This is a genomic window from Intestinimonas sp. RTP31139st1_F5_RTP31139_211217 (assembly GCF_040226735.1).
Taxonomy (GTDB): domain Bacteria; phylum Bacillota; class Clostridia; order Oscillospirales; family Oscillospiraceae; genus Intestinimonas; species Intestinimonas butyriciproducens.
The window spans coordinates 1-56,431 of record NZ_JBCOAQ010000013.1; the positions used below are offsets into that span (position 1 = coordinate 1).

At 57.5% G+C, this 56,431-nt stretch carries 57 protein-coding genes; 25 read left to right on the top strand and 32 right to left on the bottom strand.

Going from position 1 to position 56,431, the window contains the following annotated elements:
• The coding region (locus ABUA09_RS09750) for a hypothetical protein (protein ID WP_349949336.1) at window positions 1-1,260 on the top strand (1,260 nt) is incomplete at its 5' end.
• Complete coding sequence (locus ABUA09_RS09755; protein WP_208319383.1) at window positions 1,257-1,826, top strand: hypothetical protein; 570 nt, start codon at window positions 1,257-1,259, stop codon at window positions 1,824-1,826. The genes ABUA09_RS09750 and ABUA09_RS09755, both read left to right, overlap by 4 nt.
• 50 nt (window positions 1,827-1,876) lie before the next feature.
• On the opposite strand, the gene ABUA09_RS09760 is transcribed toward ABUA09_RS09755, so the two are convergent.
• Complete coding sequence (locus tag ABUA09_RS09760; RefSeq protein WP_279203567.1) at window positions 1,877-4,510, bottom strand: cation-translocating P-type ATPase; 2,634 nt, start codon at window positions 4,508-4,510, stop codon at window positions 1,877-1,879.
• Window positions 4,511-4,992: 482 nt separating this feature from the next.
• Here ABUA09_RS09760 and ABUA09_RS09765 point away from each other — a divergent pair, with 482 nt between their 5' ends.
• The 6 genes from ABUA09_RS09765 (at window position 4,993) to pepT (ending at window position 13,043) form a co-directional block, all read left to right on the top strand.
• On the top strand, window positions 4,993-6,912 hold the full coding sequence (locus ABUA09_RS09765) for an NAD(+) synthase (RefSeq protein WP_349949337.1): 1,920 nt from the start codon (window positions 4,993-4,995) through the stop codon (window positions 6,910-6,912).
• Between the two features lie 219 nt (window positions 6,913-7,131).
• A complete protein-coding gene (locus tag ABUA09_RS09770; protein WP_058118321.1) occupies window positions 7,132-8,496 on the top strand; it encodes a citrate/2-methylcitrate synthase in 1,365 nt (454 codons plus the stop codon).
• 301 nt (window positions 8,497-8,797) lie between these two features.
• Complete coding sequence (locus ABUA09_RS09775; protein ID WP_058118322.1) at window positions 8,798-9,424, top strand: class II aldolase/adducin family protein; 627 nt, start codon at window positions 8,798-8,800, stop codon at window positions 9,422-9,424.
• Window positions 9,425-9,429: 5 nt separating this feature from the next.
• Entirely contained in the window at window positions 9,430-10,005 is a 576-nt protein-coding gene (locus ABUA09_RS09780) for a YcxB family protein (protein ID WP_158453389.1), read from the top strand.
• A gap of 433 nt (window positions 10,006-10,438) precedes the next feature.
• Window positions 10,439-11,701: an HlyC/CorC family transporter gene (locus ABUA09_RS09785; RefSeq protein WP_033117287.1), complete on the top strand. Its 1,263-nt coding sequence runs from the start codon at window positions 10,439-10,441 to the stop codon at window positions 11,699-11,701.
• Window positions 11,702-11,789: 88 nt separating this feature from the next.
• The gene (gene pepT, locus ABUA09_RS09790) at window positions 11,790-13,043 is read left to right on the top strand and encodes a peptidase T (protein ID WP_227151852.1); all 1,254 of its coding nucleotides are present in this window, start codon (window positions 11,790-11,792) and stop codon (window positions 13,041-13,043) included.
• Window positions 13,044-13,165: 122 nt separating this feature from the next.
• On the opposite strand, the gene eno is transcribed toward pepT, so the two are convergent.
• The 5 genes from eno to ABUA09_RS09815 form a co-directional block, all read right to left on the bottom strand.
• Entirely contained in the window at window positions 13,166-14,470 is a 1,305-nt protein-coding gene (eno, locus tag ABUA09_RS09795; RefSeq protein WP_033117285.1) for a phosphopyruvate hydratase, read from the bottom strand.
• Between the two features lie 87 nt (window positions 14,471-14,557).
• Window positions 14,558-16,078, bottom strand: coding sequence for a 2,3-bisphosphoglycerate-independent phosphoglycerate mutase (gene gpmI / locus ABUA09_RS09800; RefSeq protein ID WP_033117284.1), 1,521 nt, complete (start codon window positions 16,076-16,078; stop codon window positions 14,558-14,560).
• Window positions 16,079-16,121: 43 nt separating this feature from the next.
• Window positions 16,122-16,898, bottom strand: coding sequence for a triose-phosphate isomerase (tpiA, locus tag ABUA09_RS09805; protein WP_033116560.1), 777 nt, complete (start codon window positions 16,896-16,898; stop codon window positions 16,122-16,124).
• Window positions 16,899-17,078: 180 nt separating this feature from the next.
• Complete coding sequence (locus ABUA09_RS09810; RefSeq protein WP_033116561.1) at window positions 17,079-18,269, bottom strand: phosphoglycerate kinase; 1,191 nt, start codon at window positions 18,267-18,269, stop codon at window positions 17,079-17,081.
• 61 nt (window positions 18,270-18,330) lie between these two features.
• Window positions 18,331-18,843, bottom strand: a complete 513-nt coding sequence (locus ABUA09_RS09815; protein ID WP_052082460.1) for a tRNA (cytidine(34)-2'-O)-methyltransferase — start codon at window positions 18,841-18,843, stop codon at window positions 18,331-18,333.
• Between the two features lie 232 nt (window positions 18,844-19,075).
• On the opposite strand from ABUA09_RS09815, the gene proB reads away from it, so the two are divergent.
• Both proB and ABUA09_RS09825 read left to right on the top strand, forming a co-directional pair.
• Window positions 19,076-19,900, top strand: a complete 825-nt coding sequence (gene proB, locus ABUA09_RS09820; protein ID WP_033116562.1) for a glutamate 5-kinase — start codon at window positions 19,076-19,078, stop codon at window positions 19,898-19,900.
• A 57-nt stretch (window positions 19,901-19,957) separates the two neighbouring features.
• Window positions 19,958-21,208, top strand: a complete 1,251-nt coding sequence (locus tag ABUA09_RS09825) for a glutamate-5-semialdehyde dehydrogenase (protein ID WP_058118326.1) — start codon at window positions 19,958-19,960, stop codon at window positions 21,206-21,208.
• A gap of 66 nt (window positions 21,209-21,274) precedes the next feature.
• On the opposite strand, the gene ABUA09_RS09830 is transcribed toward ABUA09_RS09825, so the two are convergent.
• Together ABUA09_RS09830 and ABUA09_RS09835 are read right to left on the bottom strand one after the other, a co-directional pair.
• Window positions 21,275-22,210 carry an SPFH domain-containing protein gene (locus ABUA09_RS09830; RefSeq protein ID WP_058118327.1) on the bottom strand — a complete coding sequence of 312 codons (936 nt, stop codon included), beginning with the start codon at window positions 22,208-22,210 and terminating at the stop codon, window positions 21,275-21,277.
• 13 nt (window positions 22,211-22,223) lie between these two features.
• Window positions 22,224-22,679, bottom strand: a complete 456-nt coding sequence (locus ABUA09_RS09835) for an NfeD family protein (protein ID WP_058118328.1) — start codon at window positions 22,677-22,679, stop codon at window positions 22,224-22,226.
• 203 nt (window positions 22,680-22,882) lie between these two features.
• On the opposite strand from ABUA09_RS09835, the gene ABUA09_RS09840 reads away from it, so the two are divergent.
• From ABUA09_RS09840 to groL, 5 genes are all read left to right on the top strand, one after another.
• Window positions 22,883-24,034: a THUMP domain-containing class I SAM-dependent RNA methyltransferase gene (locus ABUA09_RS09840; protein ID WP_082636101.1), complete on the top strand. Its 1,152-nt coding sequence runs from the start codon at window positions 22,883-22,885 to the stop codon at window positions 24,032-24,034.
• Window positions 24,015-25,211 (top strand): WG repeat-containing protein, encoded by a 1,197-nt coding sequence (locus tag ABUA09_RS09845; protein WP_279203561.1) that lies wholly within the window; start codon window positions 24,015-24,017, stop codon window positions 25,209-25,211. The genes ABUA09_RS09840 and ABUA09_RS09845 overlap by 20 nt, the downstream gene beginning before the upstream one ends.
• Window positions 25,212-25,263: 52 nt before the next feature.
• Window positions 25,264-26,187, top strand: coding sequence for a diacylglycerol/lipid kinase family protein (locus ABUA09_RS09850; RefSeq protein ID WP_279203559.1), 924 nt, complete (start codon window positions 25,264-25,266; stop codon window positions 26,185-26,187).
• A gap of 186 nt (window positions 26,188-26,373) precedes the next feature.
• Window positions 26,374-26,658 carry a co-chaperone GroES gene (locus ABUA09_RS09855; RefSeq protein WP_033116567.1) on the top strand — a complete coding sequence of 95 codons (285 nt, stop codon included), beginning with the start codon at window positions 26,374-26,376 and terminating at the stop codon, window positions 26,656-26,658.
• Window positions 26,659-26,707: 49 nt separating this feature from the next.
• Window positions 26,708-28,336 (top strand): chaperonin GroEL, encoded by a 1,629-nt coding sequence (groL, locus tag ABUA09_RS09860; RefSeq protein WP_208320052.1) that lies wholly within the window; start codon window positions 26,708-26,710, stop codon window positions 28,334-28,336.
• Window positions 28,337-28,475: 139 nt separating this feature from the next.
• Here groL and ABUA09_RS09865 read toward each other — a convergent pair whose 3' ends face one another.
• Genes ABUA09_RS09865 through ABUA09_RS09880 form a run of 4 tightly spaced genes read right to left on the bottom strand, consistent with a single transcriptional unit; the run spans window position 28,476 to window position 31,515 of the window.
• On the bottom strand, window positions 28,476-29,192 hold the full coding sequence (locus tag ABUA09_RS09865) for a M48 family metallopeptidase (protein WP_058118330.1): 717 nt from the start codon (window positions 29,190-29,192) through the stop codon (window positions 28,476-28,478).
• Window positions 29,192-29,968, bottom strand: a complete 777-nt coding sequence (locus ABUA09_RS09870) for a hypothetical protein (protein ID WP_195614780.1) — start codon at window positions 29,966-29,968, stop codon at window positions 29,192-29,194. The genes ABUA09_RS09865 and ABUA09_RS09870 overlap by 1 nt, the downstream gene beginning before the upstream one ends.
• Before the next feature lie 23 nt (window positions 29,969-29,991).
• Entirely contained in the window at window positions 29,992-30,186 is a 195-nt protein-coding gene (locus tag ABUA09_RS09875) for a type I restriction-modification system subunit M N-terminal domain-containing protein (protein WP_058118332.1), read from the bottom strand.
• Between the two features lie 36 nt (window positions 30,187-30,222).
• Window positions 30,223-31,515, bottom strand: coding sequence for an ATP-binding protein (locus ABUA09_RS09880; protein WP_195614781.1), 1,293 nt, complete (start codon window positions 31,513-31,515; stop codon window positions 30,223-30,225).
• A 479-nt stretch (window positions 31,516-31,994) separates the two neighbouring features.
• On the opposite strand from ABUA09_RS09880, the gene ABUA09_RS09885 reads away from it, so the two are divergent.
• From ABUA09_RS09885 to ABUA09_RS09910, 6 genes are all read left to right on the top strand, one after another.
• A complete protein-coding gene (locus ABUA09_RS09885; RefSeq protein WP_058118334.1) occupies window positions 31,995-32,399 on the top strand; it encodes a hypothetical protein in 405 nt (134 codons plus the stop codon).
• 146 nt (window positions 32,400-32,545) lie between these two features.
• Entirely contained in the window at window positions 32,546-32,917 is a 372-nt protein-coding gene (locus ABUA09_RS09890; protein ID WP_349949346.1) for a hypothetical protein, read from the top strand.
• Window positions 32,872-33,132, top strand: coding sequence for a DUF6100 family protein (locus ABUA09_RS09895; protein WP_349949345.1), 261 nt, complete (start codon window positions 32,872-32,874; stop codon window positions 33,130-33,132). The genes ABUA09_RS09890 and ABUA09_RS09895 overlap by 46 nt, the downstream gene beginning before the upstream one ends.
• A gap of 301 nt (window positions 33,133-33,433) precedes the next feature.
• A complete protein-coding gene (locus tag ABUA09_RS09900) occupies window positions 33,434-34,489 on the top strand; it encodes a hypothetical protein (protein ID WP_058118336.1) in 1,056 nt (351 codons plus the stop codon).
• A complete protein-coding gene (locus ABUA09_RS09905) occupies window positions 34,479-34,679 on the top strand; it encodes an excisionase (protein ID WP_058118337.1) in 201 nt (66 codons plus the stop codon). The genes ABUA09_RS09900 and ABUA09_RS09905 overlap by 11 nt, the downstream gene beginning before the upstream one ends.
• Before the next feature lie 75 nt (window positions 34,680-34,754).
• A complete protein-coding gene (locus ABUA09_RS09910) occupies window positions 34,755-35,912 on the top strand; it encodes a site-specific integrase (RefSeq protein WP_058118338.1) in 1,158 nt (385 codons plus the stop codon).
• Between the two features lie 429 nt (window positions 35,913-36,341).
• Here ABUA09_RS09910 and ABUA09_RS09915 read toward each other — a convergent pair whose 3' ends face one another.
• The 19 genes from ABUA09_RS09915 to ABUA09_RS10005 all read right to left on the bottom strand — a co-directional run bounded on the left by ABUA09_RS09915 (window position 36,342) and on the right by ABUA09_RS10005 (window position 53,583).
• Window positions 36,342-37,010, bottom strand: a complete 669-nt coding sequence (locus ABUA09_RS09915; RefSeq protein WP_195614782.1) for a DUF4405 domain-containing protein — start codon at window positions 37,008-37,010, stop codon at window positions 36,342-36,344.
• Window positions 37,011-37,030: 20 nt separating this feature from the next.
• Complete coding sequence (locus tag ABUA09_RS09920) at window positions 37,031-37,609, bottom strand: flavodoxin family protein (protein WP_242857453.1); 579 nt, start codon at window positions 37,607-37,609, stop codon at window positions 37,031-37,033.
• Between the two features lie 84 nt (window positions 37,610-37,693).
• On the bottom strand, window positions 37,694-39,409 hold the full coding sequence (locus tag ABUA09_RS09925; RefSeq protein ID WP_195614783.1) for a flavodoxin: 1,716 nt from the start codon (window positions 39,407-39,409) through the stop codon (window positions 37,694-37,696).
• A gap of 29 nt (window positions 39,410-39,438) precedes the next feature.
• Window positions 39,439-39,561, bottom strand: a complete 123-nt coding sequence (locus ABUA09_RS09930; protein WP_349949338.1) for an S-layer homology domain-containing protein — start codon at window positions 39,559-39,561, stop codon at window positions 39,439-39,441.
• 5 nt (window positions 39,562-39,566) lie between these two features.
• The gene (locus tag ABUA09_RS09935) at window positions 39,567-40,475 is read right to left on the bottom strand and encodes a prolyl oligopeptidase family serine peptidase (RefSeq protein ID WP_349949339.1); all 909 of its coding nucleotides are present in this window, start codon (window positions 40,473-40,475) and stop codon (window positions 39,567-39,569) included.
• 17 nt (window positions 40,476-40,492) lie between these two features.
• Window positions 40,493-41,203: a flavodoxin gene (locus ABUA09_RS09940; RefSeq protein ID WP_279203532.1), complete on the bottom strand. Its 711-nt coding sequence runs from the start codon at window positions 41,201-41,203 to the stop codon at window positions 40,493-40,495.
• 65 nt (window positions 41,204-41,268) lie between these two features.
• Window positions 41,269-41,925 (bottom strand): flavodoxin, encoded by a 657-nt coding sequence (locus ABUA09_RS09945; protein ID WP_347568464.1) that lies wholly within the window; start codon window positions 41,923-41,925, stop codon window positions 41,269-41,271.
• A 53-nt stretch (window positions 41,926-41,978) separates the two neighbouring features.
• Window positions 41,979-43,103 (bottom strand): alpha/beta hydrolase, encoded by a 1,125-nt coding sequence (locus tag ABUA09_RS09950; protein WP_279203526.1) that lies wholly within the window; start codon window positions 43,101-43,103, stop codon window positions 41,979-41,981.
• Between the two features lie 32 nt (window positions 43,104-43,135).
• A complete protein-coding gene (locus tag ABUA09_RS09955) occupies window positions 43,136-43,981 on the bottom strand; it encodes an aldo/keto reductase (RefSeq protein ID WP_279203523.1) in 846 nt (281 codons plus the stop codon).
• A gap of 26 nt (window positions 43,982-44,007) precedes the next feature.
• Window positions 44,008-44,562, bottom strand: a complete 555-nt coding sequence (locus ABUA09_RS09960) for a flavin reductase family protein (RefSeq protein WP_279203521.1) — start codon at window positions 44,560-44,562, stop codon at window positions 44,008-44,010.
• 16 nt (window positions 44,563-44,578) lie between these two features.
• Window positions 44,579-45,583 (bottom strand): aldo/keto reductase, encoded by a 1,005-nt coding sequence (locus ABUA09_RS09965; RefSeq protein WP_349949340.1) that lies wholly within the window; start codon window positions 45,581-45,583, stop codon window positions 44,579-44,581.
• 38 nt (window positions 45,584-45,621) lie between these two features.
• Entirely contained in the window at window positions 45,622-46,758 is a 1,137-nt protein-coding gene (locus tag ABUA09_RS09970) for an iron-containing alcohol dehydrogenase (RefSeq protein ID WP_349949341.1), read from the bottom strand.
• A gap of 40 nt (window positions 46,759-46,798) precedes the next feature.
• A complete protein-coding gene (locus tag ABUA09_RS09975) occupies window positions 46,799-47,338 on the bottom strand; it encodes a flavodoxin family protein (protein ID WP_033116577.1) in 540 nt (179 codons plus the stop codon).
• 22 nt (window positions 47,339-47,360) lie between these two features.
• A complete protein-coding gene (locus tag ABUA09_RS09980; RefSeq protein ID WP_058118345.1) occupies window positions 47,361-48,113 on the bottom strand; it encodes a carboxymuconolactone decarboxylase family protein in 753 nt (250 codons plus the stop codon).
• Between the two features lie 29 nt (window positions 48,114-48,142).
• Window positions 48,143-49,672: a flavodoxin gene (locus ABUA09_RS09985; RefSeq protein WP_082636105.1), complete on the bottom strand. Its 1,530-nt coding sequence runs from the start codon at window positions 49,670-49,672 to the stop codon at window positions 48,143-48,145.
• A gap of 11 nt (window positions 49,673-49,683) precedes the next feature.
• Window positions 49,684-50,853, bottom strand: coding sequence for an iron-containing alcohol dehydrogenase (locus tag ABUA09_RS09990; RefSeq protein WP_195614789.1), 1,170 nt, complete (start codon window positions 50,851-50,853; stop codon window positions 49,684-49,686).
• A gap of 16 nt (window positions 50,854-50,869) precedes the next feature.
• Window positions 50,870-51,856: an alpha/beta hydrolase gene (locus tag ABUA09_RS09995; RefSeq protein ID WP_195614790.1), complete on the bottom strand. Its 987-nt coding sequence runs from the start codon at window positions 51,854-51,856 to the stop codon at window positions 50,870-50,872.
• Between the two features lie 105 nt (window positions 51,857-51,961).
• Window positions 51,962-52,855 (bottom strand): LysR family transcriptional regulator, encoded by an 894-nt coding sequence (locus tag ABUA09_RS10000; RefSeq protein ID WP_033116581.1) that lies wholly within the window; start codon window positions 52,853-52,855, stop codon window positions 51,962-51,964.
• 281 nt (window positions 52,856-53,136) lie between these two features.
• On the bottom strand, window positions 53,137-53,583 hold the full coding sequence (locus ABUA09_RS10005; protein ID WP_033116582.1) for a MerR family transcriptional regulator: 447 nt from the start codon (window positions 53,581-53,583) through the stop codon (window positions 53,137-53,139).
• Between the two features lie 113 nt (window positions 53,584-53,696).
• Here ABUA09_RS10005 and ABUA09_RS10010 point away from each other — a divergent pair, with 113 nt between their 5' ends.
• The 3 genes from ABUA09_RS10010 to ABUA09_RS10020 are packed head-to-tail and all read left to right on the top strand — an operon-like array spanning window position 53,697 to window position 55,546.
• A complete protein-coding gene (locus ABUA09_RS10010) occupies window positions 53,697-54,239 on the top strand; it encodes a flavodoxin family protein (RefSeq protein ID WP_279203605.1) in 543 nt (180 codons plus the stop codon).
• Between the two features lie 15 nt (window positions 54,240-54,254).
• A complete protein-coding gene (locus tag ABUA09_RS10015) occupies window positions 54,255-55,229 on the top strand; it encodes an alpha/beta hydrolase (protein ID WP_033116584.1) in 975 nt (324 codons plus the stop codon).
• 59 nt (window positions 55,230-55,288) lie between these two features.
• Window positions 55,289-55,546 carry a cyclophilin-like fold protein gene (locus ABUA09_RS10020; RefSeq protein WP_158453405.1) on the top strand — a complete coding sequence of 86 codons (258 nt, stop codon included), beginning with the start codon at window positions 55,289-55,291 and terminating at the stop codon, window positions 55,544-55,546.
• Window positions 55,547-55,642: 96 nt separating this feature from the next.
• Here ABUA09_RS10020 and ABUA09_RS10025 read toward each other — a convergent pair whose 3' ends face one another.
• Window positions 55,643-55,747, bottom strand: a complete 105-nt coding sequence (locus ABUA09_RS10025) for a TetR-like C-terminal domain-containing protein (protein ID WP_158453406.1) — start codon at window positions 55,745-55,747, stop codon at window positions 55,643-55,645.
• A gap of 40 nt (window positions 55,748-55,787) precedes the next feature.
• On the opposite strand from ABUA09_RS10025, the gene ABUA09_RS10030 reads away from it, so the two are divergent.
• Entirely contained in the window at window positions 55,788-56,102 is a 315-nt protein-coding gene (locus ABUA09_RS10030) for an alpha/beta hydrolase (protein WP_349949342.1), read from the top strand.
• Window positions 56,103-56,431 lie beyond the last annotated feature (329 nt).

Genomic DNA, 56,431 nt, shown 5'->3' on the forward strand with positions numbered 1-56,431 from the left:
GACTATGGGCGCATCCGCCTCTCCCTGGCCGACGACCGCTACGCCCGCGCCCCCGGCACCTCCTCCATGGCCAACGGCGGCCGGAACATCCGCGCCCGCATCCAGGCCATCGCCCGCTTCAGGCGCTACCCCGCCGGCATGGCCCTGGTGTCGGTGTGCATCGCGGCGGTGCTGGCCCTGCCCGCCCTTTTCGGCACCCGGGCCGGGGGCGTTGTTTTGGGTTCCCGACGCTGGGACGACGCCCTGGATTTCCAGACCGCCATGGCCTCGGCCCGGGTCGCCCGGTGCACCACCGCCGCCGCGGCGCTGGACGCCTATGGAAAGGCGGTCCTGGAGCAAAACGGCATCTACCGCGCCCTCTGCGCCCCCCTGGAGGAGCACCCCGCCCTGGCCGCCGAGATGGAGGCCGCCGCTACGGGCCCCGACCACTGGGTCTACACCCGCTGGGAGAGCGGCCTGCCCGGCTATCCCGATCCGCGGGCGGGCTACTTTCTCTACAATCTGACCCCCGACAGCGGAGGCTACCGGGCTCTCATGGTCTTTCCTCTCCAGTGGGCCTATCCGGACGGGCCGGACCAGCCCCCCGCCTCGGACCCCGACTGCCTTTGGCTCGCCTCCCGGCCTGTCCGGGCTGAGCGCCGTGAAGACCGCTGGGTGGTCCTTCCCCAGGAGGCGTTCACCTTGACGGAGACCTCCCGTTCCCTGGACGACGGCGGATGGTTGGTCTGGGGGGACGCCTCTCTGCCCGCCGCCGCGACCTATGCCGCCGAGACGGAGCAGTTCCGCCTGGAGCTCCGCTACCAGACGGTCCATGTGCTGGACAATGCCATACAGTCCCAGACCGGCCTGTCCTGGCACCCGGGCGCCTCCGCCTTTGACACCGCCGTCAAGCCCTATGCCCGCTTTGCCAGGGCCTACGCGTCCTATTCCTTCACAGTCGTCTTTACCGGCAACGAGGACCAGCGGGCCGCCTTGGGCGAGGTCCGCTATGCCGCCGTCCCCCTCTCTGCCGACGGCAGCCACCCCGCGCTCAAATACGGCGCGGGAAGCGGCAGCAGCAGCACCGGGGCCTTCTGGGGCAACAGCTCCAACAGCGGCCCCAGCCCCTGGGACGGTACGCTCTCCGACGGCGGCGGGACTTATCTGGGCGGCGACCCCAACGACACGCCGGTATGGCCCGCCGGCTACCTGGTGGAGCTCACCGCCGGAGGGACCTCCCGGCAGGCCACCCTGCTCCCTGTAGAAGGAGGCGCAGAATGACCTCTCATCCGGAAGCCCTCTATCGGGGCGTCTCCCACGCCGCCTGGGGCTATCTCTTCCTCTATCTGGACGTCAACCTGGGGACGGTGAGCATTCTCCCCGCCTTCGTCGGCTATCTGCTCTTTTGGAGCGCCATCGGTGCGCTGGAAGGGGAGGTCCGGGACCTGTCCCTCCTCCGGCCCCTGTGCGCCCTGTTGGGCGCGTGGGCGGGAGCCGGCTGGCTCTATTCCTGGACCGGCGGCAGTCTGGACGGCTGCTTCTATCCTCTGGACGTGATCCTCCAGGCCGCCTCCCTCTACTTCCACTTCCAGCTTTTTACCGACCTGGCTCTGCTGGCCGCCCGGTACCAGCCGGAGGGCGCAGACCTGGACCGGCATCTGCTGCGGCTGCGGACGCTCCAGGTGCTGCTTCTCACCGGCCTGGCCCTGGTCGGGCCCCTCTCCGACCTGTGCGGCGGACCGGCTCCGTGGCTCTCCGTCGCCCTGTCCCTGGCCGGCCTGTTGGTGAGTCTGGCCCTTATGAACCGGCTCTTCGCACTCCGCCGGTGTTTTCACCCCGCGCCGTGATCCATTCAAACAGGGCCGCCCATGAAATGGGCGGCCCTGTTTGAATGGACTTATCTGTTCTTCCGACGCACGGCGTCATGGATCACCTTGTAGATCTGGATCGCCCCCGTGGGCAGGAACGCCAGGAGGATTACCCAGCCGAACTGGGCCATGGTGAAGGGGCTCACCTGGAAGAGGGCGTTGAGGCCGGGGAGGAACAGCACCGCCAGCAGCAGTACCACGCCGGCGGCAAAGGCGCCCAGGCTCGCCCTGTTGGTGGTGAGGCCCAGCCTGAAGATGGACTCGATGCCCCGGCAGTTGAACCCGTGGAACAGCCGGGCCAGCGTCAGCGTGGAGAAGGCCAGGGTCATGGCCAGCCCCGCTCCGCCGTTGTCGGCATTGAGCCCGATAAAATAGGCTCCCATGGTAGCACAGGCGATCAGCGCGCCGTAGGCCAGGATCTTGAGCATCAATCCCCGGGTGAGAATGGGCTCGTTGGGGTCCCGGGGCGGCTGGTCCAGCAGGCCCTTCCGCGCGGGCTCCACCCCGATGGCGATGGCGGGCAGCGAGTCGGTAAGGAGATTGATGAACAGCAGATGGACCGGTGCAAAAGGCATGCTCAGGCCCAGGATGGAGGTGAAGAGGACGCTGAGAATGCCCGCCATGTTGCCGGAAAGAAGAAAGTTGATGGCGTTTTTGATGTTGGTATAGACGCCCCGCCCGTTGACCACCGCCTTGACGATGGTGGCAAAGTTGTCGTCCGCCAGGATCATGGAGGCCGCGTCCTTGGACACCTCCGTACCGGTGATTCCCATGGCCACGCCGATGTTGGCGGCTTTGAGGGCCGGGGCGTCGTTCACGCCGTCGCCCGTCATGGAGACGATCTTTCCCTTGCGCTGCCACGCCTCTACAATGCGTATTTTATGTTCCGGCGATACCCGGGCGTAGACGGAGATCCGCTCCAGGCGCTCATCCAGGTCGTGGTCACTCATATCGGAGAGCTCCACGCCGGACACCGCCTCGTCCCCTTCCCGGAAGATGCCGATCTGCCGGGCGATGGCAGTCGCAGTGACCTTATGGTCGCCGGTGATCATGATGGTGCGGATCCCGCCTCGCTTGGCGTCGGCCACGGCCTGGACGGCCTCCGGCCGGGGCGGGTCGATCATGGAGATGAGGCCGATGAAGGTAAAGTCCCGCTCGTCCTCCAGGGTGAGCGCCCGGACCTCCGGGAGCTCACGGTAGGAGAAGGCCAGTACCCGCAGGCCCTCCATGGAGAGCTCCATGTTGACCCGGGAGATGCGCTCCCTCCACTCAGGCGTCATGGGCACCTGTCCCTCCCGGGTAAGGACATACCGGGAACGGTCCAGCAGTACGTCAATGGCGCCCTTCGTGTATAGGGTGGGGACCCCTTCGATCTCGTGGAGGGTGGACATCAGCTTGCGGTCGGAATCAAAGGCCAGCTCCCCCAGACGGGGGTGGTGCCTGCGGTAAAGTTCCTCGTCTACGCCGATGCGGTCCCCCAGCATGACCAGGGCCACCTCCGTGGGGTCGCCGATGGAGGTACCGTCCTCCACATTGGTGGTGGCGTCACTGGCCAAGAGGGCCGCCTTCAGGAGCAGCCGCTGCACATCGTTTACCAAATCCAGGTCGTCCCCCTCCAGAAGGGAGCCGTCGGCGTAGATCTTCTGGGGCGTCATCCTGTTCTGGGTGAGAGTGCCGGTCTTGTCGGAGCAGATCACAGACACCGAGCCCAGCGTCTCCACCGCCTTGAGGTCCTTGATGATGGCGTTCTGCCGTGCCATCTTCTGGGTGCCCATGGCCTGGACGATGGTAATGATGGAGCTGAGGGCCTCCGGGATGGCGGCCACCGCCAGCGCCACGGCAAACATCAGCGAGTCCAGCAGCGCCATATGATGGAACAGGGACAGGGCAAATACCACCACACAGATCCCCAGGATGGCCGTGGCCAGCTTCTTGCTGAAGTCATCCAGACTCTCCTGGAGGGGGGTCTTGCGCTGCTGGGTCCGGTTCATCAGGGCGGCCACCTTGCCCAGCTCGGTGTCCATACCCGTGCCCGTGACCACTACCGTGGCCCGCCCATAGGTCACCAGGGAGCCGGAAAACACCATGTTTTTCTGGTCGCCCAGCGCCACCTTCTCCGCGGCGATCACATCCGAGGTCTTCTCCACGCCCTCGCTCTCACCAGTGAGGGAGCTCTCATTGACCTTCAGCGAAAAATTTTCCAGGATTCTTCCGTCGGCCACCACCATGTCGCCGGCCTCCAGCTCCACAATGTCGCCAGGCACCACCTGGGCCGAAGGCACCACGGACCGCACGCCGTCCCGGAGCACTTTTGCGCTGGGCGAGGACATGGCCTTCAGACTCTCCAGGGACTTCTCCGCCTTGAAGTGCTGGACCGTACCCAGTACGGCGTTGAGGATCAGGACCGCAAAGATGACGACCGTGCTCTCCACGTTATCCGACACCATGGAGATCAGGGCCGCAATGATGAGGATCACCACCAGCAGGTCCTTGAACTGGTCCAGAAACACCTGGAGTCCGGACTTCTTCTTCCCCTCCGCCAGGGCGTTTTTGCCGTGTTTCTGGAGGCGCTCGGCCGCCTCCTTGGAAGTAAGCCCCGCCTTCGTCCCTCCGAGGGCGCTCAGGGTCTCTTCCACGGTGCGGTTGAAAAATGAGGATTCCACACTTGCCACACTCCTTCTGCATCTATCTTGTCCAATCGGGCATAAAACTTCATGCGCCATTGGCGCACCACGATAAACGGGCAGAAGCGGACACATGAAGTCTTTGTGCATGCAGGTCGTCCAGGCCCACACGCTTTGATTCCGGACCGTGCCGTCATAGGCGCGCATGACCCTTTTGCTATGCTTATAGCAAAAAAGACTTTTGAGTATGGGCTTCGAATCCTCAAAGCCCATACTCAAAAGTCTTGTCACCGGAATCGGCGCCCTCCACCAGGCCCTGACCGGACCGTGATGTTGATGGAGGAACTTGCGACTACTCCCTTTTGAACAGTGGAATTATACCGGATGCCCGCCCGTTTGTCAAGCCCGTCAAAAGTGAAAGATGGAAAACTTTTGCTCGCTCCCCCTCGCTTCCTCTCCCTTTTGTTGCAAAGGCTCCCATTTTGGGGTACAATATCTGCAACGCAAAGGAGGTCTTTTTCATGCGCGATGGTTTTGTCAAGGTCGCCGCCGGCACGCCCGCCATCCGGGTGGCCGACTGCCGTTACAACGCCGAGAGCTGCTTTACCCTCATGCGGGAGGCCTACCGCCAGGGTGTGCGGGTGCTGTGCCTCCCGGAGCTGTGCCTCACCGGCTATACCTGCGGGGACCTGTTCCTCCAGGACACCCTTCTGGACGGCGCCGAGGAGGCCCTCTCCACGGTGCTGGAGGCCACCAGGAGCCTGGATATGATCGCTGCCGTCGGGCTGCCGGTCCGCCGGCACAACAAGCTCTACAACTGTGCGGCGGTCATCCACAAGGGTGAGATTCTGGGCGTGGTCCCCAAGACCCATCTGCCCAACTACGGCGAATTCTACGAAAAGCGATGGTTCACCCCCGGAGGGCCCGCAGACCGGCTCTTCACCCTCTGCTCCCAGGAGACGGTCTTCGGCACCGACGTGCTCTTCTCCTGCGAGACGCTGCCCGGTCTCACCATCGGAGTAGAGCTGTGTGAAGACCTGTGGGCTCCCCAGCCGCCGTCGGTCAGACTGGCCCAGGCCGGTGCCACGCTGATCCTGAATCTCTCGGCCAGCGATGAGACCGTGGGGAAAGACGTCTACCGTCGCTCTCTGGTCACCGGGCAGTCCGCCCGTCTGGTCTGCGGCTATCTTTACGCCGACGCCGGCGAGGGGGAATCCACCACCGATCTGGTGTTTGCCGGGCACGATCTCATCGCGGAAAACGGCGTTCTCCTGGACGAGAGCCGCAATTTTGCCTCCGGCCTCACCGTGTCAGAGGTGGACATCAATCGTCTGCTCTCCGAGCGCCGCCGTTTGAGCACCTTCCCGGCCGCTCCAAACGACTCGACGCTGCGGGTGAGCTTCGATCTGGCCCCCTCCACCACCACGCTCACCCGCTATGTCTCCCCCACCCCCTTCGTACCCGAGGACGCCGGAGACCGGGCGGAGCGCTGCGACGAGATCCTGAAGATCGCGGCTATGGGGCTCAAAAAACGCATCGAGCACACCCGGGCCGCCGCCGTCGTGGTGGGCCTCTCCGGCGGACTGGACTCCACCCTGGCCATCCTCATTGCCGCCATCGCCATGCGCCTCCTGGACCGTCCGGCCAGCGACATCATCGCCGTCACCATGCCCTGCTTCGGCACCACGGACCGTACCCGGGACAATGCCGTGGAGCTCTCCCGCCGCCTGGGCGCCCCCCTGAAGCGCATCGATATCGGCGAGGCGGTGAAGCAGCATTTCCGGGACATTGGCCAGAGCATGGAAACCCATGACGTTACCTTTGAAAACGGCCAGGCCCGGGAGCGGACCCAGGTGCTGATGGATATCGCCAACCAAGTGGGCGGCATGGTGGTAGGTACCGGCGACCTCTCCGAACTGGCCCTGGGCTGGGCTACCTATAACGGGGACCACATGTCCATGTACGGCGTCAACGCCTCCATCCCCAAGACCCTGGTGCGGCATCTGGTCTCCTACGTCTGCGGCGACAAGGCCGAGAGCGAGCCGGAGCTCTCCCACGTACTGGCGGACATTTTGGATACCCCCGTATCTCCCGAGCTGCTGCCCGCCATCAACGGTCAGATCTCTCAAAAGACCGAGGATTTGGTGGGCCCCTATGAGCTCCACGACTTTTTCCTCTACTATGCCATTCGCTGGGCCTTCCCGCCCAGAAAAGTGCTGCGCCTTGCCGAGCATGCCTTTGGCCGGAGCTATGACAGGGCCACCATCCTGAAGTGGGAAAAAACCTTCTACCGCCGCTTTTTCAACCAGCAGTTCAAGCGCTCCTGTCTGCCGGACGGGCCCAAGGTGGGCTCTGTCACCCTCTCTCCCAGGGGCGACTGGAGGATGCCATCGGACGCCGTGGCCGTCCTTTGGCTGGAAGAGCTGGAGGCCCTGGAATAGTCTTACCTCCCCCGTCCCAACAGGGCGGTCTGCCAAAGCAGACCGCCCTGCCTCTTTCTCTCCGCCGCGCCGTTCTCCGCAGTTTTTTCGCAAAACGAAACTTTTCTCCATTCACAGAATGGTAACATTTATATGATAAAGTAAATCTGATAATATAGACCACCAGCCGGGGGAGCTTCCTCCGGCTGTGCTTTACACAGAAAGGAGTGCGATCTTAACATGGCCAGCAACCCCAACTACAGCGATGTGACCCCCGCCATTGAGGCCTTGGCGCGCCGCAGCCTGGAGAACAGCTCCATTGCCGCCGACGACTACGTGCGCTACGATGTGAAGCGCGGCCTCCGCGACCTGAACGGCAAGGGCGTCCTGGCGGGACTGACAGAGATCTCCGACATCGTCTCAAAAAAGATGGTGGACGGGGAGGAGATCCCCTGCGAGGGCGAACTCTATTACCGCGGCTATAACATTCAGGACCTGGTGGGTTCCGCCCTGCGCGAAAAGCGCTTCGGCTTTGAAGAGACCGCTTACCTGCTTCTCTTCGGTCAGCTCCCCACGGAGACGGAGCTCTCCGCCTTTTCCGCCCAGCTCTCCTACTACCGCACGCTTCCAAAAAACTTTGTCCGGGACGTCATTCTCAAGTCCCCCACCCAGGATATGATGAACTCCCTGGCCAAATGCGTTCTCTCCATCGCATCCTATGACGACAAAACCGACGACATCAGTTTGCCCAATGTGGTGCGGCAGTGTATGCAGCTCATCGCCACCTTCCCTCTCTACGCCGTCTATGGCTATCAGGCCTATCACTACAAGGAGGGGAATTCCCTCTTCATCCATGCCCCCCGTCCGGAGCTCTCCACAGCGGAGAACATCCTCACGCTGCTCCGCGCCGACTCCTCCTACTCCTTCTGGGAGGCCCACATTCTGGATATCTGCCTCATGCTCCACGCGGAGCACGGCGGCGGCAACAACTCCACCTTTACCACCCATGTGGTCACCTCCTCGGGAACCGACACCTACTCCTGTATGGCCGCAGCGCTGGCCTCCCTCAAAGGTCCCAAGCACGGCGGCGCCAACATCAAAGTGGTGCGGATGTTTGAGGACATCAAGGCCAGCGTGAAGGACTGGTCCGACGAGGACGAGATCAAAGCCCACCTGCGCGCCCTCCTCCACGGCGAGGCATTCGACCACGCCGGCCTCATCTACGGCATGGGCCACGCAGTCTACTCCCTCTCCGACCCCCGCGCCAACATCCTGCGCGGCTTTGTGGAGACCCTCTCTCGGGAAAAGGGCCGCACCGATGAATATGAGCTCTACTCCCGTGTGGAACGCCTGGCTCCCCAGGTCATCGCCGACGAGCGCAAGATCTATAAGGGCGTGGCCGCCAACGTGGACTTCTATTCCGGCTTCGTCTATCACATGCTGGATCTCCCCCTGGAGCTCTATACGCCTCTCTTCGCCATGGCCCGTATCGCCGGCTGGAGCGCCCATCGGATCGAAGAGCTCATCAATATGGGAAAGATCATCCGCCCCGCCTACAAATATGTGGGGCAACACCGGACCTATCAGCCGTTGGGTCAGCGGTAGCTTTTTCTCCCCGGCTCGTCCCGACCGCCTTCCGGCTGCCAAAAACCGGTCTGGACGTGTTCAGCTGGCGGGGATAGGGCCATCACCCCGCCCCGCGAGGCGGAATGCTCTGTATTCCCTGGGCGGCACAGGACACAGAGGGACGGACGATGCCTCTCCGCCTCTGGAAAAGTCGGACCCCCACGGCATTTTAAGGCTCTCCGCAGCGCGGAGAGCCTTTCTTTTTCCTTCGGACTTGCCAGCCCCGTCTCGGGGCATTATAATGATAGATACAGTCGATCCGCATAAAGGAGAGTGCAATATGGATTATGAGACCCAGCGCCGGCTCATATGCGAGCTGGGACGTCGGATGTGGGAGCGGGGCTGGGTGGCCTCCAACGATGGAAACCTTAGCCGCCGTCTGGGGGAGGGGCTTTTTCTGGTGACCCCCGCCGGCGTCAGCAAAGGCTTTCTCACCACGGATATGCCCGTGGTCGTGGACAGCGAGGGACGGGTGGTGGAGTCCAGCGGGGCTTACCTCCCCTCCTCCGAGACGCCCCTTCATTTGGAGTGTTACCGCCGCCGGCGCGATGTGGGCGGCATCTGTCATGCCCATCCCCCCGCCTCCACAGCATTCGCCTGCGCCCGCAAAGCTTTGGATGCGTCCATTCTGGGCGAGGCCCTGATGGTCTTGGGCCCTGTTCCCTGCGCCCCCTATGCCCGTACCGGTACCCCGGCACTGTCCGCCGCCGCCGGCCCTCTGCTCGACGACCACGACGCGGTCCTTCTGGCCAATCACGGTGCCGTTACGCTGGGTTTGGACCTGGAGCAGGCCTATTGGCGGATGGAGACGCTGGAGCACACCGCGCAGATCTGTCTGGGTGTCCGCCTGCTGGGCGGCGGCGTCCCGCTTACGGATGAGCAGTGCGCACAATTGAGGAGGAGTTGATGTTCATGGAGCCGAACTTTCAGGTGGAGACCGCCCACGACCAGGATGCTTACAACAATATGGTGACCGCCCACTATATGCTGCATGAAAAAAACTCCATCAAAAGCCTGTATGCCCTCGCCGTCGTACTGGCCCTGTGCGTTTGGTGGATCGCCGCCGGCGGCAACTACACTTCGATCCGAGCTTTGGGCTCCGGCATCACGACGCTGGCCGTCGTGCTCCTGTTGGTCCCCTATGTGGACCGTTTTGCCGCCCGTCAGGTGTGTCACCGGCTGCTGGACCGCGTGGTGAAGGCGGCCAAAAAAAACAAATTCTACGGCATCCCCACCCGCTACCGCTTCTATGATGACAAGCTGGATGCCTCCGACAGCGCGGGCAGTGTGGAGACCCCCTACTCTCAGGTCACCGACCTGGTGGAGACTGAGCGGTATTTTCTGGTCTTTCTGAAAAGCGGACAGTGTGTTCTGGCCCGCAAAACGGATTTTACCGTGGGAGAGGCGGCGGATTTCAAGGATTTCCTCACCCGCGCGTGTGGACGGGATATGCGCTTTTTTGAAATGCCCAAGCGCAATGGGCGCTGATTTTCCTTTTCTCTTGTCTGTTGTACATTTGGAGCACCCTCCGTCGAAACAATAAGGGGACGCCTCAAAATGGGGCGCCCCCGCAGACCGGGAGTTCTCGAACTGGCATACATTTCCGTATTTTATCCAAAGTCAATTTTATCAATTTTTGATATCTGCGCAACCTTTGAGAAAGTCCTCATTCCCTTTTGTGTTCAACATAACTGCTATACACTGGAAGAAGGAATGCGCTGATTTTTCCCTTGCAATTACAGGAGAGCTCTGCTATACTGAAAGACAAATATTTTGAAAGGGGTCGGTGAGTCCCCGTGGACCAACCTCCGCCCAGTAACTGCACAGGATGACAAAGAGGGCAGCCTTAGCCGCAGCGCGGCATAGGGCTGTCCTTTTGTACACAAAATCTCAATCTAAAAAATGGAGTTGATCTGTCCTCATGGACCCGTCCAGTATTGCCAAGCTCGTCGCCATTCTTGTCCTGGTCGTCTTTTCCGCCTATTTTTCCGCCACAGAGACCGCCTTTACCTCTCTCAACCGCATTCGTCTGAAGAGCAGGGCGGAGGCCGGGGACCGGCGGGCTGCCTCCACCCTGGCCCTGGCCGATGATTATGACCGGCTGCTGTCCACCATCCTCATCGGCAACAACGTGGTCAACAATGCGTCCACCTCGCTTGCCACACTGCTGTTCATCTCTCTGCTGGGTGAGGCCCAGGGGCCGGCCGTCGCCACCCTCGTGGTCACCATCGTGATCCTTATCTTCGGCGAGATCTCCCCCAAAAGCATGGCCAAGGAGTTTCCCGAGCAATTCGCCATGTTCTCCGCCCCCTTTCTGCGGCTGCTCATGGCCCTGCTGCGTCCCCTCACCTTCCTGGCCGCCCAGTGGAAGAAGTTCCTCAGTCTGATTATCCGGAAGCAGGGGAATGCGGGAATCACGGAAGAGGAGCTTATCACCATGGTCTCTGAGGCCGAAAACGAGGGCGGCCTGGACCAGGATGAGAGCGCGCTGATCCGCTCCGCCATCGAGTTCAGCGACCTGGAGGTGGAGGAGATCCTCACCCCCCGGGTGGATATCGTGGCCGTGGAGGATACCGACTCCATGGACGAGATCGCCAAAGTCTTTGCGGAAAACGGCTATTCCCGCCTGCCCGTATACCATGAGGACATCGACAATATCGTGGGCGTCATCCACGAAAAGGACTTCCATGCCGCCCGCTACCATGGTCAAAGCGACGTGTCCGCCATTATCGCCACCGTCCTCTACACCACCGCCAACACTAAAATCTCCGATCTGCTGCGCATCCTCCAGCGGGAGAAGGCCCACATGGTCATTGTGGTGGACGAATACGGCGGCACCGAGGGTCTCTGCACACTGGAAGATATCGTGGAAGAGCTGGTGGGAGAGATCTGGGACGAGCACGACGAGGTCATCGAGGAATTCAAAAAGCAGGAGGATGGGAGCTACCTCATCTCCTGTAACGCCAACCTCACCGACCTCTACGACCTCTTCTCCATCAAGGGAGAGCGCGACTCCACCACGGTCTCCGGCTGGGTCATGGAGGAGGTGGGCAGGGTGCCTGAGGAGGGCGACCATTTTGTCTATGAAAATCTGGATGTAACGGTGACGAAGGTGGATCACCGCCGCGTTTTGGAGATCCGGGTCGTGGTACTGCCGGAAAAGGAGCCGTCGGACAAGGGCTGACCACCGCTCCCTTTTCCCACTGTGTTCCGCCGTAGCCCCATACAGTACCGGTCGCTCCCGGCAGTGCGGCCGGATAGGAGGTTAAACCATGGAAAAAGTCGTATCCCGTTTCCTGCGCTATGTGCGCATCCATACCGAAAGCGATCCCAGTGCTCCGCCGGGCGTCCTGCCCAGCGCCGCGCGGGAATTCGATCTGGCCCGGCTTCTAGTGGATGAACTGCGGGAGCTGGGACTCACCGACGCCCATGTGGATGAGCATTGCTATGTATATGCCACCCTTCCGGCCACCCCCGGATGCGGCGCTCTCCCCGTCATCGGCCTGCTGGCCCATATGGACACCTCCCCAGATCTGACGGGCAAGGATGTCAACCCTCAAATCCTCCACTACGACGGCGGCGAGTTGGTAATCAACCGGGAGCTGGGCGTGGTGATGGACGCCGAACACTTTCCGGAGCTGGACCGCTTCTTGGGTGAAGATCTGATCTTTGCCGATGGGCGGACTCTCCTGGGTGCGGACGACAAGGGTGGTATCGCCGTAATCCTTCAGGCACTGGAGGATCTTATCGCCGCCGGCACCCCCCATGGGACTGTCAAGGTGGCCTTCACCCCCGACGAGGAGATCGGCCGCGGTCCTCTGGGCTTTGATATTCCCGGCTTCGGCGCGGACTTCGCCTACACACTGGATGGTCCCGCCCCCAACGAATACGCCTATGAGACCTTCAACGCCGCCCAGGCCCAGGTCACGCTTACCGGGCTGTCCGTCCATCCCGGCTCCTCCAAAGGGCTGATGAAGAGCGCGCTGCTGATGTCCATGGACTTCAACGCGCTCCTGCCGCCTCTGGAGACCCCCTTCCACACCGATGGGCGGGAGGGCTTCTTCCACCTGCTCTCCCTCACCGGCAACGTGGAGGAGACCAGGATGATCTATCTCATCCGCGACCACGACTCCGCCCGCTTTGCAGAGCGGAAGGCCGTGATGGAAAAGGCCGCGGAGGAGCTGCGCCGCCGTTGGGGCTCCGACTGCATCCGCCTGGAGATCACCGACCAGTACCCCAACATGGCCAAATGGCTGGAAGATAAGCCCGAGATCGTGGCGCTGGCCGTGGCCGCCATGCGCCTGGCCGGTGTGGAGGATCCGGTGGCTGTGGCCATCCGCGGCGGCACCGACGGCAGCCAGCTCACCAGCAAGGGCCTCCCCTGCCCCAACCTGCCATGCGGAACCCAGTACGCCCACGGACGCTATGAGTTCGTGTCCGTCCAGGCTCTGACCACCTGTAAGGAGATGGTCAGACATCTGGTATCCGCCGATCTGGTCAAGCGGGTGATGGCGGAAAAGCTGTGATGCCGCTCCTCTTTCCGGTTCTCCCTGTGCTGTTTTCCATTCCAGGGCCTCGAGCCGACTCGTAAGACAAAAGGAGGTCCCCGGCCGATGGTCGGGGACCTCCTTTTCTCTGCGGCAGCCGCTTACTTGTTCAGGTTGAAAAACGCCTTCTTGCCGGGATACTCCGCCACATCGTCCAGCTCTTCCTCGATGCGCAGGAGCTGATTGTACTTTGCCACGCGGTCGGTGCGGCTCGGGGCGCCGGTCTTGATCTGCCCGGCGTTCAGTGCCACGGCGATATCAGCGATGGTGGCGTCCTCGGTCTCTCCGGAGCGGTGGGATACGATGGCGGTATAGCCGGCACGGTTGGCCATCTGGATGGCGTCCAGCGTCTCGGTGAGGGTGCCGATCTGATTGACCTTGATGAGGATGGCGTTGGCCACCTTCTTTTCGATACCGGTGGAGAGGCGCTGCGTGTTGGTGACAAACAGGTCGTCGCCCACCAGCTGGACCTTGTCGCCGATGGCCTTGGTGAGCATGGCCCAGCCCTCCCAGTCGTTCTCGCCCATGCCGTCCTCCAGGGAGATGATGGGATACTTGGCCGCGAAGTTCTTCCACATGTTGACCATCTGTTGCTTGGTCATGGTCTTTTTGGCCTTGGGCAGATCATAGCAGCCGGTCTCGTCGTTGTACCACTCGGAGGTGGCGGCGTCGATGGCGATCATAAAGTCCTCGCCGGGCTTGAAGCCGGCCTTCTCAATGGCCTGGACAATGACCTTCAGGGCGTCCTCATCCTTCTTTAGGTTGGGGGCGTAGCCGCCCTCGTCGCCCACGCCGGCGGCGGGAGTGCCGTTCTCCTTCAGCACACCCTTCAGGGTGTGGAAGACCTCGGCGCACATCCGCAGAGCCTCGCGGAAGCAGCAGGCGCCCACAGGCATGATCATGAACTCCTGGATATCCACATTGTTGGTGGCGTGTGCGCCGCCGTTGAGGATATTCATCATGGGCACGGGCAGGGTCTTGGCGTTCACGCCGCCGATATAATTATAGAGCGAGCAGCCCAGACTCTCCGCGGCCGCCTTGGCGCAGGCCAGAGAGGCGCCCAGAATGGCATTGGCGCCCAGACGGGTCTTGTTGGGCGTGCCGTCCAGCTCCAGCATGGCCTTGTCGATGGACACCTGGTCCAGCACGTTCATGCCCACCAGACACTCGGCGATCTCCGTGTTCACATTCTCTACAGCGTTGAGCACGCCTTTGCCCAGGTAGCGGCTCTTGTCGCCGTCCCGGAGCTCACAGGCCTCGTAAATGCCGGTGGAGGCACCGGAAGGCACTGCGGCGCGGCCTACGGTCCCGTCCTCCAGATAGACCTCCACCTCCACGGTGGGGTTGCCGCGGGAGTCCAGAATCTCGCGGCCCAGAACGTCAACGATTTCGATGATCTGCTTCATTGGTATGATCTCCTTTCAAGTTGCGCGGCCGCCCCTGTGGGCCGCGTCTATTCCTGTCAGGGCGGTCACGCCGCCCGAACACGCATCTCAAGAAACGATCAGGGTCTCCCCATCCATCTCGGCGGGCTTTTGGAGCCCCATCAGGTCCAGCATAGTGGGGGCGATATCCGCCAGCTTGCCGTCCCGGAGCTTCACATCAGCCCCGACGATATAGAAGGGGACAGGATTGGTGGTGTGCGCCGTATAGGGCGTCACACCATCGTCCTCCAGCATCCGGTCCGCATTGCCGTGATCGGCCGTGATGAGGGTGATCCCGCCCATGCGGGAGGTGGCCTCCACCACTCTGGCCACGCATTCGTCCACCGTCTCCACTGCCAGGCGGGCGGCCTCGTAGACGCCGGTGTGGCCTACCATATCACAGTTTGCAAAATTCAGAATGATCACATCATAGCTGCCGCTTTCGATCCGCTCCACACAGGCGTCCGTGACCTCGCGGGCGCTCATGTCGGGCTTGAGATCGTAGGTGGGCACCTTGGGAGAGGGGATGAGCACCCGGTCTTCGCCGGGAAACACCTGCTCCACGCCGCCATTGAAGAAAAATGTGACGTGCGCATATTTTTCCGTCTCTGCGATCCGGAGCTGGGTAAGTCCCAGCTTGGAGATATATTCGCCGAAAATATTGGTGAGCTTATGGTGGGGGAATGCCACCGTCACATTGGGCATAGTGACGTCGTACTCGGTGGTGCAGACATAGTGGAGGGGGAAAAATCCCTTCTTCCGCTCCACATCGGTAAAGTCCGGATCCACCAGACAACGGGTGATCTCCCGCGCCCGGTCCGGGCGGAAGTTCATGAAGACAACGGAGTCCTCCCCGCCAATGACCGCCTCCTTACAGCAGACAACAGGCACCACAAACTCGTCGGTCACGCCGGCGTCGTAGGATTTCTGCACCGCATTCACCGGGTCCGGCTCAAAGGGGCCCTCTCCCAGCACCAGCGCATCATAGGCCTTCTGCACCCGGTCCCAGCGCTTATCCCGGTCCATGGCGTAATACCGGCCGGAGATCACACCGATCTTGGCGTTGCCCAGCGCCTCGCACTTGGCCTGCAACCGCGCCACAAAGTCCTTGCCGGAGGAGGGGGGTACGTCGCGTCCGTCCAGGAAGGCGTGGATATACACCCTGGACAGTCCCCGCTGCTTGGCCATATCCAGGAGTGCGAAGATGTGCTCGATGTGGCTGTGAACGCCGCCGTCCGACAGCAGTCCCATGACATGGAGCGCCGTCCCCTTCGCCTTGCAGTCGTCCATTGCGGAAACATAGGCCTCGTTTGTGAAAAAGTCCCCGTCCTGAATGGCCTTGGAGATCCGGGGCAAGTCCTGAAAGACCACCCGGCCCGCGCCGATATTGGTGTGTCCCACCTCGGAATTGCCCATCTGCCCTGCGGGCAGCCCCACATCCAGGCCGGACGCGGACAGCTTACAGCCGGGATTGGAGGCAAAGATGCGGTCCAGGTTTGGCTTTTTCGCGTTGGCAATGGCGTTGCCCGCGGTCTCCTTCCGGAGTCCAAACCCGTCCATGATGATGAGAGTGGTAGGCGTTTTGTTCATGATGGAACCTCGAATCTATAAAGTTGGAGATTGGGAACGTCTCTCAGCCGTCCTGGTTGGCCGCGTTGATGATCTCCACGAACTGCTCCGGCTTCAGAGACGCGCCGCCGATCAGGCCGCCGTCCACGTCGGGCTGTGCCAGAAGTTCAGCCGCATTCTTGGGATTCATGGAGCCGCCGTACTGGATGGTCACGCTGCGGGCCACACGGGCACCGTACAGTTTGCGGATCACCGCGCGGATGGCCTGGCAGACCTCACCGGCCTGCTCGGCCGTGGCGGTCTTGCCCGTACCGATGGCCCACAGCGGTTCGTAGGCGATGACCACATGGCGCAGCTTATCGGCGCTCACGCCGGAGAGCGCGCACTTCACCTGATAGGCGATGAGCTCCATGGTCACGCCCAGTTCCCGCTGCTCCAGGCTCTCGCCCACGCAGACGATGGGGCGCAGCCCCACCTCCAGGGCAGCGTGTACCTTCTTGTTGACCGTGAGGTCCGTCTCGTTGTAATACTGCCGACGCTCGGAATGGCCGATGATGACATACTTTACGCCCAGCTCCTTGAGCATCTCGGCCGACACCTCGCCGGTGTAGGCGCCGGTGGCCTCATAGTGGCAGTTCTCCGCGCCGATGGCCACCCGGCAGTCCTTGAACAGGCGGATCGCGGCGGGGATGTTCACATAGGGCACGCAGAGCACCACGTCACACCACTTGCCCTTGGGCAGGATGGGCTTAAGCTCCTCGGCAAAGGCACGGGTCTCCGAGAGAGTCTTGTTCATCTTCCAGTTTCCCGCAATGATCGTTTTCCGGTATCTTCTATTCATGGGTTTCGCGGACCCCTTTCTATCTGTTTGATCTGTCGCTTCTTGCTCATTGCGCTGTCACGGCGCGGGTTGGGCAACGACCGGCACATCAGCCCGGCCTTTTACGAAACATATCCTGCGGGCGGAAGGCCGCAGGCGCTTTTTCATTTTCCCGTCTCCCCCATGCGCCTGCCTGTGCTTTTATTTATCCAGCAAACATGCCACACCGGGCAGTTCCTTACCCTCCAGGAATTCCAGAGAGGCGCCGCCGCCAGTGGAGATATGGGTCATCTTGTCGGCGTAGCCAAGCTGCTCCACCGCCGCGGCAGAGTCGCCTCCGCCCACGATGGTGATGGCGCCGGACTCAGCCAGCGCTTTGGCCATGGCCTTGGTGCCCCCGGCAAAGGCGGGGAACTCAAAGACGCCCATGGGCCCGTTCCACACCACAGTGCCCGCGCCCTTCACCGCATCGGAGAAGGCTTCGATGGCCTTGGGCCCAATGTCCATTCCCATCAGTTCGTTCGGAATGTTCTGCTCCTCCAGCACAGGCTTTGCGCTGGCGGAAAACTCCGCTGCACAGAGGTTGTCCACAGGCAGCAGGAACTTCACGCCCTTTGCCTCGGCCTTCTGCATCATTTCCCGCGCGTAGTCCAGCTTATCCTCTTCCAGGAGGGATTTGCCGATGGTGTAGCCCTCCGCCTTTTTAAAGGTATACGCCATGCCGCCCCCGATGATGATGGTGTCGGCCTTCTCCAGGAGGTTGTTGATCACATTGATCTTGTCGGAGACCTTCGCGCCGCCCAGCACAGCCACGAAGGGGCGCTTGGGGTCGTCCAGCGCCTTGCCCATGATATCCAGCTCCTTGCCGATGAGGAAGCCGGAGACGGCGGGCAGATAGGCCGCCACGCCGGCAGTGGAGGCATGGGCACGATGCACGGTGCCGAAGGCATCGGAGACATATACCTCCGCCATGGAGGCGAGCTCCTTGGCAAACTCCGGGTCGTTCTTCTCCTCCCGCTTATCAAAGCGCAGATTCTCCAGTAACAGGATCTCCCCGGGTTTCAGCGCCGCGGCCTTGGCCTTGGCGTCCTCTCCCACGATATCCGTGGCAAAGAGGACTTCCCGGCCCAGCAACTCGGAGAGGCGCTTTGCAACAGGGGCCAGGCTCAGGGACTGCTTCCACTCGCCTTTGGGCTTGCCCAAATGGGAGCACGCTATCACGGCGGCCTTCTGATCCAGCAGGTACGCAATGGTGGGCAGGGCGGCCACGATGCGCTTGTCATCGGTAATGGCTCCGGTGGCCTTGTCCTGCGGCACGTTGAAGTCGCAGCGGAGCAGGACCTTCTTGCCCGCTACGTCGATGTCCTTCACGGTCTTTTTGTTATAGTTCATTTGCAAAGCTCCTTTCAAGGTTACAGGTGGAGGTGTGATCGAAACGGTGAATTGCGGCGGCTCAGCGCCGGATGGCGCAGGCTTTCTGTTCCTCCCAGGCCCGGTGCCCATCCTGTATCAGGCCGGGGAAATCCAACTGGCGGAGGGCCTCATAGGTTACCGCCGCCACGGTGTTGGCCAGGTTCAGGCTGCGGGCCTCCTCCCGCATGGGGAGGCGGACGCAGCGCTCGGGGTACCGCTGCAGCAGCGCCGGCGGCAGCCCGGCCGTCTCTTTCCCGAAAAAGAGCCAGCAGCCGTCCCGGTACGCCGCGTCGCTGTACCGGCGCGCAGACCTGGTGGTGGTGAGCCACAGGTCCGGCTGGGGATTCCGGGCAAAAAAATCATCCAGGGACGCATAGACGTGTACGTCCACCAGATGCCAATAATCGAGGCCCGCCCGCTTGACCGCCTTGTCCGAGATGTCAAAGCCCAGGGGCTCGATGAGATGGAGCGTGCTGCCAGTGGCCGCGCAGGTGCGGGCCACATTGCCGGTGTTCATGGGGATCTCGGGTTCGACCAGGACGATATTTATCATACACAAGTCAAGCCCCTTTCAATCGACAGTTTCCCAGCGCACTACATTGTAACGCAATGGAGGCGGAATTACAACATAAAAAACACGAATTTGCGCAAAATTTTCTTGCTTTTCCAGAGCGAAACGGCAAAAATCTTACCGTTCAATTTTACTCTTCCTCTTTGCCCGCGCTTGTGCTATGATGTGGTAAAGTGGGATGGGATTTTTTCGTAACAGCAGGAGCGTGAGTGTGATGGAAACGGAAAAGCATTGTCTCCGTGTCGTGGTAAAGGTGGGGACCTCCACCCTGACCCACGACACCGGAAGGCTCAATCTACATAATATGGAGTTGCTGGCCAGAACGCTCTCCGATCTGGAGGGGATGGGCCATGAGGTCATCCTAGTGTCCTCCGGCGCCATTGCCGTCGGGACGGCCAAGATGGGACTGAAGGCGCGCCCTACCGAGCTGCGGATGAAGCAGGCCGCCGCCGCGGTGGGACAGTGCATGATGATGCACCTCTACGACAAGATGTTCGGGGAATACAACCGGGTGGTGGCCCAGATCCTGCTCACCGGCGAGGATGTGGACGCCCCTGTCCGGGCCGAGCACCTCCACAATACCTTTGAGTCCCTGCTGGAGCTGGGGATTATCCCCGTGGTCAACGAAAACGACTCGGTGTCCTCTGCGGAGATCGAGACCGGCAAGTGCAAGGTTCTGGGCGACAACGACACCTTGTCGGCCATGGTAGCCCGGCTGTGCCGGGCGGACCTGCTGGTGCTTCTGAGCGACATTGACGGTCTCTACGACGCCGATCCCCATGCAAACCCCTCCGCCCGGCTCATCCACCGGGTGGAGGCCGTCACACCGGAGCTGCGGGCCATGGCCGGCGGAGCCGGGTCCTGGCGCGGCACCGGGGGCATGGCGACGAAGCTCAGCGCCGCCGAACTGGCCATGGGCGCAGGCGTGGACATGGTCATCACCAATGGCGCCCGCCCCGAGGACCTCTACGGCGTAGTCAACGGCGAGGATGTGGGGACCCGCTTTGTCGCAAAGCCCCCTTGCTCCGCCCTGTCCTGAAAAGGCACCGGACTCAGATGGTTCTTAATTCTTATCTTTGAAGGAGGGATCCCCACTATGACCGCATTGGAGACCCAGGGCCTGGCCGCGAAGCGCGCCGCCCGCGTCCTTGCCGTGGCGGGCGCCGCAGAGAAAAACGCCGCTCTGGAGGCCATTGCCCAGGCGCTGTGCCTGCACCAGGACGCCATCCTGGCTGAAAATCAAAAGGACCTGGACGCCGCCCGGGCGGGCGGCATGAAGCAATCCCTGCTGGACCGGCTTGCCCTCAGCCCGCAGCGCATAGCGGGCATTGTCGAGGGCGTGCGCCAGGTGGCCGCCCTTCCGGACCCGGTCGGTGAAGTCACCCGAATGACGCGCCGCCCCAACGGCCTCATCATCGGCAAACGCAGGGTCCCCCTGGGCGTCATCGGCATCATCTACGAGGCCCGGCCCAACGTCACGGTGGATGCCGCCGCTCTCTGCCTCAAGTCGGGCAACGCCGTCATCCTCCGGGGCGGCAAGGAGGCCTTCCGCTCCAACCAGGCCTTCGTCTCCGTCATGCGGTCCGCTCTGGAGACCGCCGGGCTGCCCGGGGACTGTGTGGCCCTTGTGGAGGACACCAGCCGGAAGAGCGCAAATGAGCTGATGGGGCTCACCGGCTACCTGGACGTTCTCATCCCCCGCGGCGGCGCAGGCCTCATCCGGGCTGTGGTCCAGAACGCCAAAGTGCCTGTCATCGAGACCGGCGTGGGGGTCTGCCATGTCTATGTGGATGCAGAGGCCGACCTGGACATGGGGGCCGATATCATCTACAACGCCAAGACCTCCCGCCCCTCCGTGTGCAACGCCGCCGAGTGCCTGCTGGTCCACGAGGCCGTGGCGGAGGCCTTTCTCCCCAAGGCCAAGGCGCTGCTGGATGAGAAACATGTGGAGCTCCGTGGCTGCCCCCGGACGGCGGAGATTCTGGGCCCCTGCGTGGTCCCCGCCGCAGCGGAGGACTGGGACACCGAATACGGAGACTATATCCTGGCCGTCCGTGTGGTAAAGGACGCCGACGAGGCCATCGCCTTTATCAACGACCACGGCTCCGGACACTCCGAGGCCATCGTGACCGCCAACTACTTCACCGCCCAGAAGTTTCTGGACGAGGTGGACGCGGCGGCGGTGTACGTCAACGCCTCCACCCGCTTCACCGACGGCTTTGAGTTCGGACTGGGGGCGGAGATCGGCATCTCCACACAGAAGATGCACGCCCGGGGCCCCATGGGGCTGGAGGAGCTCACCAGCTCCAAATACATCGTCTACGGCACCGGCCAGATACGGACATGAGCCCGCTGTTCCGGTAAACTGACAGGACGTACCGCTGCCGACAGCGGTACGTCCTGTTTTCAGCTCTTATTTCTTTGTGTCGGTGGGTCTGCCGTCCGGCTCCAGCAGCGCCTTGGCGGACGCACACAGTCCGGCCAGGCCCTGGATCTCGGATGGGATGATGATCTTGGTGGCCTTTCCGTCTGCGGCGGCCTGGAACGCCTCCAGTGCCTTGAGCTTCACCACGGCGTCGCTGGCATTGGCCTCGTTGAGGAGCTTGATGGCCTCGGCGGTGGCCTCCTGGACCTTTCGGATGGCCTCTGCCTCGCCTTCGGCCTTCTTGATGGCGGCCTCCTTGGCCGCCTCAGCCCGGAGGATGAGGGACTGCTTCTCGCCCTCGGCCACCAGGATCTGGCTCTGCTTCTGTCCCTCGGCCTGAAGGATGGATTCCCGGCGCTCACGCTCGGCCTTCATCTGCTTCTCCATGGCGTCCTGGATCTCCCGGGGCGGGATGATGTTCTTGAGCTCCACGCGGCCCACCTTGATGCCCCAGGGGTCGGTGGCCTCATCCAGCAGGGCCCGCATTTTGGAATTGATGATGTCGCGGCTGGTCAGCGTCTGGTCCAGTTCCAGCTCGCCGATGATGTTCCGCAGCGTGGTTGCGGTGAGGTTCTCAATGGCGCTCATGGGGTGCTCTACGCCATAGGTGTAGAGCTTGGGGTCGGTGATCTGAAAGTAGATGACCGTGTCGATCTGCATGGTCACATTATCCTTGGTAATGACCGGCTGAGGGGCAAAGTCCACCACCTGCTCCTTCAGGGAGACCACCTTGGCCACCTTTTCCAGGAAGGGGAGCTTGAAGTGGATGCCCACGCCCCAGACGGAATGGAACGCGCCCAGGCGCTCCACCACATAGGCCTTGGACTGCTGGACCACCTTGATGTTGGCGGCCAGGATCAGAATTACCAGTACGATCAGCACGACAGGCACCAAAAAGGTGCCCAGGGCGGCAAATGGATGCATGGAACTTCCTCCTTTACTCTTCAGACGGCTCGACCGGGCCGGATGCTGGCGTAACGTAGACCTTGACTCCCTCGATGCGGAGGACCCGGACCCGCTCCCCCACGGGGATGACCTGCTCCTCCTGACTGCGGGCGGTCCATACCGCCCCGGACACGGAGACCTGTCCCTGCCCCTCCAGGTTGTCGATCTTCTGGATGACCACGGCCTCCCTGCCGATGACCCGGTCTGCATTGGTGGCCACATGCCGGTCATTGACGTACTTCTGCGCCATGGGGCGGACCAGCAGCAGGGTGAGGAACGACACCCCCAGGAAGACGACGACCTGCACCAGCATCGGCGCGTCTGCGGCACAGGCCACGAGAGCGGCCAGGGCCCCTACGGCAAACCAGATGGACGTCAGGCCCACCGTAACCGCCTCCAAAACGCCGAACAGGATGAGGGCGATGAGCCAGAACAGGCTCATGTTCATGATAGATCCCCTCCTTTTTACGGGATGTCATCAGTGTACCATATCCCCGGGTAAAATACCAGAGTATTTCTGAAAAGTCTCTGTGCCCCGTTCCGGGCTGCAACCGGTAATTTTGTGGGTAAAACAGGAAAAGGATTTGCCAAGCCGGGGGAAGTCCGCTATAATCTATCATAAAGTAATGAGATCGTCTGGAGATCGGAGCAATGATGGAACATCTGGAATTGGCCGTACCCACTCTGTTCGGGCTGGAGGGTCTTGCGGCGGAAGAGCTGCGCCGCCTGGGCCTGACCGACGTACGCCCGGAAAATGGTCGGGTCCTCTGCGGGGCCCGTGCGGCGGACATTCCCCGCCTCAATCTGAATCTTCGCACCGGAGAACGGGTGCTCCTCGTGCTGGGCTCCTTCCCCGCCGGGGACTTCGATGCCCTTTTCGAGGGGACCCGCGCCCTCCCCTGGGAGGATCTCATCCCCCGGAACGGGGCCTTCCCGGTGAAGGGCCACTGTCTCAACTCCGCCCTCCACGCTGTTCCCGCCTGTCAAGCTATCATTAAAAAGGCCGTGGCGGCCCGGCTGGGCGGCGCTTATGGATTGGACAAGCTGCCCGAGACCGGCCCGCTCTATCAGATCCAGTTCTCCCTTATGAAGGACACCGCCGTCCTCATGCTGGACACCACTGGCCCCGGCCTCCACAAACGGGGCTATCGGGCGGTGGGCGTCACGGCGCCTCTGCGGGAGACTCTGGCCGCCGCCATGGTGCTCCTCTCCAAATACCGGGGCCGCGATCCTTTCTGCGACCCCTTTTGCGGTTCCGGCACCATTGCCATCGAGGCCGCCCTCATCGCCAAAAACCGCGCTCCCGGCCTGGACCGCTCCTTTTCCGCACAGAAGTGGGGCTTTCTTCCCCCTGGGGCCTGGATGGACGCCGCAGACGAGGCCATGGACCGGGAATTTGACGGGTCCTACGACATCTGGGGCGGGGATATCGACCCCAAGGCGGTGTCCATCGCCCGTTCCAACGCTGAAAAGGCCGGCGTGGAGGATCTGGTCCGCTTCGAGGTGGCGGACGCCCTCCGGTTCCGCCGTGAGGCCCCCTACGGCCGGCTCGTCACCAACCCGCCCTACGGCGAGCGTATCCTGGAGAAGCGGGAGGCTGAGGAGCTCTATCGGGAATTCGGCCAGGCCTTCCGCTCTCTGCCCGACGGCTGGACCCTGTCCCTGCTCTCGTCCCACACGGAGTTTGAGCGCACCTTCGGCCGCACTGCCGATAAAAGGCGCAAATTATACAACGGTATGATAAAATGCGATCTGTTCCTGTACGGAAAGCGAGGCGTACGATATGAGAAAGGCAAAAAGTAATCCGGGCCGCAAGCTGGCCGCTCTGGTCCTCTCCTGCGCTGCGGTGATTTCCGCCGCCGTCGCGGCCCCTATCGTATACGGTTACCAGGAGGGCCTGGCCCAGGCGACAGAGAACGGCCTGTGGGGCTTTGTAGACACCACCGGCAGCGTCGTCGTCCCCATCCGCTATCAGTCGGTCCTGGACTTCACGCTGGGCACCGCCCTGGTCCGCACAAACAATAAAATGGGGCTCATCCGCCAGGACGGCGCCTATCTGCTCCAGCCGGAGTACGACACGCTGGAGAACTTGGGCTACGGGCTGTATCTGGCCCAGAAAGGGGACCAATGGGGCGTGGTGAGCATCCTCGCTTTCCCCGACGGCCAGGGGGGCGAGACATGGGAATTTTATCCCATCGCCTACGATGCCGTCCGGGTGGACCGGGTAGACGGGCTGGATGTTCTGGTCTTCGCCACCGGCGGCGTGGACACGATGGTGTCCCTCTCCAGTCTCCCCTCCCTCATGGCCCAGCGGCAGGTACCTTCCGCCCAGTTCCCGCTGATCAAGGGCCGCCTTCCCTCCTTCTCCGATGTGGGGCCCAGGGACTGGTTCGCCGTATGGGTGGATATCGCCTACAATGTCAGCCTGATGCAGGGTACCGGAAACGGCGCCTTCTCCCCCAACCAGACTCTGACGGTGGCGGAAGCCCTAAAGCTGGCTGCTTTCATGGAGAGCCAGTCCAAGGGGGACAGCTTCCACCTCCAGCCCATCACCGGGACCCCTTGGTATCGCTCTTCTGTCGCCTATTGTGAGGCCAGCGGCGTGATCTCCCCGGGTGAGTTCGACGACTACGAACGCCCCGTTACCCGGGCCGAGATGGCGCGCATCTTTGCCGCCACCACACTGGGCCGCAGCATACCCGAGCGCAACAGCCTGGCGCAGGTCAAGGCATCCGTTCCCGATGTAAAGGCCGGGGATTACGCCGCCGACGCCATTTTCAGCCTGTATGCCAAAGGGATCCTCTCCGGCACCGACGCCGGCCTCACCTTCCGGCCCGCCGACAGCCTCACCCGCGCTGAGGCCGCCGCCATCGTCTCTCGTATGGCCCGTGCCGAGCAGCGCATCACCTTGTGGCCCTCCGCCTACCGCAGCGCCGCGGCCGACACCGCGCCGGAGTCCGCCCCGGCGGTGACAGCGTAACTCTTCCATACATATTTCACGCTCCATTTCCAACACGAAAGGAAGACAAGCCATGAAGCATCTCTTCCTCGTCAACCCCGCCGCCGGGAAGAGGGGCAGCACGGAGGCGTTGCTCCGCCGGGTGGAGGAGGCCTTTTCCCCGCTGGGCCTGGAGCACGAGGTGGTCCTCACCTCTTCCGCAGGAGACGCGGAACAGCTCGCCCGGCGGGCGGCCTGTTCCGGCGGCCCGGTGCGCATCTACGCCTGCGGCGGGGACGGGACCCTCAACGAAGTGGTCAATGGCGCGGCTGGCTACCCCAACGCGGCCGTCACCAATGTGCCGAAGGGGACCGGCAATGACTTTCTGAGGATTTTCGGTGCCAATTACGCCGCCCGTTTCTCCGATCTGGCCGCCCTGTCCAGGGGACCCCAGGCCGCCTTTGATCTGATGGACTGCAACGGTAAGCTGGGCATCGGCGTGATCTGTGCCGGCGTGGACTCCCGGGTGGCCGCCGACGTCCACCGCTATAAGCGCCTCCCGCTGGTCACGGGCCCCGGTGCCTACCTCCTCTCCCTGGGGGTTAACGTCCTCCTCACCGACATCGCCCGCCCCACCGTGGTCCAGGCGGGCCTGGACCGCCTGGAGGAGGAGACCTCTATCATCTGCATCTGCAACGGCCGCTATTATGGCGGCGGATTCATGCCTGTGGGGGACGCACAGCCCGACGACGGCGTGCTGGATATGGTCGTGGTACCCCGGGTGAGCCGCTTTACCTTTTTCCGGCTGGTGGGAGCGTATGCCAAGGGCCGTTATCGCAGCTACCCCGAGGTCATCCGCCACTTCCACGGTCCCGCCTTCTCTTTTTCCTCCCCCGAAGAGCTGGTAGCGGTGATAGACGGCGAAGTGATGCGCGCCAAGTCCTTTACTGTCCGGATCTCAGAGCGCAAGGTCGCCTTTTTCTACCCAGGCGATTTGGATTACCGCGGCGAAAACTAGCACTCTCCCGTTCCGTTTGTGAACAAAAGATGAATTTTTAAAAAATCAACCCCTGTTTTTAAAAAATAGGGGTTGATTTTTTTGGCAAGTCGAGGTATTATCATACTCGAAGTTAGCACTCATATAATTCGAGTGCTAACCCCTTAAATTTGCTAAACACAAAACACATATAAGGAGGAACCTCAAATGAAGCTCAAACCCCTTGCAGATCGAGTCATCATCAAGATGGTGGAGGCCGAGGAGACCACCAAGAGCGGTATCATCCTGACCGGCGCCGCCAAGGAGAAGCCGGAAGTGGCCGAAGTCATCGAAGTGGGCCCCGGCGGAATGGTGGACGGCAAGGAAGTCAAGATGGTGGTCAAGAAGGGCCAGAAGGTCATCACCAGTAAATACGCCGGCACCGAGGTCAAGGTGGACGGCGAGGAGTACACCATCGTGCGCCAGAGCGACATCCTGGCCGTTGTCGAGTAAGCTTTCGTTTTGATCCCAGCATCATATTACAATTTGGAGGTAATACGCTATGTCCAAGCAGATTCTCTACGGCGAGGACGCCCGCCGCGCCCTGGAGCGCGGCGTCAACACCCTGGCCGATACCGTTAAGATCACCCTGGGCCCCAAGGGCCGCAACGTCGTGCTCGACAAGAAGTTCGGCACCCCCCTCATCACCAATGACGGCGTGACCATCGCCAAGGAGATCGAGCTGCCCGATCCCTTTGAGAACATGGGCGCCCAGATCGTCAAGGAAGTCTCCACCAAGACCAACGACGTGGCCGGCGACGGCACCACTACCGCCACCCTGCTGGCCCAGGCCATTATTCGCGAGGGCCTGAAGAATCTGGCTGCCGGCGCCAACCCTATGATCATGAAGAAGGGGATCGCCAGCGCCACCGCCGCCGCCGTGGCCGCCATCAAGGAGAACTCCAAGCCCGTCAACGGCACCGAGGACATCGCCCGCGTGGGCGCCGTCTCTTCCGGCGATGAGACCATCGGCAAGCTGATTGCCGAGGCCATGGAAAAGGTCTCCGCCGACGGCGTCATCACCGTTGAGGAGTCCAAGACCGCCGAGACCTACAGCGAGGTCGTCGAGGGCATGCAGTTCGACCGCGGCTATATCGCCCCCTATATGGTCACCGACACCGAGAAGATGGAGGCCGTTCTGGATGACGCCGCCATCCTCATCACCGACAAGAAGATCTCCAACATCCAGGAGCTGCTGCCCATTCTGGAGCAGGTGGTCCAGTCCGGCAAGAAGCTGCTGATCGTGGCGGAGGATGTGGAGGGCGACGCCCTGAGCACCCTGATCGTCAACAAGCTGCGCGGTACCCTGAACGTCTGCTGCGTGAAGGCGCCCGGCTTCGGCGACCGCCGCAAGGAGATGCTCCAGGATATGGCCATCCTCACCGGCGGCACCGTCATTTCCTCCGACCTGGGCTATGAGCTCAAGGAGGCCACTGCCGATATGCTGGGCCATGCCCGCCAGGTCAAGGTGACCAAGGACAACACCATCATCGTGGACGGCTCCGGCGAGAGCAAGGCCATTAAGGACCGTGTCGCCCAGATCCGCAGCCAGATCGAAGTCACCACTTCCGATTATGACCGTGAGAAGCTCCAGGAGCGTCTGGCCAAGCTGGCCGGCGGCGTGGCCATCATCCGTGTGGGCGCCGCCACCGAGTCCGAGATGAAGGAGAAGAAGCTCCGCATCGAGGACGCCCTGAACGCCACCCGCGCCGCCGTGGAAGAGGGTATCGTGGCCGGAGGCGGTACCGCCTATGTCAACGCCATTCCCGCTGTGGAGAAGCTGCTCAAGACCGCCGAGGGCGACGAGAAGACCGGCGTGGCCATCGTTGCCAAGGCCCTGACCGAGCCCATGCGTCAAATCTCTGCCAACGCCGGCATCGACGGCTCTGTGGTGCTGGAGAAGGTCAAGAACAGCAAGAAGGTGGGCTACGGCTTCAACGCCCTGAGCGAGACCTACGTGGATATGATCTCCGCCGGTATCGTGGACCCCACCAAGGTGACCCGCTCCGCGCTGGAGAACGCCGCCTCCGTGGCTGGCGTGCTGCTGACCACCGAGTCCCTGGTCACCGATAAGCCCGAACCCCCTGCGCCTGCCGCTCCCGCTGCCCCCGACATGGGCGGCATGTACTAAGAGATAGCCGCTGACCCTTGAAATTTCTGGATTTTCCGTAAGTGGTGTGGCTGATTTACACCAAATTTACACCAATTCAGCGCTTAATAGGTAAATACAACCGCCGCTCACGCTAAAGTGAGCGGCGGTTATTCTTCTTTTAGCATTCTTTTGCGCTATCAAGATAATCTAGAATTTGTCCATTCAAACTCTTACGAATTTCTCGCCAGTTAGGAAGGTACTTGTCCATAAGTGTGGCAAACTTCTCATTATGGCTCTTTTCAATTAAATGCATTAGCTCATGTACAATGACATATTCCAAGCACTCTGGTGTCTTTTTTGCCAACTGAAGATTGAACCATACCTTTCGCGTTTTCACATTGCAGGTGCCCCATCGGGTAGTCATATTTTTTATCTGCCATCCATCTGGGTGGAGATCTGAAATTTGTTCCCATTTGGGCAGAACACGCTCGATCTCCGCCTTAAGGATGCATCGATACCATTCGTTTACAAACTTTTCTCGCTGCTCGGTGGTGCTGCCCTCTCGCACAGTGAGAATGGCCTTTTCTCCGTCCAAAATCAAAGAATTTCCCTTATTGCTGTAGTTGACCAGCAAATAATACTGTCGGCCCCATACATACAGCGCCTCACCGGAAACATATTCTCTGGCTGTTTGCCGAGGCTGCTTTTCAAATTTTTCCTGTTGCCGCCGAATCCAGCCAATTTTCGTCCGAATGAACAGTTCAATACTCTCATCACTCAGATTGACCGGGGCAGACACCTCCACATGACCGTCCGGCGGTTTGACATAGAGGTGCATATTTTTGATTGCTTTTTTTGTTACGGACACTTCTATGCCGTTTACCACCATACGCATTAATATTCCTCTTGTTCTACAATAATTTTGAATACACGTTCCACTTCATCCTTGGATTTAAGGATTTTCAGAAGTTCACGCTTGATGCGGCGCTCCTTAACTGGGTCGTTACGGAACCTGTCCATCTTGGAACGAATAACAGCAGCGTGAAGGGCTTCTGCAAGATCGGCATCACAACCAGTATTGTCATACAGCGCTCTCATGGCAGCGCTATGGCGCACTTTTTCAGGGTAGTTCTCATTCTCCTCTGGCTTTGTTACATTACGCGCCAGTTCTATATATTTTTCCAACAATTGTGCATATGTAATGACGCCCTGCTTGCGCTCCAGAATCAGCTGCTCCAGAACGGCAGACATCTTTTCATAGTATTTGGGGTTTAGGACAATCTTCTCGACAACCTTCTTGCGGATGTTATTTTCGATGGCCTCTGCTGCGCTCTCTTGCTCCTTGGACTTATTCCCATCACCCTCCATTTTTTCACGCTGGGCCAAAATAAAATCGAGCAGAGTAAAATCATCAAAATCGCCGATGATACGGGCATCCTCCGCTACAATGTAATTATCGATCAGATATCGCATTCCGGGTTCGTATGCCTTCAGGTCAATAAAATCGCCACTGGAACGACCAATAGTAGCCTTCAGAGCAACATAAAAATTGACCATTTTATTATACTGTTCTTGTTGCGTTACAGAATAACCCAGTTCGCCCATCATAGGCTTTACTTCAGCATAAGCACGGATGATGGCATTGACCAACCGGTACAGCCGTTCACGCATTCTAGCATACGCCTCATCATTGTTCACATCAATACCGTTTTCACCGCAGAAATAGTGCAGATATCAGCATAGTCCTGACCGGCAAATTTATCAGAAACATACTTCACGAACAGAAGTGTGAGGATATAGTCCTTATATTGGGAGGCATCCATGCCACCTCTTAATGCGTCACAGCTCGCCCAAAGAGAACTGTATAATTCGCTCTTTTTTACAGCCATTTCTATTTCTCCAATCTCGTTGTGATTCCAACTATCTCAAAGCATATCTTTTGTCTTCCGCACCAGGTACAGTGGAAGATTAGTAATGGCCCCATCCCTCCGATAGCCCCTCTTGGAATAGCGCAGGGCATGCTCCGGGTGGTGGTCGGCGATATACTTCTTAAACGACGGTGCAGACTTATCCTCTCCACCTTTAGCCTCCACAGGGATGATTTCAGTACCGTACTGGATAAGGAAATCAATCTCGCTGTTTTTATCGGAGTAGTAGCGGGGCTCTACCTCGAACTGGCCGCGAAGCTGCTGCAGGACATAGTTTTCCGTCAGCGGACCTTTGAACTGATAATCCGTCTTTAACAGAATCGCGCTGTTGTCAATGCCTGCCATGTGCTTGAGCAGGCCGGTGTCGAACACGAAGAGCTTGAACTGGTCCAACTTGTCAAAGGCTGCCAAGGGATGCTCCATCTTAGAGACATTGTAGACACGGTTCAGCATCCCGGCGGAGACCAGCCACTCGATGGCCTCCTCAAAGTCCCGGGCCCGGCCGCCCTCCCGGACAGCTCCATACATGAACTTCTCATTGGACTTTGCGAGCTGAGCCACAATGCTGCGGAATACCATCAGAATGCGGCCGCTGTTGACCTTGCCGTTATGTTTGGAGAAGTCATTTTCATAGACCTCGATCAGTTCCTTCTGGATCTGTGAGATCTTGGCCGGGTCTTTATGCGCAATCCATGAGGAAACGCACTCCGGCATTCCGCCGATAATCAGATAATAGTTGTATGCCTCCAGCAGCCGGTTGTGGAAAATTTCTTCGATTGGCTGCTCTTTTTGGATGCTGCAATAGTATGCGTACAGGCTCTCGTCCGTGGCCTCCAGAAACTCGTCAAAGGTCAACGGATAGATGTCCAGCAGATTGACCATGCCCACGGGATAGGACTTAGGCTGCGCCAGAAGGGTTCCCAGCAAACTGCCAGCGGCGATCACATGGTATTCGTTGGCCTTTTCCTTGAAATATTTCAAAGTATTCAGCGCTTCCGGGCACTCCTGTATCTCGTCAAAAATAATCAGGGTTTTCCCCGGTAGAATTTTCTCCCCGGCGATCAGGGACAGCAGTTCAATGATTCGCTGGGGGTTTTTATTGGTCTCAAAGATGGATTTTAGCTCATCTTCCTCATCAAAGTTGAAGTAGACATAGCTGTCGTAGTAGTTCTGCCCGAACTCTTTCATCAGCCAGGTTTTTCCCACCTGCCGGGCGCCTTTCAGCACCATTGGCTTGCGGTCTTCGCTGGACTTCCATGCTACAAGTTCCTGAATTGCATTGCGTTTCATGCGACTCACCAGCCTTTCCTATTGCATAAATAGCGTATCACATTTTTCTGGAATTATCAAACTATATGTTACACATTTTTCTGAAATAATATGACAGTATAATTCCGTTTTTTCTGTTGTGGTCTTATTGGCTATGATATCAGCCCTTTTCACTGCAATATCTCCATGCCATACACATAACTGTGACTTATACTACAGTTTCCCGAAAGAGTACATTCAGCGTAGACTTAATGTAAACACACAATTGCTTCTGTGTACTTAGGTCCACGCTGAATGTTTTTTAAAATTTTTTTGCTCACATTACTGGTCAAAGTGGGCCTGTTTTCTACATTTATTATGAGAGGAACGATTCTAAATCCCATTCGATAGCGGTTTTCGCAGCGGGATGCTAGAAGGCGTCGGTTTTCTCTGTTTATTACAAGCGAGTTTGAGGCCCATGCGCGCTGGCCACATTCGCCGCACAAAGGAAGGAACATGATATGCCCAAACGAAGATCCAAACCCACGATTGTTGCCTGGCTGTCGGCCAAGCCGGGCAACGACGAAAAACGATTTATACAGGTTGGAGATACTCTGATGCTGTCTCCACAATTCCGTGCCCTTGGTATCGGGGCCAGATACCTTTATCTTTGCATGGCTATGGAAAGCGGTGGAAAACGTGATTTTGTTTTCCCACAGTCTGCCGCAAAGAAGTACGGGATCACATCCTCCAGCCTGTGGCGCCATGTGGCCGAACTGGAGTCCGGGAAGTTTATTGAGATCTATTCCGGAAAGCCAACACGGGAACCGAACCAATATAAATTTTGCTTTTCATGGAAGCAATCCTGGCCCCCGCATGCTTTCGCTCCACCGATGGCTATATGTAGTAAATCTGGCCCAAATTGAACCAAGGAAAACCATCTGAAAATCTCACTGGTTATTCCAAAGTGGATAAGTGCCAACCGCAAAAATCGCAACACTTCCACCAATTTGATAGAAGTTTTTGAACACGCTTGTTCCAAAAAGACATAGCCAAAATGAAAGGAGCCGCCATGAACTCCATGTACTTTACTCGCAGAAATCAGATTCTACTGGATGCCGTCCGGTCGGCAGAAAATGCTGCCATCCAGCTCCGGCAGTATGCCGCCGCTGTTCTGGAGCCTGTACAGACCGTTCCGGGAGACGCGTTTTCTGACAGCAGCCAAGCCGCAGTCGTAGAGATCACCCCAGAGGGCTGGCTGGCAGTCTCCCTCCCAGGGATGATGCCCCGACGGGATGACGCTGACCGCTCCCGGTTTCTTGCCGGACTGCTGCGGGATTCCATCCGTAGGGCCTTCCCGGAGAACATGACCAGCCGAAGTTCCGTGCCTGCGTGTTGGTGTATGAGCACATCTATGACATCAACCGCAACCGCCGTTTTATAGACCACGACAATCTGGAACTGAAGCACTGTCAGGATGTACTGGAGGCAGCCTTCCTCACAAACGATACGGCTGCCCTTTGCTCTGCGTTTCAGTGCAGTCACCGGAGAGAGCAGGACGGAACCCGTATCTGGATCTTGCCGCCGGAGCAGTTCCCGGAATGGTTGAAAAGTCATCCGGAATGCTGGAAAAGCGCCACCGAAACTATGCAGGAATAGGCCGAAAAATACATACCTATTTTGGTCGAAAACCCCTTGCAGATTTTCGGTGTTATGTAGGACCGTGAGCCCATTGGGGCGCAAGGGGTTCCTAATGCCAAACAGTCGGGGGTGGGATTGAGTTGGTAAGGATTTTGATGACAGGCGATGAGCGCAGTCAGGCAGCCTGATGGAAAGGCGCATGTCAGTTGAGGGGTGTGGGTATGAGGCGCCGGCAGCCTTGTGAATTGTGTTTCGTGTTTGCTGCTGCGGACCTGTTGAGTGCGCTGTTGCTGTGAGAATACGTATGGAGGATATTGGGATGCAGTTAAAGAATGGATGTATGGCTGTGAAGCTGATGGAGTTTGTGGGCCTGTGCGGCGAGGTGCCGGTGCCGCTGGTGCGGAAGCTGCCAGGGTACTATGATTATAATCGCCGCTTGGTTACAAGGTTGGTGCAGGAGGGGTATCTGAAGGAGCGGCGCATGAAGGGATACCGGCGAAGGATCGTCCGCTCATTGAGTCTGACAGAGGCCGGCTTGGGTCAGCTTCAAAGGGTAAGCCCGGGACAGGCGCAGCGTGTTCGAGCCCATGTGCTGGCTCCGGAGAATGGTCACGGGAACTGGAAGAAAACACTGCGGCTCCACCGGGGAGCGGCCTGCCTGTTGGCTGCTATAAAGCTGAAAGCCGTCTGGCAGCCCGGGCGACAGAAGGATGCCGCACTAGAGAAACAGCTCACCTATTACAGCGCCTATGAGCTTGCCAGGGAATACGGCTGGGATAACAAGGGCGCGCGTCTGTCAGGTGTTCTTGTGTCCAGGTATGCCTACTCCCCTCTCTACTACCTCGGCGACAGCAATATGCGCTGGTCTGATGAGGCGGAGCGGATGTTCCTCGACCATGTGGAGTCCTCCCCGCTGGGATGTGGTCGAACTCTCGGCAGCAGCCTCCTGTTGGGAGAGAGCTGGGACTTGTTGGAGTCTCTGATCACCCACGCAGTCAATCCCCGCAGCCGCCTGATTCATTTCACGAAGTACAGCAGCTTTCGCTATTTTACTATGGACGATATGGGTCTGCATTTGTTGAAACTTTATTTGGACGATACATACCTGCTTGCTTTCCAGCAGTATTTGCTGCAAAACGGCGTGTGTGAGCCGTCTATGTTGCCGGGGTATCTGTCCAGTTTGGAATCGCTATCTGAGTATTATGACTCGGGCAAAGGAAACCGGGAAGCACACTACTTGGACAGAGGGACATTCTTTGCGTGTCAGATAGACATTTTGAAAAAGTTCTGCAAGATCGGTCCAGGTTTGCGCGTCATACCTGATCACTGGCTTCTGAAGTTTGATGCGAACGGAGGTGGTGAGCATGGCGAATGAGCGAGTTCCCGTGTGGGAGAAAGCCAACCTCAGTCTGGAGGAAGCCGCAGCCTACTTCGGCATCGGCATCAACAAGCTGCGGGATATGACCAATGATGAAAATTGTCCGTTTGTACTCTGGAATGGGAGCAAGCGGCTGATCAAAAGGAAAGCGTTTGAACGGTATCTGGAGTCTGCTTACTCAATATAAGTGGAACTTTCTCATGTCGCATGGTACAATAGGGCCATAGCCTATTGAGCGCTTTTCAAGGAAGGAGCGTTGAGTTTGTCTGAAAAGCGCCGAGACCAGAAGGGCCGTATTTTGAAAACCGGCGAAAGCCAGCGGAATGACGGCCATTATATGTTCCGTTACACCGATATTCACAAGAAGCGGCGGTATGTCTATGCCAAGACCCTCGAGGAATTGCGGCAAAAGGAAGCCGATATTCAGCGTGACACGGTGGACGGGATTGACTATGCCGCCGGGGAGATGACGGTGATTGAGCTTGTCACCCGGTATATGAACCTGAAGCGGAGTCTGAAAGAGAATTCTTTCCGGGCCTATGATTCTGTGATCAATCGTATCCGGGAAGACCCGTTTGGGCAGAAGCAGATCCGCCATGTGAAGCTGTCTGACGCAAAAAGCTGGTTTGTGTCCCTGCATGACCGCGGGTATAAACAAAACACCATTGGCGTGATGCAGTGCGTTGTCCGCCCAGCCTTCGAAATGGCTGTTGACGATGACATCCTGCGAAAGAACCCGTTTAAGTTCAAACTGTCCGATGTGGTTCCTCGTGACGCCTATGTGCGGACTGCTTTGAGCCGGGAACAACAGGAACAGTACCTTCAGTTCTTCATGGAATACGGCGGTGGCAGCTACTATGATGATGTGGTGATCCTGTTGGGGACAGGTCTCCGTGTCAGTGAGCTGTATGGGCTGACCAAGAGCGATCTTGACTTTGACCGGCGCTGTATTCATGTGCGGCGGCAACTCTCCAGAACGGCGAACCAGCCCTATTTTATCAGCAGCCCCAAGACCAAAAGCGGTATTCGCACCATTCCCATGACAGACACAGTGTATATGGCCCTGAAACACGTCCTGAAGAATCGAGCCTCGCCCAAGGTGGAAATGCTGGTAGATGGCTGCACCGGGTTTATATTCTTCGATAAGGCCGGGAAACCCAAAGTAGCTATGCATCTGGAGAACTTCATGCGGGGTCTCCAGCGGAAGCATCCGTGGGCGCTTGGCGGAGATTTCCCCAAGGTGACCCCTCATGTGCTGCGCCACACCTTCTGCACCAATATGCAGCAGGCCGGCATCGACATCAAAAGTCTTCAGTATCTCATGGGGCATTCCAACGCCAGCGTGACGCTGGATGTTTACACCCATACGGACTACAATGTCGTAAAGCATGCCTTCGACCAGGTAGCCGCAAACCTTTGACTTTGTCCGGAAAATGCGGAATATACCAAGCTGCCAGTCATACACCAATTTCTACACCATTTTCGCCGAAAGCTATGCAGACTTGCGTAGATTTAGGTGGATTTTGAAAATTCAGGATTCCAGAGGAAAATCCCGGACCGCTTGCAAATACAGGGATATGAGCAGTTATGCAGAGTAGCGTGGAACCCCCTGTTTTAGCGGGTCATGACGGGCGGCATGTATTGATAAACCGTTCTAACCCTTGATTTTCCGATGATTCCCTGTAAAAAATCGTCGTTTTCCCGCACTTTTGAAGTGCTTTCGTTGACGGGTAGTGTGAGCTTACACACAACTTACACACTTTGATGATTCGGAAACGCTTAACATGGAACAAAGGCCCGGTACTCACGTTTGAGAGTACCGGGCCTTTTGCACGTTCAATATTGGAATTTATGCTGTACTGCGAGGAAAATGCTTATCCGCATAGTAGCCTGCCGCAGCCACAAGTCCCATAATCGCTGTATAGTCAAAAAGAAAAATAAGAATATCCTCGCCAAAATTAAAAAATACGAAGTGGCTCCTTAGAAACAAATAAGTCAGAATTTTTTGATGGATCACAGCATATAAGCCGTATCCAATCATGATAATCAAAAAGAGCTGACGTAAGGGTGCAAAAACCTGCCATTTGCTTTTTGTCAATTTCTTTACAGTACCCATCACCATATTCCAATGCATCCCCAGATGCAGGCTCATCAGGCAAAAGCCCCAGTAAGAGGACAGCATGTGGAGTGTCCGGGTAAAGCCCCGTCCGCCCTTGATGGGAAGAAAATCAAACACATGCCGGGAAAGAATTACGCCGCTGACCATCAGGCCCAGCATACACAACAGAAGGGCAGCATTTACAAAAGTGCGGAACAGCCGTCTTGCGGTCCACTTTCCCTTTGCCAAGCTACGATACCAACGCCGGTTCAGGGCATGATGCCCAAGGAATAAGAGAAACATGGACGCCCCCAGCCACTCATGGAGCTCCTCTCCAATGAGGGAATAGGCCATCAGCAGCGGCAGCAGAACTACCATCAGACGGTCCAGCGCCATTTTCAGCGTTGACTTTGCGTTCATGTTTCTCTCTCCCTGTCACTTCATTCCTGAATAAAGTTGGTAAAACTGATTTGCTCCTGCTTCGGCAGGGGAACGCCGGCCTTTGCGCCGGCCTCTTTGCATTTTAAGAACCACGCCATATTTCTACCCAGAATCCGCATGACCTGCATGCCCTCCAGGTCCTTCCGGACCTCTTCCGGCGTGGTGCCGTGAACCATGTTCCAATAGCGGGAGTTGATAATGGGCATCTGCATCAGGCCGAAGTATTTGTTCACCTGATCCCAGGTGGCAGTGGTGCCGGCTCTCCGGGCGGACATAACAGCCGCCGCAGGCTTTAGGTAAAAGTTGTTCCGTCCACCGCAGAAGTCCGCATAGAATACACGGTCCAGAAAAGATGTCATAGCTCCGGTGGCCCCCGCCCAGTGAACGGGGGTCCCGAAGATAAAACCATCATAGTCTGCCGCAAGGTCAAGGAACTCGTTCACCTTGTCTTCAAAGACGCAGACGTGCTTGGTGACACAGGTTTTGCAAGCAATGCAGCCGGAAAGGGGCTTGTTCCCGATCCAGAAGATGTCGGTGCCGATTCCCTCCTGTTCCAGAGAGACTGCCGCTTCCGTCAGAGCAGTCTAGGTGCAGCCCTCTTTGTGAGGACTGCCGTTGACCAATAATACTTTCATCGTACACACTCTTTTCTACACTTCCATTTAGATATCCAGATCATTGACCCAGTCGATGATTTCCTGACGGGCATTCTGGATATTGTTGCGGGAGATGGTCAGGCCATCCAGCATCGTAGCATTAGGCTCTAGTCCCTGAATGGTGCGGGGTGTTCCGGCAAAGCCGCTTCCTCCGTGGGTGCTGAAGGGGATGATGGTCTTGCCGGAGAAATCATAGGTATCAAAGAAGGTGTAGAGGATCTGAGGCATATCGCTCCACCAGATGGGATAGCCGATGAACACCACACCGTAGTCATCCATGTTGGTTACACGCTCCTTGATGGCAGGGCGGGCGTTCTGCTCCTGCTCCTCCGCTGCCAGATCCACCAGAGTGCTGTGGTTGGTGGGATAGGGCGTCCGGGGCTCAATACGGAAAATGTCGGCGCCCGTGGCCTCCTGGATGACATAGGCCATGTACTGGGTGTTGCCCAGCACCTCACCGTCGATGACCACCACACTGTTGTCCTCCTCGGTGGTCATGTTGTTTGGATTGGTGGTTTCCGGTATAGAGAAGTAGGTCACCAGCACACGGGACTCCTGAGAAGCAGGAGCATTGTTGTTGGTAGTTGCGTCGGTGTTCAGATTCAGGCCGTTGGCCCAGTTCTGGATGTCAGGCCGAGAAGCACGCTCCGTGAAGCGGCGGCCCTCCAGCCAGTTTCCGGTACCCGCCATTTCCTCCAGCAGTTCGCCGCTCTGGCCAAGACCGGAGCTGGTGGAGGTGCAGAAGGGGATTACCGTCTTTCCGGTAAAATCGTTGGACTGAATAAAGTCATTGACCGGCCATGCAGCGATGCCCCACCAGATGGGGTAGCCAATGAAAACAGTGTCATATTCATCCCAGTCGGAGACGGTGTCACGCACCAGCTCCACATCACGCAGAGCCTCATTTTCATGCTCACGGTTGACACGGCTGCTGGAGACCGTCCAGTTCAGATCAGCGTCGGTATAGGGATCTGTGGGAACCAGTTCAAAGAGGTCGGCGTTCAGCGTATCCGCAATGGTTTCTGCGACAGCTTCCGTATTGCCGCTGGCGGAGAAATAGGCTACCAGAACTTTGGAACCGCCGGAGATATCAGGCTGATCAGTATTCTGCTCCATGAAGTTGCGGAGGATGACAGCGGCCTGGGCACGGGTGGCATTACCGTCGGGATCGAAGATGTTGCCGCCTTTGCCGTTGATAATGCCGTTTTCATGGGCCCAGTCCACGGCAGTGGAAGCATAAGAGGAAATCGAGCTTTCATCGGCAAAATCCTGCCCACGGGAGGCTGCGGGACTTCCGGCATAACGCCACAGGATGGCGGCAAACTGCTGCCGGGTAATGGAATCGTTTGGGCCAAAATTGCCGTTTGGATAGCCGGAGACGATTCCATTGGCAGAAGCCCAGCGGGTGGCATCTGCATAATAGGCCGTGCTCGCTACATCAGGGAAATCCGTACCGCTGGTCACAGCAGGGCTTCCAGCAGCACGGTAAAGGATCGCAGCAATCTGTCCCCGGCTGGTGGTGGCTTCGGGAGAGAAGGTAGTGGTGCTGGTGCCGCTCATCAGGCCATGGCCCCGAACATAGGTCACAGCATCCGCATACCACGCATTCGCCGCAACATCAGAAAAGCCTGTGTCACTGACGGCGGCAAATGCGGTAGTGTTCATTGCCAGCAGCATGATAACTGCAAGGAACACAGATGTAAGCTTTTTTAGATTTTTCATGTGCTTCACTCCTTAAATCATTAAATCATTCATTGAGTTTCCATGTAATTCCGTAGGATTGTTGCAACCTCAGCGCGGGTGGCATTGCCCTTCGGGTCAAAGCGATTGCCGCTTTTACCATTCACGATGCCGTTTGCTCTGGCCCACTCCACTGTGTTTAAGGCATAGGCAGCAATCGCATTCTCATCGGAAAAAAGCCTGCGTTTTCCACTCTGTCACCTTCCGGACGCCGGGCGGAGAGAATCCAGTTCAAGATCTGCTCATCATCAAACAGCACATTCCCGCCGCCATGATAATTTCCGTGGATGCCCAACGCGTTGAAGTAGGCGTTGTCCGGAATCTCAAGCTGCAGTAGTTGGTCGATCTGTTCATCACGCAGGCCCACATCCTCGTACGCATCGTGAAGGCCGTTATAGGCGCTGCGGGCTTTCTGAGAGCCATAGTATTCATCGTTTTCCGCCATGAAAATGTAGACCGCCACCCGGTTTTCGGCAACTGGCTCAAAGGTGCCATCCCACTGGGAGGCCCCATGTAGATAGGCAGTATACAGGTCAGGCCGCATAGAGATCGCTCTGGACATGGTTTCACCGCCTGCGGAGTAACCGGCGGCATAGACACGGTTTTCATCCACTGCGAAATTCCGGATGAAATACTCAGTCAACTCAATGGCCTGCCTCACAGACTTTTCCCCCCAGTCCGTGAGCTGGGCGGAGACTACGATCATATCCTCATCCAGTTCGGTCCAGGAGCGAAAGCCTGTCCAGCCCAAGTTGCTGCCGGAGGACTGCTCTCCAAACCACATCATGTCGTAGCCCGGCATAGTCATCATCAGCGGATAGTTCCGGGTCTCATCATAGCCTTCCGGCAGATAGTAGCTATAATGGATGTCTCCATCCGCTCCGGCGAGAATCTGTTCGGTGATGAAGCCTGTTTTGACTGTATTCAGGCTATCTGTGAAAACCTGCGTTTGAATCATGGTAGTGGTATCTGTCTCTATGCTTGGGGGCGGCGCTGCACAGGCGGACAGCATCACGCTCATCGCCAAAAGCCCGGAAAGAATGTTCATCGCTTTCACCCCAATCATCAGAATTCCAGCCCATCAAGCCAATCGGCCACATCTCCGGCAGCATCGGCAACATTGCGTTCGCTGACGGTGAAGCCGTCTGTAATGACTGTAGCATTCGATTCCAGCTCCTGGATGGTGTCGATAGTGCTGGAAAAGCGGCTGCCGTTGTGGACATTAAAGGAGATGATGGTCTTGCCTGAAAAATCGTATCCATCGAAAAAACTATACAGCACCATAGGCATGTCGTACCACCAGTTGGGAAAACCCACAAAGATGATGTCGTAGTCCTCTAAGTTTTCAATATGGTTGGTCAGCTCGGGGCGGACATTATCATCCTGCTCCTGGGCGGCATGATCAATCAGTGCGCCGCCATCGGCGGGATATTGCACTGAGGTTTGAATGGAGAACAGATTGCCGCCGGTCTCCTCCGCAATCATATCCGCTACCGCCCGAACCCGGCCCTTTTGTATGCCGTTTACCCTTGTCACGCTGGCGGAAGTGATGGCGTCCACCTCCGTGTTTTCATCGGCGGTGAAATAGGCGATCAGTATTTTGCCTTCGGAGAAATCAGGTGTTTCTGTTTGATTCCCGGCGGATTCCACACTCTGAGAGCTTACAGGCGGAGTTTGCTGCACGGAATTTCCGTTTTCGCCGCAGGCAGTCAGTGATACCGCCATGAAAGCCGCCAGGATGAAAGCAAAGTATTTGTTTTTTCTGTTCAAGTTCATAATTGTTCCTTCAAGCGGCGCAAAGGAGCCGGAGCCTTGCCTGGCCCGGCTCCTTTGCCATTCCTTTACGACTCGCTTGTAATTTCCAGGCTATTGACCCACTCCACTACATCAGCTTCGCTGACACTGCTCCGAAACCGCTGACCCTCCAGCCAGTCGCCGGTGCCCATCGTCTCGGCCAGAAGCTCACCGCTCTCTCCCAGACCGGAAGAGGATGACGTGCAGAAGGGAATCACGGTCTTTCCGGTGAAGTCGTTGGATACCACGAAGCTGCTCACCGGCCAGGCGGCCACATGCCACCAGATGGGGTAGCCGATGAACACTGTGTCATAGTCCTCCCAATTCTCCACGGCGGCGGAGACCAGTTCCACGGCTTGCAGGCTCTCGTTGTCATGCTCACGGCTGACACGGCTGTTTTTGTCCGTCCAGTCCAGGTCCTCCGAGGTGTAGGGCTTCGCCGGGACGATCTCAAAGGTATCGGCTCCCAGCGCGTCCGCAATATAGCCTGCAACCGCCTCCGTATTGCCGGTAGCCGAGTAATAGACCACCAGCGTTTTGCCGTTTTCGCCGTCAGTAGCGGGAGTGCCGGTCTCCGGTGCCGGGGTTTCCTCATTTTTGGCGGATGTCTGTGTTTCCTGACTTTGACCGGGTGCTTGTGGCGCCTGCTGGCCACAGGCAGCCAGGGCAAACAGCATGGTCATTGCCAAAATACAGCCAATCACTCGCTTCAAAGGGGTTGTTCTCATTGCAGTTGCCTCCAATCCTGGAAAGAGTCTTACTTTACATTCGCCTGAATCCAGCTTTCAATGTGGTCGGCGATCACATCATTGTTCAGGTCTTGGAACATAAAGTGGTCATTGCCGGTAATGCCCTCGTCGGGAAGATGTACCACAGTGCTGCTGCCGCCCGCCGCGTTATAAGCCTCGGTAAAGGTATCGGCGGTGGAGGCCATCATGCCCCACATGGCCGCAGCCGGGACATCGGTAAATTCTGCACCGATGTAGTCGCCGTAATAGAAAGTGACAGGGACTTTCTTTTCCAGCAGCGCCTTGTAGTCATCGCTGTCCACCTGGGGAGCCATACCGGGCTCAATGGCCACAATAGCGGCAATGTGATCCGTATATCGGGCGGTCTCCCAACCGGGCATACCGCCCTGAGAATGGGTCACCAGAATAGAGTCTTTACCGGTGCGCTCATAGACTTCGTCGATGGCAGCCGCAACGGCCTGGGCCACCACGGCGTTGTCGATGTTCTGGTCGCCGCCCGCGTTGTCCATGCCGGTATCCGGCGTCATCTGGCGGAAGAATTGGTCAAGGGATTCTTCTCCTGCGGGAAACTGGGAACCCTCATTGTAGGTAAACTCGTCATTCAGGTAAGTACCAATGCGGAACTGGGTGTACCAGGTCTGGTCAGAGGGCTCCATGGTGATGGTACCGGCCACAGAGGTCTGTCCAGCCTCGCCCCGGCGGGGCTGGTCGATGAGCCATACGCTGTGGCCCATTCGCAGGAACATATCGGACCAGCCTTCCCGGCCATCCGGAGTAGTCATCCAACCCATACGGGACTGACCATAGCCATGGAGAAACACCATGGGCAGGCTGCTCTCCTCGGCGGGAATCTGGTAAAGCACATTGGCGTGGTCCACATGGGCAGTAGAACCTTCCCTGGACATATAGTAATTGGAAACATCAAAGGTACCGTCCGAGGTGATTACGGCGCCACCAGCGGAGAACATCCCCTGCTGGGCGATGATCAATGCGTCTTCGGGCGTGTTGGATTGAACCGCGCTGGTGTCAGGTTCGCTTGTGGAACCATTGTTCGCTGCGGACTGCTGACCGCAAGCGGCCAGGGACAGTGCCATGATTCCAGCCAAAAGCAAAGCGGCAAATCTGTGCTTCATGTTGTAATTCCTCCTGTTATTGTGCGATTACTTTATTTCTGCTCGTCTACCGGCGGGGTCATGGCGGCATACTGCTTCAGCAGTTCCGGCGTGCTGGTGTAATAGCGCACTTTTTTGTCCAGCTCGGCGATTGCGGACATCTCATCTTCTGTCAGGGCAAAGTCGAACAAGTCAAAGTTGTCCTTGATGTGGGCGGGATTCTTGGAGCCGGGGATGACAATATTGCCATCCTGAATATGCCAGCGCAGAATAATCTGGGCGCTGCTCTTGCCATATTTCTTACCCATCTGTGCCAGCAGCGGCTCCTCCATCAGCGTTTTGTCACCGTGACCCAGGGGATACCATGCCTGGATCACGATACCCGCTTTGTCCAGGAATGCTTTGAACGACTTTTCCTGGGAGTAAGGATGAACCTCGGTCTGTAAAACAGCGGGCTTCACTACGCAGACATCCAGGATCTCCTGAATCTGCGCCTCGTTGAAGTTGGACAGGCCGATGGTCCTGACCTTACCCTCCATGTAGGCTTTTTCCATCAGCCGGTAGCCCGCGATGTAGTTCCCGGCGGGCTGGTGGATCAGCAGCAGGTCGATATAGTCCGTATCCAGCCGCTCCAACGTCTTTTCCACGGCATCGGACTGCTCATAAAAGCTGGGCCACAGCTTGGTTTCCAGAAAAATCGCCTCTCTGGACACACCGGATTTCTTCATGGCCCGGCCCACGGCTTTTTCGTTGACATAGGCGTTTGCCGTGTCGATCAGGCGATAACCGCACGCCAGTGCGCTGAGGACAGAAGCCTCCGCCTCGTCTGGAGTCAGAAGAAAGGTCCCGATGCCCGCCATAGGCATCTTGATTCCGTTATTCAAAGTTACATATTCCATAATGATACCTCCTTTAGATTTCTTGATTATTTCAAAGCCGCGCCATCCTGAAAGGCGCTGCCGACCTTTTCGCCCAACTCCAGATAAGCATGGTGGACAGGGTCAAAAGAGATGGCCCGCAGTTTTGCGGGATCGATGGTCCCATCCTCTCCCAGAATACACTCATCAGCGCTGACATTTTTAATGACGCCGAGATACTTGCAGCCGTCGATGACTTTCACCAGCTCGCATTCCAGTGTCAGGGGCAGTTCATTGATGACAGGTGCGTTGACAAATGCGCTTTTCGTTGTGGTGAAACCGGCTTTCTCCATCTTGCGGGGCTCGTTCTTTGCGGAGACGAGGCCCACATAATCGCAGGCAGCCAGATGTTCCACATCTCCCACACTGACAGTGAATGCCTTCTTCAGAAGAATGTTATCGGTGGTCTTGTGGCTGGAGAGGTCAATAATGATCTCGTCCGCCCCCGCAATGCCGCCCCAGGCGGCATTCATCGCATTTGCGCTTCCATCCTCATTGTAGGTGCCGATGATCAGCACCGGCTGGGGAAATAAGTAGGGCTTTGCGCCAAAATCTTTTCTCATGGATTTGTTCCTCCTGTTATGCTTTCTTGACGATTTTGGACCCGCCGAACACCTGAGACATGGGGATGGTGTCAAGAATTTTATCCAGTGCAGATACTTCGGATGGCAGCAGCACCACATCCGCCGCCCCGGCATTTTCCTTCAGACGCTCCAGCTTTCGGGTGCCGGGGATGGGCACGATCCAGGACTTTTTGCACAGCATCCACGCCATGGAAAGCTGGGCGGGTGTGGCCCCTTTCTGCTGGGCCAGCGTATTCAGCAGCAGGAAAAGATCCTGGTTCTGGTCCATAGCTTCAGCGGTAAACTGGGGCATATTGCTACGGTAATCCAGCTTCGGGTCGAACCGGCTGTCCTTGTTGTACGCCCCGGTGAGCAGTCCATTTGCCATAGGCGAGAACGCCACAAAGCCGATGTTCAGTTCCTCCAGTACCGGAAACAGTGCCTCATGCCACCGGGCCATCATGGAGTAGCGGTTCTGAATCGCCGTGACAGGGCAGATGGCATGGGCGCGGCGAATGGTTTCTTCTGTCGCTTCAGACAGCCCCCAATGGGTAATCTTACCCTCTTTGATCAAATCCGCCATGACGCCGGCCACTTCCTCAATGGGGACATTCGGATCGGTTCGGTGCTGGTAATACAGATCAATGTGATCCGTACCCAGCCGTGTCAGCGATGCTTCCACAGACGCGCGAATGACCTCCGGCCGGGAATCCGGAATCAGCGGCTTGTTGACCTCCGGGCTGGCCATATCGAAGTGGATACCGAACTTGGTGGCAATCGCCACCCGATTCCGGAAAGGCTTCAGCGCTGCGCCCACCAGCTCCTCGTTATCATGGGGATTGTCCGCCGTTCCGTAGACTTCCGCCGTATCAAAGAAGGTATAGCCCATGTCCACAGCCTGGGCCATCAGCTCTGTCATCTCCTTTTTGTCGGCAGGTGCGCCGTAGGCGTGGCTCATGCCCATGCAGCCTAGGCCGACAGCGGAGACTTTCAGATCAGTCCCTAGTGTGCGATATTCCATCTTAAAAATGTCCCTTCTGCGAATTTACTTTTCTCTTTTTATTTCTGCTGATAGCAGGCGGATACCATCTGGTACATTTCCTCCACCGAAAACTCACCGAAATCCTCTTTGGTCAATGCTCCCAGGATATACTTTCTGTCCGGGCAAGCACCATGCGCAGCCAGACTCATGGGGATACCGCTTTTTTCAAGCAGCGCATTCAGCTTGGCGCAGCCAGCCTCAATCACATCGCCGGTGTTAAGTTTGTCATCGATTCCGAACACCTCAGTGAACAGGGCATGGATATCTTCAGCGTGGTATTTGGCAATGCCTCGGAGCCAATGGGGATAGGCGATGGTCAGTGCCTCCCGATACGACACATGATGTGCGACCCGGGGGATATATCCGACGGAGTATAGTGTCCACGGATAAAACTGATCCACGCCGGAACGGAAGACCCCCATGGTATTGACACAAGACGCCCACATGACATTTGCTCTGGCTCTCTCATCGTTGGGATCATCCATCAGTTTTTCATAGCTGCCCAGTAAAGTTTGCAACACTACTTTGGCGAATCCGCGTGCAATATCGTTTTCGTGATTGCCGACAAACCAGGCACTGGCTTGGATAAAGCAGACCCATACAGAGTATGCTGTACTTTTCCTGTCCAAAGAGAGAGTGGTGCCGGGGTCCATCAGACAGTAATCCGGCCATGCGCCGAACAACTCCACCCCATAGCCTTTGTACTCCATAATGTCGCAGACAGAATCCGCTTCAGAGCCGGTAGAGGGGTAAGTCGGAATAATGATGTTCAGCAAATGTCGGCCATCAGACTGCGCCTTGCCTTCGATATAATCCTCCAGATGGTCATGAACCGCACCAAACGCAATGGCTTTTCCGGTATCCATGGCGCTGGCTCCGCCCATCTCTATCACAGTTGTGACCTGTTCCCGGTGAGCCAAATCAATGCCATCCAGAATCTGCTGCCATGTGGCTGCTGTCTGTCCGCCATAGTCAACATAAGAGATGTCGTGCTGTCTCAGCAGGCCGGTGACCCGGTCATACACCCCATTCTTTTTGAGTGAATCCCCGCCATACACCAGCAGCACCTTTTGCCCTTTGCACAGCTCCGGAGTCTTTTCCAGGGTGTCAGGGCCGAAATGAAACTGGATCGGATTATGGTACTGAAATGTCATAGAGTCCGCCTCCTGTCAGTCTAAAGCCAATGCGGCAGACTTACACCTGCTTGCCCATCTCGTAGGCTTCCCGCATGGCGGGCAAGCCCTTGATCGCCCCGGCCTCATACACGCCCTTGCCGTAGATGACACCCTTTTCCTGCGCTCCGTCCAGGCAGGCGGCAAAGCCCCGGAAACACTCCAGTGTGCAGTCCATGACCGTATCGCTGTCCTCGGCGGCAGTCATGATGTAGTAGAACTCCTTGTTGGGGATGTTTGTCCACCGGGCCACCGAGCGGTCAATGACCGCTTTCATCTGGGCACCGATGGAATAGAAATACACCGGGCTTGCCATCACGATCACATCGGCTGCCTGCATTTTGTCCAGAATCTCAGCCATATCATCGGGAATGGCACACTTGCCGCCGCTGTTCTTGCAGTAGTAGCAGGCATTGCAGGGGGCCACTTTCTTGCTCCGAAGGAAGACCTTTTCCACCTGATTGCCGCTCTCCTGGGCACCGCGCAGAAATTCATCACACAGTAAATCCGAATTGCCGCCCTTACGGGGGCTGCCGGACAGAATCAAAACTTTTTTGCTCATTGCTTATCTCTCCTTATCTCTTTTATTGCAGTTTGCCGTATGTCACATCATCCACCGGCTCCAGCCACTCGCTGTGTCCGTTTTCACCAGGCACTTCCACCGCCAGATGGGAGAACCAACTGTCGGGAGCAGCACCATGCCAGTGCTTGACACCGGGAGCGATATTCACTACATCGCCCGGATGAAGCTCCTGGGCTTCCTTTCCCCATTCCTGATAGTAGCCACGACCGGCGACACAGACGAGGATCTGACCACCTCCCTGGTCTGCTTGATGGATGTGCCAGTTGTTGCGGCAGCCCGGTTCAAAGGTGACATTGAAGATGCCGACCTGGCTGGTGGAAAGGGGGGCAAGATAGCTTTGGCCAATAAAATACTGTGCGAACCCATTATTGGGCTGGCCAATGGGGAACACCATGTCATTCTCATGTGCTTTCCTGGCATGTGCCGAGCCTTTCTCAGCCCATACCTCTTTTGCCATGCGGAAAGCTGCCCATGCTTTGGGCCAGCCGGCGTAAAATGCCGCGTGGGTCAGGATCTCCGCAATCTCCGACCGGGTGACCCCGTTCTTTTTTGCCATCATCAGGTGGTGTTGGAACGAGGTATCCACAAGTCCCTGCGCCATCAGGGCCGTCACAGTGATCAGAGAACGGTCCCGAAGGGACAACTGGGCCTCGCGGCTCCACACCTCTCCGAACAAAACATCATCGTTGAGCTGGGCAAATTTGGGGGCAAACTCCCCCAAGGCATCTCTGCCCGCCGTCTGTTTGATTGCCATTGCATAGGCTCCTTTCTGTAAATTACAATTTAATTGCCAGCAAATACTTCACCCAGCCACTTGTCATAAGTGGGAATCCACCCGCCCTGATTTCCAAAGCCATGGGGCATATCATCCAGCTGAAGGCGTTCCACGGATACGCCCGCCTCCTCAACCGCATCCGCATTTGCAAGGAACTGATCGTAAAACGGGTCACGGGTACCATAGCAGTAAAAAGTGGGAGGCAGGTCTGCTTTCTGCAAGGACTCCACATCAGTGGTTCCTACACTAAGCCGCCCGTAGAAGGAATAGATCATACCGTCTGCTGCCGCATCAGCGGACACCATATCCAGTTCATCCGGCATATAATCGGGATCGAGGACAGTAGGACTGACAGTCCCGTCAAAGTTGCGAAGCATCTCGCCAGCCAGAATGCCACCCGCGGAAAAGCCCATGACGGCAATGTCCTTTTCATCAATTCCGTATTCTTCTGCGTGAGCACGGACAAAACGCACCGCACGGGCCAAGTCCAGCGCACCTTCCTCTTGCGTGTAAGGGCGGAGGCGGTAATCCAGAACAAAGCTCTGATACCCCAAGGCGCTCAGATCTTCCGCTACAGGTGTTCCTTCGTTCTGGTCACTCCTGAACTGAAAAGCGCCGCCTGCACAAATCAGCACCGCGCCCTTGATCTCCGCTCCTTCCGGAACGGGGAAGAAAGTCAGATAGGGCTGGAAATCGGGATCATCGAAATAATTTCCGTTGTTCACGGTGTATTCCGTGACGGCGGGGACATTTCCTTCCTCCCACAGATAAAGCATCTGTTTTCCGTGGGGATCGACCGACGCGGTCAAAACAGTGTTGCTGTCGCCGCCCTCCGGCCGAGAGGTTTCTGCAGCTATGCCCAGCCCCTGCGCCCAGGAGACCACATCTTCCGCGCTGGATGCCGCCTTGTTCCGGGACAATACCAGAGCATTGTCTCCCACCGAAGCACCCGGCTGCAGTCTTGAAATAGTGTCCACAGTACGGGATGCGCCGCTCCCGCCGTGGGTGATAAACGGGATGATTGTCTTTGCACCAAAGTTATATTCTTCAAGGAAGGAGTAGACCGGCATGGGCATATCGGCCCACCAGTTGGGGTATCCCAGCAGGACGAACTCGTATTGCTCGGAATTTTCAACATGAGTGGCAAGCTCCGGGCGAGTGCCTGCCTCCTTTTCCTCTGCGGCCTGATCCACCAGCGAATCGTGGTCCAAGGGATAGGGATCTACGGTTTCAATGCGGAACAGATCGCCTCCAATCGTCTGCTGGATGAGCTTAGCCACATATTCCGTGTTACCCAGCACTTCGCCGTCATCCACGGCGATACTGGCTCCGGACACCGCATCTACGCCGTCCGTGCTGACATCTTCAGGGACTGAAAAATAGGCAATCAGAATGTTGCTTCCGGTGGTTTCCTGCTGTATCGGGGATGGGGACGGCGTGGATGCGGACTGGGAGGACTTCGGTGGGTTCGTGCCGCCGCAGGCGGGCAAACTCAATGTCATTGTCAGCGCAAGGAACAGGGATACGATTGTCTTCATGGAAGTACCCCTTAGTAACAGGCTTCAAAGATATGAAGCACATCCTCGTGGGTCAGCTTTCCATAGCTGCCGGGAGTCAGCGGAACAGAATCAGCAAGCTCCTTCATCGGCGTCAGTTCTGTCACGCCCAACTCCCGAAGGGTAGTAGGCATCCCCAATTCCTGAATGAAATCCGCCAGTGCCTCCACACCGGCATGGGCCAGCTCGATTTCCGTCTTGCCATCTGCCGGAACATCCCAGACGCGCGTTGCAAACCTGGCAAATTTAGTTATGCCCTTCTCGCAAATATAGCGATAATAGGCCGGATGAAGCACAGCCAGACCAAGACCATGGTTGCAGTCGGTGTAGGCTCCCAACTGGTGCTCCATCATGTGCGCCTGAAAATCAGTCTGCTTACCCAGTTTGATCACGCGGTTCTCCGCCATGGTGGCCTCCCACATGAGGTTGCTGCGGGCAGTGTAGTCCTCCGGTTTCTGAACAGCGGCCCGCAGATCCCGGACGACGCCCCGCATCAGGGCTTCGGCAATATCGTCGGAAACATTGGGTTCATCCGGTTCGCTGAAGTAGATCTCCATGATATGGGAGAGTGTGTCGAAGCCGCCGGATATCATCTGCATCTTTGGTACGCTGAAGGTATAAGTCGGGTCCATCAGGGCGAACCGGGCGTTGCATTTGGGATAATCGCGGCCAGTCTTGATCTTCAGTTCTTCATTGGTAATAACAGCGCCGCCGTTCATCTCACTGCCGGTACCGGACACCGTGACGATCATGCCCAGGGGGACGGGCTCAAAATCCACCACCCCTGGCCGGGCCCAGTAATCCGCCCAGAGATCACCGTCATACCGGGCGGCCATAGACACCGCCTTGCAGCAGTCCATCACGGAGCCGCCGCCCACTGCCAGGATCAGGTCGATGTGATTGCCTCGCACCAGTTTGGCTCCCTCCTGCACCTTGGCGTAAGTGGGATTGGGCATGATGCCGGAAAACTCCACGATGTTCTTATCCGTGCTCTGCAGAATACCGCACACCTCATCGTAGATGCCGTTACGCTTGATGGAGCCGCCGCCATAGGCCAGCAGTACATTGGGGCCGTAATGGCTGACCATGCAGCTCAGATACTCCTTTACACAGCCCTGTCCAAAGACGGCCTTCGTGGCATTTTCAAAAATAAAGTTGTTCATGTTCGTTCTCCCTCTCTTATTTCATGTGGTTTTCCCAAAATGTGACGGCGTCGTCAATCCAGCCCTCGGCCACAGTGCCGGTACCAAGGCCAAATCCGTGGCCCAGACCGGAATAGCAGTGGAACTCTGTGTCGATACCAAGCTCTGACATAGCTTCCAGGCGGCGCTGCATAGTGCGCCAGCTGGCGATACCGTCGCTGTCTCCCACACAGACATAGGTGGGCGGGTCATCTGGACTGTACTCACTCAGGCCCGTGTACTGCATGACAACAGTTCCCGGCCTGGGCAGGTCATCACCACCGAAAGCTGCGGGCCCGTAGGAGCCCAGCCATGCCGCCATTCTGGCTCCTGCGCTGCCGCCCCAGAGGGAATAGCAGCTGGTGTCCACCTCCAGTTCTTCGGCGTTGGCAAAAATGAAACTGATCGCCCTGGCTAGGTCCTCGCAGGCTGTCTGAGCACCTGGACGGTAGATGAGGGCGAATGCATTGTATCCCTCCTTAGAGAGCTCCAGCGCATGGGGAAAGCTATCATGTATGGCTCCCACATAGGCAAAAGCACCGCCCGCATTGCAGACGGCAAAGCGGGCTCCCGGCGTACCTTTGAAAAAGAACAGGCCGGTGTTCTCTTTTTCCGGGTCCGCCGCCTTCTCCTCGTCGGTGTAGATGTCGTAAAATATAACATCGCCCTTTTGGGCGTGTTCCCGGAAGTAGTTGGCGACCTCCACGGTCATCTCTGGGTCGATGTGGGTATACCAGGTCAGTGAGAGGTTCCCCAGCGTATCGCCGCTGTAATATCCGTTGCCTGCCGGGAAGATCAGCCGCCCATAGTCCCCGAAGACGGGGTCGCCCACGACCTCTGTGATTCTTGTGTCAGAGGTATACATACCGGTCGTTCCTTCCTCCACTGCCGCCGTGGGATGCAACGCGTTATCCGGCGGTTTCTGGTTCCCGCAGGCGGTCATGGCCAGTAACAACAGGCTGGCGGCTAAAAACTGTTTTATCATGGTATTCGCTCCTGTTTTCTGAGGTTTTCCCTATTATAAAAAAATCGAGACTCCCGGAGAAGTCTCGATTCGTTTCGCAGTATATACGTTTGGGTAATAACCTGGTCACAGCTCAAAAACAGTTTTTACAGCGTCCAGAAACCGCTGGACCGTTTCAGACGGCTCGGGCGCATGAAAGATTCCAAAAGGAATGGTGTAATTCCAGCGGATGGGGATGGATTTCAGCATAGGATGCACATTTTTCCAGTTGTCAATGGTCATCATGATATTGTTTTCGCTTTCGCACTGGTTGAACACATTGAGATTGAAGCGCTCAAAATCTACGATTTTGATCTGCGGATGATTTTTCCAAAGCTCGTCACGCATGATATCCAGATATTGATTCCAGCCCCGCCGGATCAGCATGAACCGCTCCCCATACAGGTCTTGGACGGACAGCATACGCTTCTCCGCCAGCCGGTGATTCAACGGGACCGCGCATGCAATCGGAGTCCTGGAAAGCTCCAAAGCGGCACATTGGTAATGTTCCAGAAAATCCGCGTCATACAGCCCCGCCACGATGTCGATGTTTTTTCCCAAGTTGGTTAGGATCTCCCGGGCATTTTCGGCGGAGTTCTCATAATTGACCAGGTGAAACCGGATGTCCGGACACATTGCATGGAGCTTGGGCCACAGGTCCATCAAAAACTGTACCGGCGTCATAGGTGAAACGCCGATGCGGATAAGCTGGCCGTCCTTCTGTCCGGCGTTTCTGGCCCGAACCTCTGATTCCTTGCAGTATTGGATGATGTATTTTGCATCCTGGTAAAGAGATTTTCCCGCTTCCGTCAGCGTCAGTCCCCGGTGGCTGCGGCGGAACAGTTGGATGTCCAGGCTGGCCTCCAGCGAGGTGATTTGTTTCATCACAGCCGGCGGCGTAATGAACAGCTCCTCCGCAGCCTTGTTAAAGCTGCCCGCGTCCGCCACACGGAGAAAGGTTTCCAACTGAGGATTGTACATACGACACCGTCCTTTTTTCAAATCTTCACTCGATCATATCAGCGCAGCGGAAGGTTTGCAATTTTTTCAGTCCGCCGCTTCGGAGATGTTTGATCGCTCAACAGTCTCCTTGCAGTTGCTATCTAACCGCATTAACCCACGTATAGATCTCGCTCTCCGGGGTCACCACATCGCCATAGCTGCCGGAATAGGGTGTAACAGTCTCAATGCGTGCCGGCAGGAATGATATCACCGGAACGGGAGAGCTCGCAACGGAAGCCTGCGTGTTTTTCTTGATTGATTTACGCACTTATGCTGTGCGCGCTTTCATAAGCCTGCTGAATCTCCTCCGGCATATCCTCTGGCCTTATGTGGGCGAGGCGGTCTTCGTTTCCGTCTTTGATTGCCTGTTCGTAGTACCAGCACTTGAAGTTCAGCATATCCAGGACCCGGTTCATCCGCCTGATCTCCTCCTCCACAGCCGCCTTCTGTCGGAGGAACAGTTCCCGCCGCTGGGGATAGGTCTCACTGCCCTGTACGCACCACTCCATGAACTGCTTGATGTCCCTGATCTCCAGGCCAGACTTTTTCAGGCACTCGATCACGCGAAGAGCTTCCAGCTCCTTTTCTCCAAATTTTCGAATACCGGAATCTCTGCGGATGCCGGGGAACAGCCCCTCCTTATCATAATACCGCAACGTGGATACAGGCAAATCAAACATCTCAGATACCTGGCCGATGGTATACATGGAATCCCTCCAAAATCATGAAAAATGTCCTTGATCTAAAGTCAAGTTTAGGTATTACAATTAGAATATCAGAGAACAGCAAAACTGTCAATTTCAATTTTGGAGGTATAAAGATGGGAAAAAATGTGCTTGTCATTAGTACAAGTCTCAGAGACCGGAGCAATTCTGAGATGCTGGCGGACGCTTTTCTTGCCGGCACGAAAGCTGCCGGGAACCGCGTGGAAAAGGTTACCCTGCGGGAAAAGGCTCTGTCTTTTTGCAAAGGCTGTCTAACTTGTCAGGAAACTCAAAAATGTGTGATTCAGGATGATACTGCTCAAATTGTGGAAAAAATGGCCCAGGCGGATGTGATTGTTTTTGCCACGCCCATCTATTACTACGAAATGAGCGGTCAGATGAAAACGTTGCTTGACCGGGCAAATCCCCTGTTTCCCTCGGACTATTCGTTCCGCAGGATCTATCTTCTGACAACCGCGGCGGAGGATGAGGAGTCCGTGCCGGAAAAAGCGGTGAGCGGACTGAAGGGCTGGATCGACTGCTTTGAAAAAGCGGCGCTGGCCGGGACCGTTTTCGCAGGCGGCGTTACGGGCGCCGGAGAGATTGAGGGACATCCCGCTCTGAAAACCGCCTATGATATGGGCGCGTCGATTCAATAAAGGAGGAGCTGCATCATGGAAGAAAGACTGATTCTGACAGAGGAATGGGACAAGGTGTTTCCCGAAAGTAAAAAGGTTGATCACCGTAAGGTCACCTTTCACAACCGTTACGGCATCACGCTGGCCGCCGATCTGTATGCGCCCCAAAACGCGGCGGGAAAACTCCAGGCCATTGCGGTGAGCGGGCCGTTTGGCGCGGTCAAGGAGCAGTCCTCCGGGCTATATGCACAGGCCATGGCGGAGCGGGGCTTTCTGACCATTGCCTTCGATCCTTCCTTTACAGGGGAGAGCGGCGGCAGCCCCCGGTATGTGGCCTCCCCGGACATCAACACGGAGGATTTCTCCGCAGCGGTGGATTTCCTGTCCGTTCAGGACAATGTTGACCCTGAGAGAATCGGGATCATCGGCATCTGCGGCTGGGGCGGCATGGCTCTGAACGCGGCGGCAAACGACACCAGGATCAAAGCGACGATTGCGTCCACCATGTACGACATGACCCGGGTGAACGCAAAGGGATACTTTGACACCGAGGACAGTGAGGAAGCGCGCTACGAAAAACGCAAGGCCCTGAATGCACAGCGGACTGCGGACTACAACAGCGGAACCTATGCCCGGGCGGGCGGTGTTGTAGATCCGCTGCCGGAGGATGCACCCTTCTTTGTGAAAGACTACTACGACTATTACAAGACCAGCCGTGGGTATCATGCGCGGTCGCTGAACTCCAACGATGGTTGGAATGTTACCTCTGCACTGCCTTTCCTGAATATGCCGCTTTTGCAGTACAGCCACGAGATCCGCAGCGCGGTACTGCTGATCCACGGCGAAAAGGCACATTCCTGCTACTTCAGCAGGGACGCCTTTGAAAAGCTGGCTGGCGACAACAAGGAACTGTTCATCATTCCCGGAGCCGTCCACACCGACCTGTACGATCGGCTGGATGTGATCCCCTTCGACAAAATGGCAGCATTCTTCAGGCAATATATGGGTTAATTTAATGAGGGCGTCTGTTGTGAAGAAGCCAATTACCATTAAAGGGCGGACCTGTCACCATTTACGCAGAGCGGTACGGCGGCTTTGAACAGGTAGGCAGTTTACCGCAGAATCTCACAAGAAACGATGTCCAAATAACAACAGAGGCCGGCGACATTGTTTTATACTCGGGAAACTCTATTGTGCTTTTTTACGGTTCCAACACGTGGGCCTATACAAAATTGGGACATATCGAAGACCTTTCCGCAGAGAATCTGAAAACGCTTTTGGATGTTGAGCAGGTGACGGTTTCTCTTTACCTGGCCGAAATGCCATAGCGTCAATCACGATACGATCTGTTTTTTCAAAGAAAGGATTTCTTTCTGAACAGCAGCGCCCTTGCCTGTTCGCTTTGAACGGGCAAGGACGCTTTGTTACATCTTTTGTGTTTCCAATAGTTTCTGCATTTGCTCCGGCGTTTCCTTCATACCCCGGCGAATCCATTCCTCGATCCAGCCAAACAGCGCCCCTTTTTGGATGTCAAAGCAGCCCGCAGTGGCAGAAAACTACTATGAGGAAGTGACAACCACAGTTCCTTTGGAGCGGACATATACACAAAAAGGCGGCTTTGCCGTATCCATCTGGAAACAGGCTTCCGGGTATGAAACGCCCGGAAAGCTTACGGTCTGGTATCCCACGCAGATGGAAACAGATGACCAGACATACCCTGCTGTCGTCACGGCCAACGGCATGGGTGTTCCGGCCTCGAAATACAGCGCGGTCTTTGAGCATCTGGCATCCTGGGGCTTTATCGTCATCGGCAACAAGGATAGAAACGCCTGGGATGGCGTTTCCTCCGGGGCAAGTTCTGGACATGCTCCTGCGGCTGAATGAGGACAAAGACAGTATTTTCTATGGGAAGATCGATACAGACAGTATTGGTATTTGATAGGCAAAGGAAGGCCGCCGCTCATATTCGTGAGCGGCGGCCTTTTTGCTGCCCTGTGAGGGCAGGATTTGCGGTCCAACCTGTGTCCGGCCATCCGGCGTTTGACCAGCATTCTCCCATCGACCAGCCCTGCCAGGACGCGATTTGCCGCAGCGGCCGACACGCCGCCCAGCTCCGGGCACCAGTGCCCATGCTGATCGGATCCGATTCCTATGAATGCCACTTGCACCCGCTGTTTTACAATTTCTCTTGACACTTTGGACTACACAGTGTA

What these genes read in the sequence shown, in the direction of transcription:
- ABUA09_RS09755 (WP_208319383.1), top strand. Translation starts at nt 1,257, where the DNA reads ATGACCTCTCATCCGGAAGCCCTCTATCGGGGCGTCTCCCACGCCGCC.
- ABUA09_RS09765 (WP_349949337.1), top strand. Translation starts at nt 4,993, where the DNA reads ATGCGCGATGGTTTTGTCAAGGTCGCCGCCGGCACGCCCGCCATCCGG.
- ABUA09_RS09770 (WP_058118321.1), top strand. Translation starts at nt 7,132, where the DNA reads ATGGCCAGCAACCCCAACTACAGCGATGTGACCCCCGCCATTGAGGCC.
- ABUA09_RS09775 (WP_058118322.1), top strand. Translation starts at nt 8,798, where the DNA reads ATGGATTATGAGACCCAGCGCCGGCTCATATGCGAGCTGGGACGTCGG.
- ABUA09_RS09780 (WP_158453389.1), top strand. Translation starts at nt 9,430, where the DNA reads ATGGAGCCGAACTTTCAGGTGGAGACCGCCCACGACCAGGATGCTTAC.
- ABUA09_RS09785 (WP_033117287.1), top strand. Translation starts at nt 10,439, where the DNA reads ATGGACCCGTCCAGTATTGCCAAGCTCGTCGCCATTCTTGTCCTGGTC.
- pepT (WP_227151852.1), top strand. Translation starts at nt 11,790, where the DNA reads ATGGAAAAAGTCGTATCCCGTTTCCTGCGCTATGTGCGCATCCATACC.
- eno (WP_033117285.1), bottom strand. Translation starts at nt 14,470, where the DNA reads ATGAAGCAGATCATCGAAATCGTTGACGTTCTGGGCCGCGAGATTCTG.
- gpmI (WP_033117284.1), bottom strand. Translation starts at nt 16,078, where the DNA reads ATGAACAAAACGCCTACCACTCTCATCATCATGGACGGGTTTGGACTC.
- tpiA (WP_033116560.1), bottom strand. Translation starts at nt 16,898, where the DNA reads ATGAATAGAAGATACCGGAAAACGATCATTGCGGGAAACTGGAAGATG.
- ABUA09_RS09810 (WP_033116561.1), bottom strand. Translation starts at nt 18,269, where the DNA reads ATGAACTATAACAAAAAGACCGTGAAGGACATCGACGTAGCGGGCAAG.
- ABUA09_RS09815 (WP_052082460.1), bottom strand. Translation starts at nt 18,843, where the DNA reads ATGATAAATATCGTCCTGGTCGAACCCGAGATCCCCATGAACACCGGC.
- proB (WP_033116562.1), top strand. Translation starts at nt 19,076, where the DNA reads ATGGAAACGGAAAAGCATTGTCTCCGTGTCGTGGTAAAGGTGGGGACC.
- ABUA09_RS09825 (WP_058118326.1), top strand. Translation starts at nt 19,958, where the DNA reads ATGACCGCATTGGAGACCCAGGGCCTGGCCGCGAAGCGCGCCGCCCGC.
- ABUA09_RS09830 (WP_058118327.1), bottom strand. Translation starts at nt 22,210, where the DNA reads ATGCATCCATTTGCCGCCCTGGGCACCTTTTTGGTGCCTGTCGTGCTG.
- ABUA09_RS09835 (WP_058118328.1), bottom strand. Translation starts at nt 22,679, where the DNA reads ATGAACATGAGCCTGTTCTGGCTCATCGCCCTCATCCTGTTCGGCGTT.
- ABUA09_RS09840 (WP_082636101.1), top strand. Translation starts at nt 22,883, where the DNA reads ATGATGGAACATCTGGAATTGGCCGTACCCACTCTGTTCGGGCTGGAG.
- ABUA09_RS09845 (WP_279203561.1), top strand. Translation starts at nt 24,015, where the DNA reads ATGAGAAAGGCAAAAAGTAATCCGGGCCGCAAGCTGGCCGCTCTGGTC.
- ABUA09_RS09850 (WP_279203559.1), top strand. Translation starts at nt 25,264, where the DNA reads ATGAAGCATCTCTTCCTCGTCAACCCCGCCGCCGGGAAGAGGGGCAGC.
- ABUA09_RS09855 (WP_033116567.1), top strand. Translation starts at nt 26,374, where the DNA reads ATGAAGCTCAAACCCCTTGCAGATCGAGTCATCATCAAGATGGTGGAG.
- groL (WP_208320052.1), top strand. Translation starts at nt 26,708, where the DNA reads ATGTCCAAGCAGATTCTCTACGGCGAGGACGCCCGCCGCGCCCTGGAG.
- ABUA09_RS09865 (WP_058118330.1), bottom strand. Translation starts at nt 29,192, where the DNA reads ATGCGTATGGTGGTAAACGGCATAGAAGTGTCCGTAACAAAAAAAGCA.
- ABUA09_RS09870 (WP_195614780.1), bottom strand. Translation starts at nt 29,968, where the DNA reads ATGCGTGAACGGCTGTACCGGTTGGTCAATGCCATCATCCGTGCTTAT.
- ABUA09_RS09875 (WP_058118332.1), bottom strand. Translation starts at nt 30,186, where the DNA reads ATGGCTGTAAAAAAGAGCGAATTATACAGTTCTCTTTGGGCGAGCTGT.
- ABUA09_RS09880 (WP_195614781.1), bottom strand. Translation starts at nt 31,515, where the DNA reads ATGAAACGCAATGCAATTCAGGAACTTGTAGCATGGAAGTCCAGCGAA.
- ABUA09_RS09885 (WP_058118334.1), top strand. Translation starts at nt 31,995, where the DNA reads ATGCCCAAACGAAGATCCAAACCCACGATTGTTGCCTGGCTGTCGGCC.
- ABUA09_RS09890 (WP_349949346.1), top strand. Translation starts at nt 32,546, where the DNA reads ATGAACTCCATGTACTTTACTCGCAGAAATCAGATTCTACTGGATGCC.
- ABUA09_RS09900 (WP_058118336.1), top strand. Translation starts at nt 33,434, where the DNA reads ATGCAGTTAAAGAATGGATGTATGGCTGTGAAGCTGATGGAGTTTGTG.
- ABUA09_RS09905 (WP_058118337.1), top strand. Translation starts at nt 34,479, where the DNA reads ATGGCGAATGAGCGAGTTCCCGTGTGGGAGAAAGCCAACCTCAGTCTG.
- ABUA09_RS09915 (WP_195614782.1), bottom strand. Translation starts at nt 37,010, where the DNA reads ATGAACGCAAAGTCAACGCTGAAAATGGCGCTGGACCGTCTGATGGTA.
- ABUA09_RS09925 (WP_195614783.1), bottom strand. Translation starts at nt 39,409, where the DNA reads ATGAAAAATCTAAAAAAGCTTACATCTGTGTTCCTTGCAGTTATCATG.
- ABUA09_RS09935 (WP_349949339.1), bottom strand. Translation starts at nt 40,475, where the DNA reads ATGAACATTCTTTCCGGGCTTTTGGCGATGAGCGTGATGCTGTCCGCC.
- ABUA09_RS09940 (WP_279203532.1), bottom strand. Translation starts at nt 41,203, where the DNA reads ATGAACTTGAACAGAAAAAACAAATACTTTGCTTTCATCCTGGCGGCT.
- ABUA09_RS09950 (WP_279203526.1), bottom strand. Translation starts at nt 43,103, where the DNA reads ATGAAGCACAGATTTGCCGCTTTGCTTTTGGCTGGAATCATGGCACTG.
- ABUA09_RS09955 (WP_279203523.1), bottom strand. Translation starts at nt 43,981, where the DNA reads ATGGAATATGTAACTTTGAATAACGGAATCAAGATGCCTATGGCGGGC.
- ABUA09_RS09960 (WP_279203521.1), bottom strand. Translation starts at nt 44,562, where the DNA reads ATGAGAAAAGATTTTGGCGCAAAGCCCTACTTATTTCCCCAGCCGGTG.
- ABUA09_RS09965 (WP_349949340.1), bottom strand. Translation starts at nt 45,583, where the DNA reads ATGGAATATCGCACACTAGGGACTGATCTGAAAGTCTCCGCTGTCGGC.
- ABUA09_RS09970 (WP_349949341.1), bottom strand. Translation starts at nt 46,758, where the DNA reads ATGACATTTCAGTACCATAATCCGATCCAGTTTCATTTCGGCCCTGAC.
- ABUA09_RS09975 (WP_033116577.1), bottom strand. Translation starts at nt 47,338, where the DNA reads ATGAGCAAAAAAGTTTTGATTCTGTCCGGCAGCCCCCGTAAGGGCGGC.
- ABUA09_RS09980 (WP_058118345.1), bottom strand. Translation starts at nt 48,113, where the DNA reads ATGGCAATCAAACAGACGGCGGGCAGAGATGCCTTGGGGGAGTTTGCC.
- ABUA09_RS09985 (WP_082636105.1), bottom strand. Translation starts at nt 49,672, where the DNA reads ATGAAGACAATCGTATCCCTGTTCCTTGCGCTGACAATGACATTGAGT.
- ABUA09_RS09990 (WP_195614789.1), bottom strand. Translation starts at nt 50,853, where the DNA reads ATGAACAACTTTATTTTTGAAAATGCCACGAAGGCCGTCTTTGGACAG.
- ABUA09_RS09995 (WP_195614790.1), bottom strand. Translation starts at nt 51,856, where the DNA reads ATGATAAAACAGTTTTTAGCCGCCAGCCTGTTGTTACTGGCCATGACC.
- ABUA09_RS10000 (WP_033116581.1), bottom strand. Translation starts at nt 52,855, where the DNA reads ATGTACAATCCTCAGTTGGAAACCTTTCTCCGTGTGGCGGACGCGGGC.
- ABUA09_RS10005 (WP_033116582.1), bottom strand. Translation starts at nt 53,583, where the DNA reads ATGTATACCATCGGCCAGGTATCTGAGATGTTTGATTTGCCTGTATCC.
- ABUA09_RS10010 (WP_279203605.1), top strand. Translation starts at nt 53,697, where the DNA reads ATGGGAAAAAATGTGCTTGTCATTAGTACAAGTCTCAGAGACCGGAGC.
- ABUA09_RS10015 (WP_033116584.1), top strand. Translation starts at nt 54,255, where the DNA reads ATGGAAGAAAGACTGATTCTGACAGAGGAATGGGACAAGGTGTTTCCC.